The 55789-nt window shown below is 64.2% G+C and carries 53 protein-coding genes; 25 read left to right on the plus strand and 28 right to left on the minus strand.

Annotated features, from left to right (window positions below):
* Nucleotides 1-81: 81 nt before the first annotated feature.
* On the plus strand, nt 82-963 hold the full coding sequence (locus OA2633_RS01315; RefSeq protein WP_241760679.1) for an alpha/beta fold hydrolase: 882 nt from the start codon (nt 82-84) through the stop codon (nt 961-963).
* On the opposite strand, the gene OA2633_RS01320 is transcribed toward OA2633_RS01315, so the two are convergent.
* The 3 genes from OA2633_RS01320 to OA2633_RS16660 are packed head-to-tail and all read right to left on the minus strand — an operon-like array spanning nt 960 to nt 3144.
* Entirely contained in the window at nt 960-2237 is a 1278-nt protein-coding gene (locus OA2633_RS01320) for a DNA polymerase IV (protein ID WP_083783159.1), read from the minus strand. The genes OA2633_RS01315 and OA2633_RS01320 overlap by 4 nt on opposite strands.
* Nucleotides 2237-2917, minus strand: coding sequence for an ROK family protein (locus OA2633_RS01325; protein ID WP_009800668.1), 681 nt, complete (start codon nt 2915-2917; stop codon nt 2237-2239). The genes OA2633_RS01320 and OA2633_RS01325 overlap by 1 nt, the downstream gene beginning before the upstream one ends.
* Entirely contained in the window at nt 2917-3144 is a 228-nt protein-coding gene (locus OA2633_RS16660) for an ROK family protein (RefSeq protein WP_206740483.1), read from the minus strand. Before OA2633_RS16660 ends, OA2633_RS01325 begins: the two co-directional genes overlap by 1 nt.
* Before the next feature lie 178 nt (nt 3145-3322).
* Between OA2633_RS16660 and OA2633_RS01330 the strand changes: the two genes are divergently transcribed.
* Both OA2633_RS01330 and OA2633_RS01335 read left to right on the plus strand, forming a co-directional pair.
* Complete coding sequence (locus OA2633_RS01330) at nt 3323-3688, plus strand: response regulator (protein ID WP_009800670.1); 366 nt, start codon at nt 3323-3325, stop codon at nt 3686-3688.
* A 12-nt stretch (nt 3689-3700) separates the two neighbouring features.
* Nucleotides 3701-5053: a PleD family two-component system response regulator gene (locus tag OA2633_RS01335; RefSeq protein WP_009800671.1), complete on the plus strand. Its 1353-nt coding sequence runs from the start codon at nt 3701-3703 to the stop codon at nt 5051-5053.
* Between the two features lie 58 nt (nt 5054-5111).
* Here the strand turns inward: OA2633_RS01335 and rpmG are convergent, their stop codons facing one another.
* The 6 genes from rpmG to topA form a co-directional block, all read right to left on the minus strand.
* Entirely contained in the window at nt 5112-5279 is a 168-nt protein-coding gene (gene rpmG / locus OA2633_RS01340; RefSeq protein WP_009800672.1) for a 50S ribosomal protein L33, read from the minus strand.
* Between the two features lie 87 nt (nt 5280-5366).
* Nucleotides 5367-6542: an MFS transporter gene (locus tag OA2633_RS01345; protein WP_009800673.1), complete on the minus strand. Its 1176-nt coding sequence runs from the start codon at nt 6540-6542 to the stop codon at nt 5367-5369.
* A gap of 8 nt (nt 6543-6550) precedes the next feature.
* Nucleotides 6551-7138, minus strand: a complete 588-nt coding sequence (locus OA2633_RS15085) for a hypothetical protein (RefSeq protein ID WP_156776031.1) — start codon at nt 7136-7138, stop codon at nt 6551-6553.
* A 17-nt stretch (nt 7139-7155) separates the two neighbouring features.
* A complete protein-coding gene (locus OA2633_RS01355; RefSeq protein ID WP_009800675.1) occupies nt 7156-7851 on the minus strand; it encodes an NUDIX domain-containing protein in 696 nt (231 codons plus the stop codon).
* Nucleotides 7829-10087, minus strand: coding sequence for a ribonuclease R (gene rnr, locus OA2633_RS01360; RefSeq protein WP_009800676.1), 2259 nt, complete (start codon nt 10085-10087; stop codon nt 7829-7831). The genes OA2633_RS01355 and rnr overlap by 23 nt, the downstream gene beginning before the upstream one ends.
* Nucleotides 10084-12738: a type I DNA topoisomerase gene (topA, locus tag OA2633_RS01365; protein ID WP_009800677.1), complete on the minus strand. Its 2655-nt coding sequence runs from the start codon at nt 12736-12738 to the stop codon at nt 10084-10086. The genes rnr and topA overlap by 4 nt, the downstream gene beginning before the upstream one ends.
* Nucleotides 12739-12909: 171 nt before the next feature.
* Between topA and OA2633_RS01370 the strand changes: the two genes are divergently transcribed.
* Nucleotides 12910-13197, plus strand: a complete 288-nt coding sequence (locus OA2633_RS01370; protein WP_009800678.1) for a hypothetical protein — start codon at nt 12910-12912, stop codon at nt 13195-13197.
* Here OA2633_RS01370 and dprA read toward each other — a convergent pair.
* The 7 genes from dprA to ruvX all read right to left on the minus strand — a co-directional run bounded on the left by dprA (nt 13194) and on the right by ruvX (nt 19570).
* Entirely contained in the window at nt 13194-14312 is a 1119-nt protein-coding gene (gene dprA, locus OA2633_RS01375; protein WP_009800679.1) for a DNA-processing protein DprA, read from the minus strand. The two genes, OA2633_RS01370 and dprA, sit on opposite strands and share 4 nt — an antisense overlap.
* Nucleotides 14309-14908: a glycerol-3-phosphate 1-O-acyltransferase PlsY gene (gene plsY / locus OA2633_RS01380; protein ID WP_009800680.1), complete on the minus strand. Its 600-nt coding sequence runs from the start codon at nt 14906-14908 to the stop codon at nt 14309-14311. Before plsY ends, dprA begins: the two co-directional genes overlap by 4 nt.
* Nucleotides 14908-16173, minus strand: a complete 1266-nt coding sequence (locus OA2633_RS01385; protein ID WP_009800681.1) for a dihydroorotase family protein — start codon at nt 16171-16173, stop codon at nt 14908-14910. Before OA2633_RS01385 ends, plsY begins: the two co-directional genes overlap by 1 nt.
* A complete protein-coding gene (locus OA2633_RS01390) occupies nt 16170-17174 on the minus strand; it encodes an aspartate carbamoyltransferase catalytic subunit (RefSeq protein ID WP_009800682.1) in 1005 nt (334 codons plus the stop codon). The genes OA2633_RS01385 and OA2633_RS01390 overlap by 4 nt, the downstream gene beginning before the upstream one ends.
* Before the next feature lie 79 nt (nt 17175-17253).
* Nucleotides 17254-18168, minus strand: coding sequence for an AEC family transporter (locus OA2633_RS01395; RefSeq protein ID WP_009800683.1), 915 nt, complete (start codon nt 18166-18168; stop codon nt 17254-17256).
* Entirely contained in the window at nt 18165-19085 is a 921-nt protein-coding gene (locus OA2633_RS01400; RefSeq protein ID WP_009800684.1) for an AEC family transporter, read from the minus strand. Before OA2633_RS01400 ends, OA2633_RS01395 begins: the two co-directional genes overlap by 4 nt.
* Nucleotides 19082-19570: a Holliday junction resolvase RuvX gene (gene ruvX / locus OA2633_RS01405; protein WP_009800685.1), complete on the minus strand. Its 489-nt coding sequence runs from the start codon at nt 19568-19570 to the stop codon at nt 19082-19084. The genes OA2633_RS01400 and ruvX overlap by 4 nt, the downstream gene beginning before the upstream one ends.
* A 123-nt stretch (nt 19571-19693) precedes the next feature.
* Between ruvX and gatC the strand changes: the two genes are divergently transcribed.
* The 7 genes from gatC to OA2633_RS01440 all read left to right on the plus strand — a co-directional run bounded on the left by gatC (nt 19694) and on the right by OA2633_RS01440 (nt 26571).
* The gene (gene gatC / locus OA2633_RS01410) at nt 19694-19981 is read left to right on the plus strand and encodes an Asp-tRNA(Asn)/Glu-tRNA(Gln) amidotransferase subunit GatC (protein WP_009800686.1); all 288 of its coding nucleotides are present in this window, start codon (nt 19694-19696) and stop codon (nt 19979-19981) included.
* A gap of 6 nt (nt 19982-19987) precedes the next feature.
* Nucleotides 19988-21469 carry an Asp-tRNA(Asn)/Glu-tRNA(Gln) amidotransferase subunit GatA gene (gene gatA / locus OA2633_RS01415; RefSeq protein WP_009800687.1) on the plus strand — a complete coding sequence of 494 codons (1482 nt, stop codon included), beginning with the start codon at nt 19988-19990 and terminating at the stop codon, nt 21467-21469.
* Nucleotides 21469-22032, plus strand: coding sequence for a hypothetical protein (locus OA2633_RS01420; protein ID WP_009800688.1), 564 nt, complete (start codon nt 21469-21471; stop codon nt 22030-22032). The genes gatA and OA2633_RS01420 overlap by 1 nt, the downstream gene beginning before the upstream one ends.
* Before the next feature lie 4 nt (nt 22033-22036).
* Nucleotides 22037-22285: a hypothetical protein gene (locus tag OA2633_RS01425; RefSeq protein WP_009800689.1), complete on the plus strand. Its 249-nt coding sequence runs from the start codon at nt 22037-22039 to the stop codon at nt 22283-22285.
* Nucleotides 22285-23271, plus strand: a complete 987-nt coding sequence (locus tag OA2633_RS01430) for an NADPH:quinone reductase (protein ID WP_009800690.1) — start codon at nt 22285-22287, stop codon at nt 23269-23271. The genes OA2633_RS01425 and OA2633_RS01430 overlap by 1 nt, the downstream gene beginning before the upstream one ends.
* Before the next feature lie 36 nt (nt 23272-23307).
* Complete coding sequence (gatB, locus tag OA2633_RS01435; RefSeq protein WP_009800691.1) at nt 23308-24804, plus strand: Asp-tRNA(Asn)/Glu-tRNA(Gln) amidotransferase subunit GatB; 1497 nt, start codon at nt 23308-23310, stop codon at nt 24802-24804.
* A gap of 360 nt (nt 24805-25164) precedes the next feature.
* A complete protein-coding gene (locus OA2633_RS01440) occupies nt 25165-26571 on the plus strand; it encodes a mechanosensitive ion channel family protein (protein WP_009800692.1) in 1407 nt (468 codons plus the stop codon).
* On the opposite strand, the gene OA2633_RS01445 is transcribed toward OA2633_RS01440, so the two are convergent.
* From OA2633_RS01445 to OA2633_RS01465, 5 genes are all read right to left on the minus strand, one after another.
* Nucleotides 26568-27512, minus strand: a complete 945-nt coding sequence (locus OA2633_RS01445) for a radical SAM protein (protein ID WP_009800693.1) — start codon at nt 27510-27512, stop codon at nt 26568-26570. The genes OA2633_RS01440 and OA2633_RS01445 overlap by 4 nt on opposite strands.
* A 106-nt stretch (nt 27513-27618) precedes the next feature.
* Nucleotides 27619-27834, minus strand: a complete 216-nt coding sequence (locus OA2633_RS01450; protein WP_009800694.1) for a helix-turn-helix transcriptional regulator — start codon at nt 27832-27834, stop codon at nt 27619-27621.
* Nucleotides 27831-28280, minus strand: coding sequence for a hypothetical protein (locus tag OA2633_RS01455; RefSeq protein ID WP_009800695.1), 450 nt, complete (start codon nt 28278-28280; stop codon nt 27831-27833). The genes OA2633_RS01450 and OA2633_RS01455 overlap by 4 nt, the downstream gene beginning before the upstream one ends.
* A 44-nt stretch (nt 28281-28324) precedes the next feature.
* A complete protein-coding gene (locus OA2633_RS01460) occupies nt 28325-28753 on the minus strand; it encodes a hypothetical protein (protein ID WP_009800696.1) in 429 nt (142 codons plus the stop codon).
* Nucleotides 28750-29709, minus strand: coding sequence for an isopenicillin N synthase family oxygenase (locus OA2633_RS01465; RefSeq protein ID WP_009800697.1), 960 nt, complete (start codon nt 29707-29709; stop codon nt 28750-28752). Before OA2633_RS01465 ends, OA2633_RS01460 begins: the two co-directional genes overlap by 4 nt.
* Before the next feature lie 114 nt (nt 29710-29823).
* On the opposite strand from OA2633_RS01465, the gene OA2633_RS01470 reads away from it, so the two are divergent.
* The 3 genes from OA2633_RS01470 (at nt 29824) to OA2633_RS01480 (ending at nt 32568) form a co-directional block, all read left to right on the plus strand.
* The gene (locus tag OA2633_RS01470; RefSeq protein ID WP_009800698.1) at nt 29824-30549 is read left to right on the plus strand and encodes a glutathione S-transferase N-terminal domain-containing protein; all 726 of its coding nucleotides are present in this window, start codon (nt 29824-29826) and stop codon (nt 30547-30549) included.
* Nucleotides 30550-30621: 72 nt separating this feature from the next.
* Nucleotides 30622-32121, plus strand: coding sequence for a hypothetical protein (locus tag OA2633_RS01475; RefSeq protein WP_156776033.1), 1500 nt, complete (start codon nt 30622-30624; stop codon nt 32119-32121).
* A 174-nt stretch (nt 32122-32295) separates the two neighbouring features.
* Complete coding sequence (locus tag OA2633_RS01480; RefSeq protein ID WP_009800700.1) at nt 32296-32568, plus strand: hypothetical protein; 273 nt, start codon at nt 32296-32298, stop codon at nt 32566-32568.
* A 57-nt stretch (nt 32569-32625) separates the two neighbouring features.
* Here the strand turns inward: OA2633_RS01480 and OA2633_RS01485 are convergent, their stop codons facing one another.
* Nucleotides 32626-33357 (minus strand): polysaccharide biosynthesis/export family protein, encoded by a 732-nt coding sequence (locus tag OA2633_RS01485; protein WP_050752838.1) that lies wholly within the window; start codon nt 33355-33357, stop codon nt 32626-32628.
* An 82-nt stretch (nt 33358-33439) separates the two neighbouring features.
* Between OA2633_RS01485 and OA2633_RS01490 the strand changes: the two genes are divergently transcribed.
* From OA2633_RS01490 to OA2633_RS01500, 3 genes are all read left to right on the plus strand, one after another.
* Nucleotides 33440-34930, plus strand: coding sequence for a Wzz/FepE/Etk N-terminal domain-containing protein (locus OA2633_RS01490; RefSeq protein WP_009800702.1), 1491 nt, complete (start codon nt 33440-33442; stop codon nt 34928-34930).
* 68 nt (nt 34931-34998) lie between these two features.
* A complete protein-coding gene (locus tag OA2633_RS01495) occupies nt 34999-35613 on the plus strand; it encodes a hypothetical protein (RefSeq protein ID WP_009800703.1) in 615 nt (204 codons plus the stop codon).
* Entirely contained in the window at nt 35610-36860 is a 1251-nt protein-coding gene (locus OA2633_RS01500) for an O-antigen ligase (RefSeq protein WP_009800704.1), read from the plus strand. The genes OA2633_RS01495 and OA2633_RS01500 overlap by 4 nt, the downstream gene beginning before the upstream one ends.
* Here OA2633_RS01500 and OA2633_RS01505 read toward each other — a convergent pair.
* Genes OA2633_RS01505 through OA2633_RS01520 form a run of 4 tightly spaced genes read right to left on the minus strand, consistent with a single transcriptional unit; the run spans nt 36857 to nt 40954 of the window.
* Complete coding sequence (locus OA2633_RS01505; protein WP_009800705.1) at nt 36857-37774, minus strand: glycosyltransferase family 2 protein; 918 nt, start codon at nt 37772-37774, stop codon at nt 36857-36859. The genes OA2633_RS01500 and OA2633_RS01505 overlap by 4 nt on opposite strands.
* Nucleotides 37771-38562: a polysaccharide deacetylase family protein gene (locus tag OA2633_RS01510; protein WP_009800706.1), complete on the minus strand. Its 792-nt coding sequence runs from the start codon at nt 38560-38562 to the stop codon at nt 37771-37773. The genes OA2633_RS01505 and OA2633_RS01510 overlap by 4 nt, the downstream gene beginning before the upstream one ends.
* A complete protein-coding gene (locus tag OA2633_RS01515) occupies nt 38559-39500 on the minus strand; it encodes a glycosyltransferase family A protein (RefSeq protein ID WP_009800707.1) in 942 nt (313 codons plus the stop codon). Before OA2633_RS01515 ends, OA2633_RS01510 begins: the two co-directional genes overlap by 4 nt.
* Nucleotides 39497-40954, minus strand: coding sequence for a lipopolysaccharide biosynthesis protein (locus OA2633_RS01520; RefSeq protein ID WP_009800708.1), 1458 nt, complete (start codon nt 40952-40954; stop codon nt 39497-39499). Before OA2633_RS01520 ends, OA2633_RS01515 begins: the two co-directional genes overlap by 4 nt.
* 193 nt (nt 40955-41147) lie before the next feature.
* Between OA2633_RS01520 and OA2633_RS01525 the strand changes: the two genes are divergently transcribed.
* From OA2633_RS01525 to OA2633_RS01540, 4 genes are all read left to right on the plus strand, one after another.
* Complete coding sequence (locus OA2633_RS01525) at nt 41148-42233, plus strand: GNAT family N-acetyltransferase (RefSeq protein WP_009800709.1); 1086 nt, start codon at nt 41148-41150, stop codon at nt 42231-42233.
* A 114-nt stretch (nt 42234-42347) separates the two neighbouring features.
* Nucleotides 42348-43100 carry a glycosyltransferase family 2 protein gene (locus OA2633_RS01530; RefSeq protein WP_009800710.1) on the plus strand — a complete coding sequence of 251 codons (753 nt, stop codon included), beginning with the start codon at nt 42348-42350 and terminating at the stop codon, nt 43098-43100.
* A 2-nt stretch (nt 43101-43102) separates the two neighbouring features.
* Entirely contained in the window at nt 43103-44803 is a 1701-nt protein-coding gene (locus OA2633_RS01535) for a glycosyltransferase family 39 protein (protein WP_009800711.1), read from the plus strand.
* 59 nt (nt 44804-44862) lie between these two features.
* Nucleotides 44863-45627, plus strand: coding sequence for a crotonase/enoyl-CoA hydratase family protein (locus OA2633_RS01540; RefSeq protein ID WP_009800712.1), 765 nt, complete (start codon nt 44863-44865; stop codon nt 45625-45627).
* A 61-nt stretch (nt 45628-45688) separates the two neighbouring features.
* On the opposite strand, the gene OA2633_RS01545 is transcribed toward OA2633_RS01540, so the two are convergent.
* Nucleotides 45689-48274, minus strand: a complete 2586-nt coding sequence (locus tag OA2633_RS01545; RefSeq protein WP_009800713.1) for a M14 family zinc carboxypeptidase — start codon at nt 48272-48274, stop codon at nt 45689-45691.
* A gap of 184 nt (nt 48275-48458) precedes the next feature.
* Between OA2633_RS01545 and typA the strand changes: the two genes are divergently transcribed.
* Nucleotides 48459-50288, plus strand: a complete 1830-nt coding sequence (typA, locus tag OA2633_RS01550) for a translational GTPase TypA (RefSeq protein ID WP_040612885.1) — start codon at nt 48459-48461, stop codon at nt 50286-50288.
* A gap of 52 nt (nt 50289-50340) precedes the next feature.
* Here the strand turns inward: typA and OA2633_RS01555 are convergent, their stop codons facing one another.
* Entirely contained in the window at nt 50341-51204 is an 864-nt protein-coding gene (locus tag OA2633_RS01555) for an alpha/beta fold hydrolase (RefSeq protein ID WP_009800715.1), read from the minus strand.
* Nucleotides 51205-51321: 117 nt separating this feature from the next.
* Between OA2633_RS01555 and OA2633_RS01560 the strand changes: the two genes are divergently transcribed.
* The 3 genes from OA2633_RS01560 to OA2633_RS01570 form a co-directional block, all read left to right on the plus strand.
* Nucleotides 51322-52101: a DUF547 domain-containing protein gene (locus OA2633_RS01560; protein ID WP_009800716.1), complete on the plus strand. Its 780-nt coding sequence runs from the start codon at nt 51322-51324 to the stop codon at nt 52099-52101.
* 241 nt (nt 52102-52342) lie between these two features.
* Nucleotides 52343-54532, plus strand: a complete 2190-nt coding sequence (locus tag OA2633_RS01565; protein WP_040612888.1) for a TonB-dependent receptor domain-containing protein — start codon at nt 52343-52345, stop codon at nt 54530-54532.
* A 192-nt stretch (nt 54533-54724) separates the two neighbouring features.
* Nucleotides 54725-55789, plus strand: a 1065-nt coding sequence (locus OA2633_RS01570; protein WP_009800718.1) for a transporter substrate-binding domain-containing protein, incomplete at its 3' end; no start/stop codon positions are given.

Here is a 55789-nt window from a genome sequence, read left to right on the forward strand (position 1 = left end):
CGGCGGGTTGAATTCAGTGGGCCCGCCCGGCATGGTGCCTTTTAACGATAAGGTGAGCTGATGGCGCGCGATGCAGCGAGCATGACATCGCAGAGACCCGTCCGACTGCGGACAGCCGACGGCAAGTTGCTGTCCGGCGTCTTTCTCGTGCCGCAAGCGCCAAACGCCGTGATGGTGATCAATCCGGCGACCGGTTACCGCAAGGATTTCTATCTCCCATTCGCCGAAGCCGCGGCGGAGAACGGCTGGGCCGTACTGATCTACGATTACCGGGGGCAGGGGGAATCCGCGCGCTGCCATCCGCGTCGGGAGACCGCGCGCATGCTCGACTGGGCGCGTTATGATATTCCCGCAGCCGCCGAGGCGGCCTGCCAGGCCTTTCCAGGCCTTCCGCTCGATATTGTCGGCCATTCCATAGGCGGGCAGTTCGCCGCGCTGATCGATCCTTCTCTGCCGGTGCGTCGACTGGCGCTGCTGTCGGCGTCCTCGGGGTATTGGGGCGAGCAGTCCGCACCGCTGAAATACTTCGCCTGGGCGTTCTGGCGGGTTTTCGGCCCGGCCTATCTTCTGCTGCGCGGGCATATCCCCAAAGGCGTGTTCTGGCGCGGCGAACCCCTGCCGCCGCGCGTTTGGGCGGACTGGCGGGATTTCGGGGTCAATCCCGAGTGCTTCCGGGACGCCATCGCGGAGCTGGGCCTGACCTCGCGCTATGAAGGATTCACCGCGCCGGTGCGCGCCTGGACGCCGGATGACGACCCGATCGCCAATCCACAGTCTGTGCGCTGGTTGCTGGAGCGTTATGAAAACGCCCAGACGGAAATGAAACTGGTCAGCCATGAAGACGCCGGTCGCGGCGCGCTGGGTCATGACGGGCTGTTCCGGTCCAAGATGGCTGATGTGTTCTGGCCGCAGGTGTTCCGCTGGCTGTCCCAGGACGCTCACCGTCTGGCGCGAAGCGGCTAGTCGCGATCTTTCTTCAGCATCCGGCCCTTGATGATGGCCGCCTCGCCGAACTTGGCGCGCGCCGCATCCATGGCGCGTTCGGCGGCGGCGCGTTTGAGCGCATTGGGATCGAGCAGATCGCCGGCATCCGCGATGGCGGGCTCGAGCACCGAATACCCCGCGCCGATCAGCCGGTAGCGCACGCCGTCGGGCTCCTTGTCGAGCATGTCGCAGCTGATGCGATATAGCGTGTCCGCCAGCTGTGCGGGATCGGTGAGGGTGCGCCGTCGTGTGATCGTGCGAAACCTGTCGGTCTTGATCTTCAACGTCACCACGCGCCCGGCGACGCCCTGGGCCTTCATCCGGTCAGCAACCTTCACGCAAAGCGGCCAGAGCCGGTCCTTGAGGACAGACTTGTCTGAGACATCATCATTGAAGGTCGTCTCGGCAGAGACCGATTTGCGCTCGCGCTCGGGGCTGACCTTGCGGTCATCCTGAGCGCGCGCCAGCCGGGCGAGCCGCAGACCGGAATCGCCGTACTTGCGCGCCAGATCGCCCTCAGACCGCCTGAGCACGTCAGACAGGGTGTAGAGCCCGTCCGCATTGAGTTTCTTGCCCAGCACGGGGCCCACGCCATAGACATCCCCCACCTTCATCTGCGCCAGGAAGGCTGGCGCGTCCGCCCGGCCGATCACAGAGAACCCGTTGGGCTTGTCGAGATCAGAGGCGGTCTTGGCGAGAAACTTGTTGAAGCTGAGGCCCACAGACACGGTAACCCCGACCTCGTTGAGGATGCGGCGTTGCAGGCGCAGCAAGGTCAGGGCGGGCGGGGCCCCGTGCAGCTTCTCCGTGCCCGACAGATCCAGAAAGGCCTCGTCTATGGAGAGCGGCTCCACAAGCGGGGTCACATCCTCCATCATGGCGCGGATGCGTTTGCCCTCGGCGGCGTAGACCGCCATGCGCGGGCGCACGACGACCGCATCGGGACAGGCTTTGAGCGCCTTGAACATGGGCATGGCTGACTTCACGCCATAAAGGCGCGCCACATAGCAGGCGGTGGAGACCACGCCGCGCTTGCCGCCGCCGATGATCACCGGCTGGTCCTCGAGCTCGGGATTGTCGCGTTTCTCGACCGAGGCGAAAAAGGCGTCGCAGTCGATATGGGCGATCGCGAGCGTGTTGAGTTCGGCGTGATGCAGCACCGGACCGCGCCCGCATCGGGCGCATTTCGCACCGGGTGCAGCGGGCGCCAGACAGCTGCGGCAGTAGCCGGCATGTGCGGGAGAGGAAGACATCAGTTGTCATCCCATAGCCAGGCCGCGCCGCGCACGCCCGAGCTGTCGCCATGAAGGGGCGTGCGGATTCGGGCGACCAGATCATCGCCGGAGAGCCAGTGCGGCAGACGTTTTGCGAGCGTGTCCGCAAATCCGTCCAGGTTCGACAGGCCGCCGCCCAGCACGATGACCTCCGGATCCACGATCTTGATCACGCTGGTCAGCGCGCGGGCGAATCGGTCCGCATGGCGGTCGAGACTGAGCTGGCAGGCCTTGTCGCCCAGTTTCGCTGCGGCGGCGATTTCCGGCGCGCTCAACGATCGCCCCGTCTGGCGCTCATGGTCACGCGACAAGGCGGGACCGGAACACCAGGCCTCCACGCATCCTGATCTTCCGCAATAACAGGCCGGGTCGGCCGCCCGCTCCTCAGCAGTCAGATAGGGCAGGGCCATGTGCCCCCATTCGCCAGCGCTTGCGTCCGCCCCTCTCACCAGCCTGCCGTTCAGGACGAGGCCGCCGCCCACGCCGGTTCCCGCAATGACGCCGAACATGCTCAGAGCGCCGGCGGCTGCACCGTCCCGCGCCTCAGACAGGGCGAAGCAGTTGGCGTCATTGGCGCAGCGTACGGCGCGGTTCAGTCGCCGGGAGAGATCCTGATCAAGGGGACGGCCGTTCAATGCAATGAGATTGGAATGCCGCATCAGCCCGGTTCTGGGGCTGAGCGATCCGGGATGGCACAGGCCCACAGGCAGGGGGGTGACAGACCGGCTTCACGTTCGACCTTCGTCACCAGGTCCGCGATGGCGTCCAGTGTTTCAAGATAGTCGCGAGATACGGGCGAGCGGCGACGCAAGACGCACGCGCCGCTGTCTTCAACCAGGGCCGCCTCGATTTTCGTGCCTCCGAGATCCACGCCTAAACGTAACACGTGTCGCCTCTTTTTGATCGCATCCGACGTTCATATCTTGTTCTAATCGTCCTGCGAAGGCGGCGACTCATTCTTGATTAAGGAAAGTCGGGTTAAATGCACTCTGGATGGTCAAAACGCTCACGCTGCAAAGACGGCGGGGCGAATTGGGGAAAGCGCGGTTATAATGCTGCAGGTCATGTCCAAAAAAGTTCTGATCGTTGAAGACAACGAGCTGAACATGAAGCTCTTTCGTGATCTGCTCGAAGCGCACGGCTATGAGACCGTGCAGACCAGCGAAGGCCTCAAGGCGCTCGATATGGCGCGTGAGCACAAGCCGGATCTGATCCTCATGGATATCCAGCTGCCCGAAGTGTCCGGGCTGGATGTCACCAAATGGATCAAGAATGATGACGAATTGTCGGCCATTCCCGTGGTGGCCGTGACCGCATTCGCCATGAAGGGCGATGAGGAACGCATTCGTGAAGGCGGCTGCGAGGGCTATCTGTCCAAGCCGATCACGGTTGCCTCCTTCATCAAAACGGTTCGGGACTTTCTCGACTAGAAGGAGACACGGGTGAGCGCGCGCATACTGGTCGTTGATGACATCGAGACGAACCGCCGCCTGCTGGAAGCACGCCTGACGGCTGAGTATTTCGATGTCTTGATGGCGCAGGACGGACCGACCTGTCTCGATCTGGCCCGGTGCGAGAAACCGGATGTGATCCTGCTCGACATCATGATGCCGGGCATGGACGGCTTTGAGACCTGTCGCCGTCTGAAGGCGGACCCTGAAACCCGGCATATTCCTGTTGTGATGGTCACCGCGCTGGATCAGCGCTCGGACCGGATTCGCGGCCTGGAAGCCGGCGCAGACGAGTTTCTCACCAAACCGGTGGATGATGTGGCGCTGTTTGCACGGGTGCGCTCCTTGCTGCGCCTGACGAGCGTCATGGATGAATTGCGCCAGCGTGAGAGCAATGGCGTTGAGATGTTGCCCTTCGAGCCCGCCAATGGCGGCGGTCGCGTCATTGTGGCGGCGGCCGACCAGGCGGCCGCGCACCGCATCGCCCGAGCCTTGCCCGCAACGCTGGATGCGCATGGTTATGGCGATCCCAAGATCGCCATTTCCCAGGCGCGTCACGCTGATCTTGTAATCGTTGATCTCAGCTCGCCGCGCTTTGACGGTTTGCGCCTGTGTGCGCGCATCCGCTCGGACGTGGACACACGGCAGGTGCCGCTTCTGGGCGTGGTCGACGAAATGGACAAGCGCACCATGGTGCGCGCGCTCGATCTGGGCGTGAACGATGTGATTTCGCGCCCGCTCGATCCGGGCGAGCTGTCTGCGCGCAGCGCCACCCAGCTCAAGCGCAAGCGTTATGCGGATGCCCTGCGGGACCGTCTGGATGAAAGCCTTGAGATGTCGGTGCGCGATGCGCTGACCGGGCTGTTCAATCGTCGCTATACAGTGTCGCGCCTGCGCCAGGCGCTCGATGGCCTGCGCGCCAATCATGAGCCGCTGACCACAGCGCTGATCGATATCGACCATTTCAAGCGGATCAACGACACCTGGGGCCATAATGCCGGCGACCAGGTGCTCAAGGAGATCTGCGCCCGTCTGAACGAGCAGTTACGCGCCATCGATATTGCCGGCCGCTATGGCGGCGAGGAATTCCTGGTGGTGTTCTCCAACACCACTGCGCGCGAAGCCTGTGACGCCATGGAGCGGGCCCGTCTGGCGGTCTGCGCCACCCCCGTGACCCTGCGCGAGACCGGCGACATCATCAATGTCACCATGAGCGTCGGCGTGGCGGAAGCCTTCATGGACGATAGCGTCGAGGCGCTGATCGAGCGGGCGGACACGGCGCTTTATGACGCCAAGCGGTCCGGACGGAACCGGGTGATCGAGGCAAAACGAAAAGCCGCCTGAACCAACAGGCGGCTTTCCTCAATCCGGATAGACCAATAAATCGCGCTGAAGCGCAGACTTACTTGATCTTGCCTTCTTTAAACTCGACGTGCTTGCGCGCGACCGGGTCGTACTTTTTCAGAACGAGTTTCTCGGTCATCGTGCGGGCGTTTTTCTTGGTCACGTAGAAATAGCCCGTGCCCGCCGTCGAGTTCAGGCGGATTTTGATGGTAGTCGGCTTGGCCATAGTCGCGCACCCGTACACAAAAACTTGGCGCGCCAGACACAAGTCCGGCGCAACGAGCCGCGGAACATACTCGCGCCTGCGCTGCTGTCAATGCTGCGAACGCTGTTTGCTCAGTAGAGACAGAACGAAGTACAGCCCGGCCATCGCGGCGAAGGCGGCCATCAGGCCCCACGGATCTGCAATATCCATGGAAATGCCGCCCAGGGCCGGGCCCAGAAGCGAGCCCAGGCCATAGGCGAAGATGAAGGCTGCGTTGGCCGAGGCGAGGGCGCCGGGCTGAACGCGCTCCCCGATCATGGCGAGCCCGATGGTGTAGAAGGCGCTGCTGGCCCCCACAAAGAAGAAGACCATGGGGATGAGAAGCCACAGATTCGCGCCCGCGAGCCCCATGGCGACCGACAGAATCACGGCGCTCAGCGCCACACCCGACAGGGTGCGGTCCCGGCCGGTGCGATCGGCCAGCTTGCCGAGCGGGATCTGAAGGGCGATCGCTCCCAGGGCGCCTATGGCGACCAGCAGGCCCACGCCCTGTTCGGCGATGCCGATCCGCTCGGCGTAGACCGGCATGAGCGAGAAGACATTGGTTTCAAGTCCGCCGAAGACCAGCCCGGCCAGAATCGCCAGGGGCGCAAGCCGTCCGGCGCTCAGCAGGCTTTTAAGCCCGGCCTCGTCCGGACTGGGCGGTTTGATCTGAGGGCCCTTCAGAATGAGGATCGGAAGCGCGCCCAGCGCATAGATCACCCCGCCTGCGATCCAAGGCGTCCAGCCTTCCGATCCCAGTAGCGACAACAACAATCCGCCCGAGCCGAAACCACCCGACAGCACGGTGGCGTAGACCGCCAGCAGGCTGGCGCGGCTTTCGGGTTTGGCCAGCTGATTGATCCACGTTTCGCTGGCGACGAAGATGATCGTCACCGACAGGCCCATGACAAAGCGTAGCCCGAACCAGACCAGGGGGTCGGGCATGGCCGGAAAGAGGACAAACCCTGCCGCCGTGATCAGTGCGCAGATCACCACGGTCTGACGCGGCGGCGTGCGCGCCATCAGCGCCGGGATGAGCGGCGTCGCCAGAAGCGTTGAGAGTGCCGCGGCGGCGGCGTTCGTGCCCACAATGGCGGCTGAGCCGGTCATGGCCTCGAGATTGAGCGCCACCAGCGGCATCAGCAGGCCGAAGCCGCATCCCGCGAGGGCGGCGCAGCAGATCGCCGCGATCAGCGAGCGGGTGCGGGCAAGGTCTGGCGAGGTGAGGAAGCTGGCGATCATCGCCGGGCCTATAGCCGGACTTCCTGCCTTTGTCCCGCCCGGAATGACACCATCAGCGGGCGCGGTCGTCCGCCCAGCGAGGCCAGGGCGGTTTCAGCAAAGACATTGAGCGCCTCATCCCTGAGCAGCTCGGGCGCTCTTTCAGGATTGACCCAGGCGATGCGCTCTCCGCCCCTGCGCTTGACCGAGTTGGAGATGCGGGCGACAGGCGCGGTGAATACCCGGACATGGCGGCGCGTCTCTGCGTCAGCCGGATCGAGCGCGCGGCCCAGATAGGTCAGGCTGTCGCGGTCGGGCTGGAGATGGTGACGGGTCAGGCGCGCCCAGGGGTTTGTGCCCGGCACGTGCACATCAGACGCGAGCGGTCTTGCCAGAAGCTGGCCCAGCTCTTCAGACAGCGCGCGAATGGCGGCGTCCATATAGGCGCCGGTCTGCTTTTCGGGCGATCCAAGGCGCTTGCGGGAGATCACGGGTCCGCCAAATGCGTCGAGGCCGTCGCCGCGCGCCGGCCGCGCCATCGGCAAGCCGTACCCGTTTTCCGTCCGCACCAGCGCAATCTGGCGCGAATGCGGGTCGGCCAGCAGTATGGTCGCCATATTGATCGGGCGCCCGCTCATAGGGTTTCAACCCTGGGACCGGATCGCGTGCTCTTCAGATAGCGCACGGGGCGGGCAGGGTCCTTGAGCCAGGCTTCAAGCTCGCCGATCACATATTGCGTGGCGATTGGCAGATCAAGCGTGTCGCGTTCGCTCAGGCCGACCCACCGCAAATCCTCAAGCTCGCCATTGCTGGTGAGGTCTACGGGGCCGTGTACATGCTCCACATCACAGGTGAAGAACCAGGCGTCGAACCGGCGCGGTCTCCGGGGAGGCGTGATGGCCCGGGTGATCACGTCCAGCGGCGCGGCGTTGGGCTGCGCGCCGGCCGCCTCGAACGGCGCCCAGGGCGCCTTGAAGGTGCAGGCGTCCTCCGCCGGCTTGCCCAGGATCAGACCGGTTTCTTCCGCCGTTTCGCGCAGGGCCGCCGCCGCCGCGGCGCGCGCGCGGCGTTCGGTCAGCACGCGCGTCATCACCGAGCGGGTCTTGTCATTGAGCTCTTCAGCCAGCGGCGCATAGCCGTCGGTGGGGTCCACGCGGCCGCCAGGAAACACATATTTGCTGGGCATGAAGACATGTCCGGTCGAGCGCCGACCGAACAGGAGTTCTATCTCGCCATTCGCGCGCTGTCTGCGCAGCAGCAGCGAGGCGGCGAGTTTCGGGCGTGGACTGGTTTTAGGCGCTGTTTTCTTATCGTTTTTTGCGTCTGGCATTGTGTTTCTTTGCGCGCGGTGAGCCGCGGCGCTCGTATTTGTCGCGCGGGCGTCCGCGCCCTTTGGGCGGTTTTCCTGATTCAGGCGGTGTTAGAATGTCGAATAACAGCCCGCCCGTCACGGGTGTCGCTTCATCCAGGCGCACTGTCACCAACATGCCCAGCCGATAGCGACCGCCCGAGCTTTGCCCGACAAGCGCATGGGCCGCCTCGTCGTGCATGTAGTATTCCTGACCGAGCCGAGAGACCGGGCACAGCCCGTCCGCGCCGGTTTCATGCAGGCGCACGAACAGCCCGAAGCGCGTCACGCCGGTGATCCGGCCTTCAAACTCCGTCCCCACGCGATCAGCCAGCCAGGCGGCGATGAAGCGGTCCACCGCGTCACGTTCGGCGGCCATGGCGCGGCGTTCATTCGAGGTGGTGTCCTCGGCGATGCGCTGGAGCTGGCTACGCTCTTCATCGGTTTGGCCGTCCGAGCCCAGATTGTAGGCGCGGATCAGGGCGCGGTGCACGGTCAGGTCCGCATAGCGCCGGATGGGCGAGGTGAAGTGGGCGTATTTGGCCAGGTTAAGTCCGAAGTGGCCGATATTGTCGGTGTCATAGACCGCCTGGGACTGGCTGCGCAGCACCACCTCATTGACCGTCTCGTAATGGTCGGTGGGCTGAGCCGCCTGCAGCAGGGTGTTGAAGCGCGACGGCGTCGGGCGCTCGCCGCGGGTCCATTTCAGGCCCACATGGGGCAGGAAATCCGCGAGGTTATCGAGCTTTTCAGAGCCCGGCTCATCGTGAATGCGGTAGATGAGGGGGCTGTGCTTGGCCTCCAGTGCCGTGGCGGCGGCCACGTTCGCCTGGATCATCATCTCTTCGATCAGCTTGTGCGCATCGAAGCGCTCGCGCAGGCGCACGCCCTGGACCCGGCCGTCCTCGCCCACGATCACCTTGCGTTCGGGCGCGTCGATCTCCAGCGGCTCGCGACGCTTGCGGGCTTGCCGCAATGCCTCATAGGCGCCCCAGAGCGGCTTGAGAACGTCCTCCAGCAGGGTTTCCGCCTTGCCCGTGCCGTTTCCGTCAATGGCGGCCTGCGCTTCTTCATAGGCCAGCTTGGCGGCGGACCGCATCCAGCCGCGAATGAAGCGGTGACCGATCTGATTGCCATTGCGGTCAAAAACCATGCGCACGGCCAGACACGGGCGTTCCTCGCCCTCGCGCAGCGAGCACAGATCATTGGACAGGCGCTCGGGCAACATGGGCACCACCCGGTCCGGCAGATAGACCGAGACGCCGCGATTGCGCGCGCCCTTGTCGAGCGGGCTGGCGGGCGTGACATAGGCGGCGACATCGGCGATGGCGACGATCACGATCCAGCCATCCGGATTCTTCGGATCGTCATCGGGCGCCGCCCAGACCGCATCGTCATGGTCGCGAGCGTCAGCCGGGTCGATGGTGACAAGCGGTATGTCGCGCAGATCCTCTCGATTGCCCATGGTGACGGGCTCGATGGCATCGACCTGCTTGAGTTCGGCATCCAGAAAGCCATCGGGCACGCCGTGTTCGGCCATGGCGATGATGGAGCCGGCGCGAGCGCTGTCAGCCCGGCCCACGACTTCATCGATCATGGCCGTCTTGAGACCATGACGACGCTCGGACGCGATGCGCACGATGACGAGATCGCCATCCTGAGCCTTGCTGGTCTCGCCACGGGCCGGCACCAGTTCGTGACGGGCGCGTCGATCGACCGGGACCAGACGCGCCGGGCCGCGGGTATTGTCGCGCAACACGCACAGAATGCGGTGCGCGGACTGGCCCAGCTTCTTGATGACGCTGGCTTCGTAGCCCTCTTCGTCCTTGAGCGGGGCAAGCCGTGCGAGAATCTTGTCGCCCACGCCCGCAGCGGGGCCGCGCGTACGTTCGCCGGGCTTGAGGATGATTTTCGGGCCTTGCAGCTCAGGCTTCACCGGCTGGCAGAGGAACTCGCCATCCACATCGCGGTCGATCACTTCCAGCACCGTGACCGCCGGCAGCTGGTCGGCCATTTCATAGGCCTTCTGCTCATTCTTGCGGATCTCGCCGCCATCCTCGAGCTCGCGCAAAGCGAGCTTGAGGCCGGACCGCTGGTCGCCCTTCAGTCCCAGAGCCTTGGCGAGTTCACGCTTGGTGAAGCGTCCTTCGCCCAGCCGGATCGCCTCGTGAAGGGCGTCCTTGGTGAAACCAAAGCGGGCGTATGGATCTTCGTTCAAGACGGGGCCTTTGTACTCTTTGCGGTGGTTTTCTTGGCAGTTGATTTCTTCGCGGCGGGTTTCTTGGCGGCGGTCTTGGTCTCGCCATCCGCCTTCTTGGCCGCCGGTTTCTTGGCCGAGGCCTTTTTCTTCGCCGGCGCCTTCTTCTTGGCAGGCGATTTGGCCGCTTTTGCGGCGATCAGCTCCAGCGCCTGCTCCAGCGTGACCTCGGCCGGGTCCATCTCCTTGGGAAGGGTGGCGTTGATCTTGCCGAATTTCACATAGGGGCCGTAGCGGCCGCTCATGACATTGATCGCGCCGCCCTCATCAGGGTGCTCGCCCAGCTCTTTCAACGGAGCTGCGGCTGCGCCGCCCCGACCGCGCGGATTGGCTTTCTTCTGCTCGATCAGATCGACGGCGCGGTTCAGGCCCACCTCGAACACCTCGTCGGCGTTTGCAAGGTTCGCATAGGTCTTGCCGTGCTTGACGAACGGACCATAGCGGCCAATGCCCGCCTCGATCATCTCGCCGTCTTCGGGGTGGGGGCCGACTTTGCGCGGCAGGTCGATCAGCGCGACCGCCTTCTCAAGCGTGATGGACGCCGGATCCCAGCCCTTGGGAATGGAGCCGCGGCGCGGCTTGTCCTCGTCCTCGACCTGCATTTCGAGATACGGGCCGAAGCGACCGTCCTTGAGCACGATCATGGCGCCGGTCTCGGGATGTTCGCCCAGCTCGCCATCACCGGCGACGGCGTCGAGCTCGCCCCCGCCCAGCGGCCGGGTATAGCGGCAGTCAGGATAGTTCGAGCAGCCGACGAAGGCTCCGTGCTTGCCCAGACGCAGCGACAGCGCGCCCTCATTGCATTTGGGGCAGACCTTGGGATCGGACCCATCTTCGCGCGGCGGGAAGATCAGCGGCGCCAGCGCCACATTCATCGCGTCGATCACATCGCCAATGCGCAGATCGGCGATATCCTCGATGGAGGCGTGGAAGTCCTTCCAGAAGTCGCGCAACAGCTGCTTGTATTCGAGATCCCCCGCCGAGACCTTGTCGAGCTGGTCTTCCAGCGACGCGGTGAAGTCGTACTGGACGTAGCGTGCGAAGAAGTTTTCCAGGAAGGCGATGACCACGCGGCCCTTGTCCTCAGGCTTGAAGCGCTTGTCTTCCATGCGGACATAGTCGCGGTCGCGCAGCACCGACAGGGTGGAGGCGTAGGTCGACGGACGGCCAATGCCCAGCTCTTCCATCTTCTTGACCAGCGAGGCCTCGGTATAGCGGGGCGGGGGCTGGGTGAAATGCTGTTCGGCCAGCGTCGTCTCGGCCTTCGCCGACGCGCCTTGCTTTACGGCTGGCAGGCGGTTCTCGCCTTCATCCTCTTCGTCGTCGCGGCCTTCCTGATACAGGGCGAAGAAGCCCGGGAAGGTCACGACGGTGCCCGTGGCGCGCAGGGCGAGGGACTGGTCGGCGTTCTCAAAGTCGATGGTGGTCCGCTCAAGCTGCGCCGCTTCCATCTGACTGGCCACGGCGCGCTTCCAGATCAGCGCATAGAGCTTGGCCTGATCGGCCTCCAGGCGCATCTCGTCGGGATGGCGGGTGAAGCTCGTCGGGCGGATGGCTTCGTGCGCTTCCTGGGCGTTCTTGGCCTTGGTGGAGTAAAAGCGCGGCTTCTCCGGCACGAAGTCCGATCCATGACGCTCGGAGATCACATCGCGCGCCTGCATCATCGCGCCCATATCCATGGAGACGCCATCGGTCCGCATATAGGTGATGAGACCCACCGTCTCGCCGCCCAGATTGACGCCTTCATACAGGCGCTGTGCCGTGCGCATGGTGCGTTGGGCGTCAAAGCCCAGCTTGCGCGCCGCTTCCTGCTGCAGGGTCGAGGTGGTGAAGGGCGGCGGCGGATTGCGCTTGGTGGGCTTGGCCTCGACTGCCGCCACGGTGAAGCTCGCCGACTTGATGGCGGCTTCCGCGGCGCGGGCGCGCTTTTCCTCGCCAATGGTCAGGCGGGTGATCTTTTCGCCTTCAAACCGGGTCAGTTTCGATGCGATGAGCTGATCGGCGCCCTCGGCCTTCACCTCGGCGTCCACAGACCAGTATTCTTGGCTGACGAACCGCTCGATCTCGGTTTCGCGCTCGGTGATCAGTCGCAGCGCCACAGACTGCACCCGGCCCGCCGAGCGCGCGCCCGGCAGTTTGCGCCACAGAACCGGCGACAGGGTGAAGCCCACCAGATAGTCGAGCGCACGGCGCGCCAGATAGGCCTCCACAAGCTCCATATCGAGCTCGCGCGGATTGGCCATGGCGTCGCTGACAGCTTTCTTCGTGATGGCGTTGAACGCCACACGCTGGACGTGCTTGTCCTTGAGCACCTTGCGCTTCTGCAGCGCTTCGAGAAGGTGCCAGGAGATCGCTTCACCCTCGCGATCCGGGTCAGTGGCGAGGATCAGGGTGTCGGCGTCCTTGAGCGCGTCGGCGATCGCCTTGATGCGCTCCTTGGACTTGCCCTCCACGGTCCAGTCCATCGCGAAGTCTTCCTCGGGACGCACCGATCCGTCCTTGGGCGGCAGATCGCGCACATGGCCGAAGCTGGCGAGCACGGTGTAATCGCTCCCCAGATACTTGTTGATGGTTTTGGCCTTGGCCGGGGATTCGACGACAACGACGTTCATATGATCACTGATAGCAGGGTGATGCGGTCCAGCGTCAAGGCTGGTCCGGTCAATGGCGGCGGAAGGTGGGGATAGTTCATCACCCTGTCAACATGGGGCTGACGCTTGCCAGAAAGCGAGCACAGGTTTACGGCTCCCCACAGGGTTGTTCAAAGAGCAATCAAAACGATTATGGCCAAGTCCCCACCCGGCGCTTCTGACGATCCCGCCTTTCGCGAGAAGACCACCCAGGAAGCCGCGGGCTATCTTGTCGAAATGCTCGCCGCATTGTCCCATTTCGCGCACAGGGCGGATCTGAGCAATTCCTCCGTCATGCTGGCGACAGCAGCGCATGTGATTGAACAGGAATGCCGGCAAGTGACCCGAAAGCCGCCCCTGACCAATCCGGATGCGGATCCGGCTGCCTTGTTCCCCTTCTTTCCCGATGGCCGACCCCGTAGCGGCGGCCCGCGAACCTAGACGCTGCAGACCATGCCGTTGGGCCAGATCTCACACCGGCCCGCCAGTTCCAGTTCTACAAGCGCCGCCAGGACGACGCGCGCTGGCGCCCGGGTCAGCCGCGCCAGTTCGTCGCGGGAGACAGGGGTGGGGGACAGCAGCCCGGCGATGCGCTCGCGAATGTCGGACACGGCCTCATCGAGTGCGCGCGCATCCTCGAACTCGTCTTCAAAGTCTGCGCCTGAGGGTTCCTCGAGTTTCGGGCGGCGCGCGCCGGACAGGATGTCGATGACATCCTCCACGCCCTGGATCAGCGCTGCGCCATCCTGAAGGAGGCGGTTCGAGCCGCGGGCGCGAGGATCCAGGGGCGAGCCCGGAACCGCCATGACTTCGCGGTTCTGCTCCAGCGCATATCGCGCTGTAATGAGCGAGCCCGAGCGCTCCGCCGCCTCCACGACCAGAACGCCCAGGGAGAGCCCCGAGATCAAACGGTTGCGACGCGGGAAGTCGCGCGCCTGCGGGCTGTAGCGGGGCGGGCTCTCGCTCACCAGCAGGCCCTGTTCGGAGATGGCGTGATAGAGCGCCTCGTGCTCGGGCGGGTAGATCGAGGTGAGACCGCCGGCCAGCACGGCGATGGTCCCGGTTTCAAGGCTGGCGGCATGGGCGGCGCCGTCTATGCCCCGCGCCAGCCCCGAGGCGATCAGAACGCCGCGTTCTCCCAGGCCCCGCGCCAGATCGCCTGCAAAGCGCAATCCCGCGGCGGACGCGTTGCGCGCGCCGACCATGGCGCAGACCGGCTTGTCTGAGAGCAAGAGCGGGCCTTTGACCGTGATCACCGGCGGTGGTGGATCAAGGGCCGCCAGATCTGAGGGAAACTCCGCCTCACAGGCGCACAACAGACGCGCGCCAAAGTTTTCGATGTCGGCCAGCTCGTCCTCGGCCTGATCGCGGGCGATCGCCTTCAGCGGCTTGGCGCGGCCGCCGCGCTTTGAAAGGTCCGGCAGGGCGTCAATGGCGCGACTGGCGGTTTCGAAGCGCTCGATCAGCTTGGCGAAAGTGACAGGTCCAACCCCCGATGTGCGCGACAGGCGAAGCCAGTCCACGCGCTCGCTCGGGGAGAGGGACCGGCGCGTCACGTCTTCTTGGCCCCGATTTTGGGTTCCTCACCCTTGAGGATGCGGCCGATATTCTCCTGATGCCGCCAGTAGAGCAGCGCGGCGAGGAAGAGCGCGAGAATGGCGACGTCCTCACGGCCGAAGGCATAGGCCAGAGCCGGGGCGGCGAGGGCTGCAGTGAGCGCGGACAGGGATGACATGCGCAGCATCAGCGCCATGCCCAGCCAGACAAAACAGGTCAGGGCGCCGACGGGGAAGTGGGCGGCCAGCAGCACCCCGAGAAAGGTCGCCACGCCCTTGCCGCCCTTGAACTTCAGCCAGACCGGGAAGCAATGACCAAAGAAGGCCGCGCCGCCCGCAATCAGGCCCGCCGTGGGATTGGCGAGATAGCTGAACAGCAGGCAGGCGAAACCTGCCTTGCCTGAGTCGAGTATGAGCGTGGCGAGCGCCAGATCCTTGCGGCCTGTGCGCAGCACATTGGTCGCGCCGATATTGCCCGAGCCGATGGCGCGAATATCCCCAAGCCCGGCCAGCTTGGTCAGCAGCAGGCCGAACGGGATCGAACCGAACACATAGCCGACGACCAGCGCCGCCGCGAACCAGGGATCAAACATCATTACTCATCTTCCGGTTGATGGATAATCGCGCCTTCCGCGACCGTGATCAAGGTGCGACCGAACAGGCGGCGCCCGGAAAAGGCGCTTGGCGCGCGGCATTGCAGGGCGCCGCGGCCATAGACGAAGGGGGCGCGGGGGTCGAACGCCACAAGGTCCGCCGGTGCGCCCTCTTCAAGTCGTCCCTGTTCGAGGCCGAGAATGTCCGCCGGGCCGGAGGTCACGGGGCGCAGCGCTTCAGCGAGGCTCATGCGCCCCTCTTCAGCCAGTCCGCACAGAACAGGCAGCAGAGCTTCCAGCGTGGCGGAGCCGGGCGCAGCTTCGGGGAAGGGATGGGCCTTGGATTCGTTGGTCAGGGCGATGTGGTCAGACACCACCGCGTCGATACGGCCGTCGCTCAGCGCATCGATCAGCGCCTGACGATCGTTTTCGCTGCGCAGGGGCGGCTCCAGCCGGTAGCGCGGGTCCAGACCGCCGGTATCCATCTCGTTGAAGCTGAGATGGCTCACCGGAACCGTCACAGCGACTTCCAGACCGTCTGAGCGGGCCCCGCGAACGGCGTCGAGCGCCTCGCGCGTGGTGACGCGGTCGAAGATCAGGCGCGCACCGGTCAGGGCCGCCAGTGATGCATCGCGCTTGAGCGCCATGGCTTCCGATTGCGCAGGCCGTGAGGGCAGGCCCAGGCGCATGGAGAGATCACTCTCGGTCGCCAGCGTGCCGCGGCTGAGGCCGTGATCTTCCGGACGCAGGCTGACCCAGGCGTCAAACCCGCCCGCGTAAGCCAGAACCCGGCGCGCCAGGCGCGTATCGGCCACCGGCTGGCCGCCATCCCCCAGATACAGCGCGCCGGCGCGCAGCATCAGACCGATCTCGGCCATGTCCTCAGGTGAGCTGACGCAGAGCCCGGCCGCATAGAGCCGGACAGCGCTCGTGAGCGCCGCCGCGTTCACCGCCGCAATGTCTTCAGGGGTGCGGAACCCGCCGCCGCTTTCGGGCGAGAGCACCAGCGTCGCGACGCCGCCGGCCGCCGCCGCGCGGGCCGCGGCATCGACACCGCGGGCGCCGGTTGAAGCAGGATCGGCCGTGCAGCGCATGTCGATGAGGGCCGGCGCGAGGACCGCGCCCTTCACATCGATCACCTGCTCGTCGTCGTGCGCCACGAGATCGGGACCGATCTCCTCGATCAGGCCGTCGCGCACACGCAGGGCGCCGAACTCGTCGCGGCCAGACGCCGGATCGATCAGGCGGGCGTTTTCAAACAGCATCATGCCCCGTCTCCCAGACCATCGGCGTCATGGTTGCGCATGTCCGCAATCGTGGAATTGGGCGCGCGACCCGTGATCAGCTCGAGGATGGCGGAGCGCACCGCGACGCCGCTTTCCACCTGCTCGAGGATCAGGGCGCGTTCGGGGTCGTCCGCCAGCGCGCCGTCAATCTCCACGCCCCGGTTCATCGGCCCCGGATGCATCACGAGACAATCTGGGGCGGCGCGTTCGAGGCGCGCTTCGTTGAGGCCCCAGAGCGCGGCGTATTCGCGATCAGACGGGATCAGACCGCCGGTCATGCGCTCTTTCTGGATGCGCAGCGCCATGACTGCGTCACAGCCTTCGAGCGCCTCGTCGAGATCATGAAACACTGTCACGCCCCAGCGATCCGCATCGGCGGGCAGCAGGGTCGCCGGGCCGCACAGGCGCACCTCGGCGTTGAGCAGGTTCAGGAGCGACACGTTCGAGCGGGCGACCCGAGAATGCAGGATGTCTCCGACGATCAGGATGCGGCGACCGCCGACCTCGCCCCAGCGGCGGGTCAGGGTGAAGGCGTCAAGAAGCGCCTGCGTCGGGTGTTCATGGGCGCCATCGCCGGCATTGACGGTCGGAAGGCCGGTGATGCGGGCGAAATGGGCTGCCGCGCCCGCCGCCTTGTGGCGCACCACCAGCACGTCCGGGCGCATGGCCGCGAGGGTCAGGGCGGTGTCGTCAAGGCTTTCGCCCTTGGAGATCGAGGCGCTGCCGGCGGCGAAGTTCACCACGTCGGCGCCGAGGCGCTTGGCGGCGATCTCGAAGCTGGCGAGCGTGCGGGTCGAGTTCTCGAAGAAGAGATTGATCTGGGTCAGGCCTTTGAGGCTGTTGCCCGCTTTCTCGCCGAGCCGCGCCTGGTCGAAATGATGCCGGGCGCGCTCGAAAATCATCTGCACGTCGAGCGGGTTGAGATCCCCGACGCTCAACAGGCTGTCATGGGGAAAATCGTAGGCGAAGCCTGTACGCTCCATCAAAGCGCCTCCCGAAATGCGTTTGCGGCGGTATAGGCGCGCACATCGGTTGGGGCAAGCTGAACGGTGTCGTAGTCCTTCAGAGCGAAAGCGCGATCGCCGCGGCCACGGGCAGGGTGATGGCGCTGGTGAGCACGGTCAGCGTGATCATGCCCGCCGTCAGTCCGGCCTCGCCGTCAAAGTCCGCGGCGACGGCGTAGATGAACGCGGCCGCCGGCGCGGCGCCGGCGATCGCCATCAGCACCGCGAAATCACCCGAGAAGCCAAAGGCCAGCGCCAGACCGAGATAGACCACCGGCCCCACGCAGGTGCGCAGCAGCGCCGCGGACAACAATACCGTCAGTCGGCCCTTCAGCGCCTTGAAATCCAGACCTGCGCCCATGGACAGCAGGATCACCGCCATGGAGCCCGCGCCGATCATCTCGATGGGGGCGACAAGATAAGAGATGCGGCCCAGCCCGGAGAGATTCGCCAGTAGGCCCAGCACGCAGGCGAGCACGACCGGGTCCCTGGCGGTCTTCGCGAGCGCCGCTTTCAGGCCGCGCCCTGAGGTGAGCGCAAAGCCCGCCACGGCCGCAGCCGCGCCGATGATCACGCCGGTGGCGGACACCGCTGCGCCCGCGCTAGCGATCGTGTCGCCGAGCAGGCGGTCAGCCAGGGCGAGGGAGAGGACGATGTTCCACATCACGGCGCTGGCGATCATCGGCGCGGTGATGCGGCCTGAAGGACTGATCATCCGGCCCAGAACAAGCGCCAGTGCAATCATGATGAAGGAGCCCAACGCCGACACGCCCGCCAGCGTCAGGCTTTGCCCGCCGTCAAACTGCGCCTGCGCCAGCAGCGAAAACAGGAAGCTGGGCAGCAAGAGACGATGGTTCAGCGCATTCACGCCGCGCCAATGCTCGCGTGGGATATAGCCCAGCGCGCGCACGCCATACCCGAGGGCGATGATCAGGAAGACCGGCAGGAAGGCGGAGAGGATGATCTGTGTCATAGAAAGCTGGTGGTCCAGATCCAGAAGGGCATGGCGAGGAAGGCCAGAAGCGTGGTGGCGGTCACATGCCCGGCCATCAAACGCGCATCCCCGCCCAGCTCGGCCGCCAGCACGTAGGCGGCGGCGGCCCCCGGCGTGGAGCCGATGGCGGCGAGAAGCGCCAGCGCCACGCCCTCAACCCCGAACAGGCGCCCGAGCACGATGAAAACAAGCGGCGCGATGATCAGCTTGAGGCTGACCGACAGCATCAACAGCTTGGGGCGCGCCTTGAGTGCGGAGAAGTCGAGTCCCGCGCCAATGGCCATCAGGATCAGCGGCAGGGCGGCGCGACCGGCGAGGGCCGCGGTGTCGGCCACAGGGCCGGTCTGGAATAGGCCGAGCGCATTGCACGCTGCGCCCAGAAGGCAGGCGATGATCAGCGGATTGGTGACGATGCGCATGCCGACGCGGCGGGCGTCAGGTTTGACGTCGCTTGTCCCCCAGACCGTCAGCACCACCACGCACATCACATTGATCAGCGGGACGGTGGGCGCGAAGACCAGGGCGGCCAGCGCATTGCCCTCGGTTCCGAAGGCGGTTCCGGCGAGCGCCAGCAGCACGAAGCCGTTCCAGCGCACGCCGCCCTGAAAGAGGCTGGTATAGGCAGGACCCGGAACGGGCAGGGGTTTGAGGGCGAGGCAGAGCGCCCCCATCACCACAAAGCCCAGGGTCACCGCGATGAGGAAGGAGCCGGCGGGCAGGCCCGCATAATCGGCGCGGGAAATGGTCGAGAACAATAGCGAGGGCAGCAGCGCCTGATAGCTGAGCCGGTTCACGCCCAGCCACAATTCCTTGCGCACCAGGCCTGAGCGCCGCATGGCCCAGCCGAGCGCGATCACGCCGAAAATGGGGATCAGGGCGCTCGCGACGGCGTTCATGAGATGGGATCGTCCGGTGCGAGGGGCGTATGGGTGACGCCCTGATTGATGCGGCCAATGGCGCTTTCCAGAATCACCGCCGCTGCCTGCGCATCCACAAAGTCCTTGCGGTGAGACGGTTTCACCCCGGCCTCGATCAGCGACTCGGTCGCGGCGAACGTGCTCAGCCGTTCATCCTGATAGGCGACGGGCAGATCGCGCAGGCGCAGCAGGTTCGTCACGAAGGAGCGCGAGGACTGCGCCCGGCGGCCATCCCCGCCATGCATGTGCAGCGGCAATCCGACGATCAGGCCGACGCAGGCGCGCTCGTCATAGAGATTGAGCAGCGCCTGGGCGTCCTGGGTGAATTTCTCGCGCTGGATGGTGGTCAGGGGCGTGACCAAAGTTCGATCGGTATTGGACACCGCAACGCCCAGCGTCTTGGTGCCGGGATCAATGGCCATCAGCGGACCTTGGGGAAGAAGGGCGGGATCGAGAAACAGCATGGCTTCCGTTTAGGCCTCTGAACCGCGCAAGGGAAGAGCCGGACTCCGTCACAATCTTGCGCCGCAGCACCGGCGTTGGTACGCAGGGCGCTTAGCCTTGCCCTCCCATCCGGAGACCTGCCCATGTCTGTGACCCAAGACGATGTCCGGCGCATTGCGCGTCTGGCCCGCATCGCCGAGCCGGCTGACCGTCTCGATTCGCTCACCAATGAACTCAATGGCATTCTCGACTGGGTCGAGCAGCTCAATGAGGTTGATGTCACGGGCGTCGAGCCGATGACCACGCCGGTCCAGACCCCGCTGCCCCTGCGCGCGGACGAGATCACCGATGGCGGCAAGCGCGACGATATTCTGGCCAACGCCCCGAAAGCCGAAGAAGGCTTCTTCGTTGTGCCCAAGAGCGTGGAGTAAGCGCAGATGACCGAGTTTACCCAGCTCTCTTTGTTTGATGTGCTCGAGGGCCTTGAGAAGAAGGACTTCTCGGCGGTCGAGGTTGCCGAAGCGACGGTCAAGGCGGCGGAAGCGGCGCAAGGCGCGCTCAACTGCTTCACCTTCATCGACGGCGACAAGGCCAAAGAGATGGCGCAAGTCTCTGACGCCCGCCGCGCCAAGGGCGAGGCTGGCGCGCTGGACGGCGCGCCCATCGCGATCAAGGATTTGTTCGGCGTTTATGATGTGGAGACGACCGCCAGCTCCAACATCCTCAAGGGCTTCAAGCCGCGTTACGAATCCACCGTCACCCAGAAACTCTGGGATGCGGGCGCGGTGTTCTTCGGCAAGACCTCCATGGACGAATTCGCCATGGGCTCGTCCAACGAAACCGCCGCCACCGGCCCGGTGGTGAACCCCTGGCGCGCCAAGGGTTCGGACGAGAAGCTGGTTCCGGGCGGCAGCTCGGGCGGGTCGGCGGCGGCGCTGGCGGCCGGCATTTCCTATGGCGCGACCGGCACTGATACCGGCGGCTCCATTCGCCAGCCGGCGGCGTTCACCGGCCTAGTGGGCGCGAAACCCACCTATGGCCGTTGCTCGCGCTGGGGCGTTGTGGCGTTCGCGAGCTCGCTCGACCATCCCGGCCCGTTCGGCAAGACGGTGAAGGACACGGCGCTGCTCACCCAGGTGATGTCGGGCCATGATCCGAAGGATTCCACCTCCTATCCGGGCGCCGTTCCGGACATGGTCTCCGCGGTTAGCCGCGGCGTGAAGGGACTGAAGATCGGCATCCCCAAAGAGTATCGCGTGGACGGCATGCCGTCCGCCATTGATGCGCTGTGGGAGAAGGGCGCCCAATGGCTCAAGGAGCAGGGCGCGGAGATCGTCGAGATTTCCCTGCCGATGACTAAATACGCCCTGCCGGCGTACTACATCATCGCCCCGGCGGAAGCCTCCTCGAACCTGGCGCGTTATGACGGCATGCGCTTTGGCCAGCGGGTCGAGGGTGAAGACCTGATCGACACCTATGAGAAGACGCGCGCCCAGGGCTTCGGCAATGAAGTCCAGCGCCGCATCCTCATTGGCACCTATGTGCTGAGCGCGGGCTATTACGATGCGTATTACCTCAAGGCCCTGAAAGTGCGCCGCAAGATCCTTGAGGATTTCAACGCCGCCTTTGAAGGGGTGGACGCCATCCTGACGCCGACCACGCCGAGCGCGGCCTTTGGCATTGGGTCGAAAGCAGATGCGGACCCGATCGAGATGTATCTCAATGACATCTTCACCGTGACCGCCAATATCGCCGGCATCCCGGCGATGAGCGTTCCGGCGGGTCTGGACAAGAACGGTCTGCCGCTGGGCCTTCAGGTCATCACCAAGGCGCTGGACGAGGAAACCATGTTCGCCGTCGGCGGCGCGCTGGAACACGCTGCAGGCTTCACCGCCAAGCCGGAGCAGTGGTGGGGGTGATGAAAGACGACGTCGCCAATCTGAAGCGTAATGTGTTGCGGATTGGCGGTGTTTATCTACTGGCCATTGTGGTCGGTTTGATGGCCCCAATTCTTCCGGAACACACAAGCGACCAGAGGGTGGTGCATGTCGGTGAGTTGTTTGCTGTACTTGCGTCCTTGGTGTTGGTCGTTTGTTTTGTACGCCATAAACCTAAACATGGGGCGCGGATCGGAAGTCTTACAAGCCGAGCCAATTCGATAGGAGACTCAGGACGAGTTGCCATTGCAGCGATTGGAGCCATCGGCTTTGGAGCATTAAACGCCAAGCCCGAAACAATAGATGACTTTGAGGCTGCATTTGCCTCTGGGAGTTTCCTGTTGGCTGTAATTTTACTGCTAATCAGTTGGCAGATTCAGAAGGTTAAGGCTCTCTCTCGGCGAAATGTGTTGCCTGAAGAGGAAGTCGATTTTGAAAGGCAACTCTCTCAGACTTTCTTTCTCAGAAATGAAACCTACGACCTTCTTTCTGGCGCTCTCGTGACCTTTGGTCTGACATATATTTTTGCAGCGGGTTTGACCTGACCTCATGACCAACCTTCCCCGCCTCCTCATGATCGGCTTTGGCCTGGTCGCCATTCTGGGCGCGTTGCTCGCGTCCGGGCGACTGGGTGAGGGCGGCGTGCAGATGGCGGTGGGGATTACGCTTCTGGTCACGGGCGCGATCGGGGTGATGAACACCATCTTCTTCACCCGGCTCAAGCGCTCGCTCGATGACATGGCGAGCAAAACCCCCGATGCGCCCGGCAGCGACGCCTCCAATGGAGAGCCGTCCTGATGCGCGCGATCTGGTATGAGGCGCAAGGCGCGGCGGACGATGTGCTGACGCTGGGCGAGCGCCCCGATCCAACGCCCGGCCCGGGCGAGGTGGCGGTGTTCATCAAGGCGTCGGGCGTCAATCCATCCGATGTGAAGACCCGCGCCGGTCTGCGCGCGCCGATGAGCGTGGCGCGGCAGATCCCGCATTCCGATGGCGCCGGCGTCATCCGCGCCGTCGGCGAGGGGGTGGACCCGGCCCGGATCGGCGAGCGGGTGTTTGTCTTTAACGCCGCCTTCAAGCGCGCGGGCGGAACGTGCGCCGAGATCTGCGTCGTGCCCGTCGAGTTTACTGGCGCGCTGCCCGATGCCGTAAGCTTTGAAGAAGGCGCGGCGCTGGGCATTCCCGCCCTGACCGCCCATCGCGCCCTGACGGCCAACGGCCCGGTCACCGGCAAGACGGTGCTGATCACGGGCGGTGCGGGGGCTGTGGGGTTGCAGGCGATCCAGCTCGCCAAATGGATGGGCGCGGGCAAGGTCATCACGACCGTCTCCGGCCCTGAAAAGGCCGAAGCTGCGCTCGAGGCGGGCGCGGACGAGGTGGTGAATTACCACCAGCAGGACGTGGTTGAGGCCATCGAGGCCATGACCGAGGGCGAGGGCGTTGACCACATCGTCGAGGTCGAGTTCGGCGGCAATCTGGCGGCGTCTGTCGCTCTGATCCGCCCGCATGGCCTGATCGCCAGCTATGGCAGCGAGGGGGAGAAGACGCCCGAACTGCCGTTCTATGATCTGATGTTCAAGAACGCCGGATTTCAGAGCGTGTTCGTCTACACGCTCACCCCGGCCCAACGGGCCTCCGCCGTTCAGGATGTGACCCGTGCGCTGGCCGAAGGCGCGCTTAAACCGCGCATCGACAGCGTATATGCCTTGGAAGATTGCGCCGACGCCCATAAACGGGTGGAGGCCGGAGACAAAATCGGGAGCGTCATCGTCACCCCTGCGTGAGGATGCGCTTGTTCAGTTGAGATAGAGAAGACCGCGATGAGCAGCGAGCACACCTACGTCATCAAAGGCGCCACAGGCGATTGGGAACTCGTCATGGGACTTGAGGTTCACGCCCAGGTCAAATCCAACGCCAAGCTGTTCTCCGGCGCGGCGACGGCCTTTGGCGCAGAACCCAACACCCAGGTCTCCCTGGTGGATGCGGGCATGCCCGGCATGCTGCCGGTGATCAACGAGGCGTGCGTGGCGCAAGCGGTGCGTACGGGTCTGGGGCTGAACGCTCAGATCAACGCCTTCTCGCGCTTTGACCGGAAGAACTATTTCTACCCGGACCTGCCGCAAGGCTATCAGATCAGCCAGTTCGCCCATCCGATCGTGGGCGAGGGCGAGATCGAGTGCGAACGCGATGACGGCACCCTGTTCACCGTGGGCATTGAGCGCCTGCACCTCGAGCAGGACGCGGGTAAATCCATCCACGATCTTGATCCGACCGCGACCTATGTGGACCTGAACCGCTCCGGCGTGGCGCTGATGGAGATCGTGTCCCGCCCGCACATCCGCACCCCTGCGGATGCGGCGGCCTATGTGCGCACCCTGCGCACCATCCTGCGCTATCTCGACACCTGCGGCGGCGACATGGAAAAGGGTCAGCTGCGCGCTGACGTGAACGTGTCGGTCTGCCGTCCGGGCCAGTACGAGAATTTCATCGAGACCGGCTCGTTCGAGCATCTGGGCACGCGCTGCGAGATCAAGAACGTCAACTCGCTGCGCTTCATCATGCAGGCCATCGAGTATGAGGCCCAGCGTCAGGTGGATATCCTGGAAGAGGGCGGAACCATCGATCAGGAAACGCGCCTGTTCGACGCAAACGCCGGCGTGACCCGGTCCATGCGCTCGAAAGAAGAAGCGCATGACTATCGCTATTTCCCCGATCCCGACCTGCTGCCGCTGCAGCTCGAAGACAGCTTCATCGCGGATCTGAAGGCGAACCTGCCCGAACTGCCCGCGGAAAAGCGCAAGCGTTTCGTCGAGGAGCTGGGCCTGTCGGAATACGACGCCTCGGTTCTGGCCGCGGACAAGGATCGTGCGGACTATTTCGAGAAGGTGCTCGAAGGCCGCGATCCGAAGCTCGCTGCGAACTGGGTCAATAACGAACTCTTTGGCCGCCTGAACAAGGAAGGCCTGGGCATCACCGAGAGCCCGGTCAGTCCCGAACAGCTGGGCGGCATCGTCTCGCTGATCATGGACAAGACCATTTCGGGCAAGATCGCCAAGGACGTGTTCGAGATCGTCTGGGCCGAAGGCGGCGACCCTGCCAAGATCGTCGACGATCGCGGCATGAAGCAGGTGACCGATACCGGCGCCATCGAGAAGGTCATCGACGATCTGATCGCGGCGAACCCCGATCAGGCCGAAAAGGTCAAGGAAAAGCCCAAGACCATGGGCTGGTTCGTGGGCCAGGTGATGAAGGAAATGGGCGGCAAGGCGAACCCGCAAGCCGTCAACGAAATCCTCGCCAAGAAACTTCTGGGCTAGGCGTTTCGTCAAAGCTGAATGACAAAACCCCGGAGCCTGGCTCCGGGGTTTTTTGTTTGGGATGAAACCCCGGCCAAGCGCAGCGCCGAGCCGGGGCCTCGCGCAGAATAGGGCGCCTTGAGCGGACAGAGGTCCCGGGTCTTCGCTCCGCTCGCCTGGGAATTCAGCTCTCTATTTATTACTCTTCCCCGGCGAAGGCCGGGTGCCCAGAGCCGCTGAACGTGAGCATATGATGATCTCTGGGTCCCGGCCTTCGCCGGGAAAGAGGTCAATTGTCGATCAGAATTATAGGGTCGAGAAGTTTGCAGCTCTCCGCACCGTCTCTGGTGACACGCCCGGCGAACGCGCTAACGTGGCGGCATGACCCAACAGCCTGACTCCGCCCTGTCCGATCTTGTCCCGGTTGATGAACTTCGCTCGCGCGCGGAAGCCATCTGGGACTGGATCCAGGTCTCCGCCCTCAATATCGACAACGCGCTGCAGCTGGCGCTGATTGTGGCGGCGTTCGTGCCCGCCCTGCTGTTCGGGCCGCGCCTGCGCAACTTCATCCACGCCCAGACCAAATCGCGCATCAAGACCGGTCTATGGCGGCGCTTGCTGACGGCGGCGCTCGAGCTGATGACGCCTCTGGCGCTCTATCTGGTGCTCACCGTGATCCGGGTGGGGCTGGGGGCGCTCGACCGACCCGTGGCCATTGTCAGCGCGGCGATCAGCCTGATGAGCGCCTGGCTGATCATCCGGGCGGTGACGCTGGTGATTCGATCGCATTTCTGGTCGGCGGTGGCGTTCTACATCGCCTGGCCTGTGGCGGCGCTCGATGTGTTCGGGCTGCTCGATGATGTCATCGCCCAGCTTCAGGCCTTGGCCATCCCGCTGGGGGAAACCAGTGAGGGCGAACCCGTCCAGCTCAGCCTGTTCGATGTGCTGCGCACGATGATCTATTTCGGCCTTCTGTTCTCGGTGGCGAGCTTCGCCGGGCGGGCCATAGACAAGCAGCTTCAGCAATCAGACGAGATTTCCCCGGCGCTCAGCGCGTTGATCTCCAAGGTCCTCGGCGTGCTCTTGCCCGTGCTGGCGCTGCTGATTGCTCTGCAGATGACGGGCTTTAACCTCGCTACGCTGGCCATCTTCTCCGGCGCTGTCGGCATTGGCGTCGGTCTGGGTCTGCAGAAGACCGTATCCAATTTCGCAGCCGGCTTCACGCTGCTGGCGGACAAGTCGATCAAGCCCGGCGACGCCATCGAGGTGGACGGCCAGTTCGGCTGGGTGACCGGCATGCAGGCGCGTTATGTGTCGATCCGCACCCGCGACGGCACCGAAATGCTGCTGCCGAACGACCATTTCATCAATAACGGCGTCACCAACTGGTCCAAATCCGACCATATCGTGCGCCTGCACGCGCCCTTTGGCGTCTCCTATGGCACGCGGGACCTGAAGAAGGTGCAGGCCCTCGCCATAGAAGCGGCGAAGACCGTCGACCGGGTGGTGTCCGAGCGTGAGCCGGTCTGCAATGTCATGGAGTTCGGCGACTCCTCGGTGAATTTCGACCTGCGCTTCTGGATACGCGATCCGCAGAATGGCCAGGCGAATGTGCGTTCGGATGTCTATCTCGCCCTGTGGGAAGTCCTGCACGAGGACGGCATCGAGATTCCGTTCCCGCAAATGGATCTCTATGTGAAGTCCCTGCCGGAGCGGGCGAAGGCGCTACAGGCGGATGCGACGGAGACGATCGAGGCAAAGTCCGAGGACAAATCCGAAGCCGACTAGGCCGAGCAGCTCGCCCCGCCCAGCACGCAGAACTGGGCGCAGTATTTGTGGTTCAGGCTGACAGGCTTGAGGCTGGCTTCCAGCGTCTCGGCCAGCTCGAACTCGTCTTCATAGGGCAGCAGCGTGCAGGCGATGACGCTGGGTCGCTCCGCGCCGCGGCGCTTGATCACCATGCGCTGGCTGGCGCACATGATGTCCTTGGGGCTCTTGTCGAGAATACCCCAGCAGGCGGTGGTGATCTCGGGCGGATCGCCGGCTTCATCCATTTCGGGGAAGATCACGAGGCGGGACGGGTCTTCAGACGGGATATCCACGCCCAGCCCGTCAAACAGCGTCCTGAAGCCCGCGCGCGCTTCGGCGTCGGTCTCGTTCCAGAGTGAGCGGCCGGCTGCGCTGAGCGTGAAACCGTGTTCGGCCAGCCATTGCATCCCCTCGACGGTGGCGTCAAAGCCGCCCGCGCCGCGTTCGGCGTCGTGATTTTTGCGCGTGTAGTGATCCAGGCTCAGGCGCATCTCGATCCGGTCGCCATAGCGCGCCTGAAGGTCGAGAAGCCCCTCCTGAACCCGCGGCCGCATCATCGGCTTCATGGCGTTCGTCAGCACCAGCACGCGATGGCCGCGCTCGAGCGAGACTTCCATCAGGCGGACCATGTCCGGGTTCATGAAGGGCTCGCCGCCGGTAAAGCCGATCTCGACGCTGCCAAAGCCGAGTGCATCGATCTCATCGAGATAGGAGACCACATCCGCCTCGCTCAGATAGACGAGGGCGTCATTTGTGGGCGAGCTGAGGATGTAGCAGTTCTTGCACTCGATATTGCAGAGCGTGCCGGTGTTGAACCACAGCGTCTTGAGCGTATCGAACCCTACGGCCGCCCGGCGTTCGCCCTTGGCGGTGGTGACAGGGTCTGTGAATTTCAGAAGGGGCGCTGAAGCGTCAGGCATGTACGGTCCGAGTCAAAAGCTTTGCTGAGGCTTGCGAAGCTAGGGCAGGGCAAAGCGCCCGGCAATCACGCTCAAGAGGATGTGTCTGCGTCGTGTTCGGATGGGCTCACGCCTCATCGCTGAGCCAGAAGACCTGCTCGACCGGCTGACCCAGGGCGCGGGCAATCTTCAGCGCCAGCAGGGCGGACGGGGTGAAGACCCCGTTCTCGACCGTATTGATGGTCTTGCGGGTGACGCCCACCCGAGCCGCCAGATCGGCCTGGGTCAGGCCCGCTTCGGCGCGCAACGCCTTCATCGCGTTCTCCAGCCCGCTCCGGCTCATGCTGCGTCCTCTTCACCTTCTCCGCGTCGATCATAAACAACGGTCGCGACAAAGAAGCTGGAAACCGAAAGCCCGGTCAGAATCTTGAGCAATAACGCGCCCTCGACACCGAAATTGCTGAGCGTCATGGCGAGCACGGTGCAGAGGGTGATCACCCAGAACGCGGCTTCAGCGGCGCGACGGCGCACATCGCGCGCCCATTCGTCATTTATGACGTCATAGCCGACGCTCTTGTAGGCGCGTCTGGCATCCATGAAATACAGACTGATCGTCACCAGCCAGAGCCCGAAGCCAAGCAGGCTGACGATAAGGCCGGTTGCAGAGAGGGATGCCGGCATCTGCTCTGACGCGGCGACCCCTCCGCCGGCTTGCCAGGCGAAAAAACCAGCGGCCTGACACAGCAGGCAGACTCGCATGCGGGCGTTGAGGGCTTCGAGCTGATCCATGACGTCTCTCTTGCGCTATGTCACCTTGAGGTAACATTGCGCAGTCAGGACGCCTCGTCGAGGTCCGCCTTGAAGGCCTGTGCAAAATGCAGGCAAAACGACAGCACCGGCGCCGCGATGATGAGATCGATCAGCGGCGATTGCGGCGCCTGGGCGAGTCCAATGAGAGCAGCGGAGATCGCCATCGCCACGCCGAGCGCGATGAGGGCGCTGCGCGAGGCCGGTCCGATCGCCTCGGAGCGGAAAATGTCGAACGCCTTGGCCTTGCGTGCGTGCAGGACCGTCCCCGCCAGCAATATCAGGCCCACAATGGTCAGCCCCATGCCGATGCCGGACACGGAGAAGCCGACCCCGATCAGACCGAAGGCGATCAGGGCCTCGCCCGCCTGCCAGCCCGCGAACCCGACGCCGAACAGGCGCGTGAACAACCGGGTCCGTCGGGCGAGGGAGGTCTTGAGCGCGGGATCGGTCACGTCTTGATCAGCCCGATTTCACGCAGGCGTTCCAGCAGGTATTCGTGCGCGGTCATCGGTTCGAGGTACCGGTTGGGGCGCTCCTCGCTGATGCAGCCGGGCAGGGTTTCGATCAGGAAGTCGGGATTGAAGTGCAGGAAGAAGGGCGTGGAATAGCGTGAGAAGCCCATGCGCTCCCTGGACGGATTGACCACGCGATGCGTCGTGGAGGGATACACATGGTTCGTCAGACGCTGCAGCATGTCGCCGATATTGATCACCAGCGCGCCGGGCGGCGGCTGGATTGGCAGCCAGGCGCCCGTCTTGGTCTTGACCTGCAGGCCCGCTTCTTCAGCGCCCAGCAACAGCGTGATGACGTTGATGTCTTCATGCGCACCCGCCCGGACGCCGGAGGGATCGCCGTCGATGGGCGGATAGTGCAGCAGGCGCAGAATGGAGTTGCCGTCATTCACGGTCTTGGAGAACCAGCTCTCCTCAAGGCCCAGATCCCTGGCCAAGGCCTTCAGAAGCACGGCGCCCATTTCATCGAGCGCGGCGTAGAGCGCCTGGATGCTCTCATTGAAACGGGGAATTTCCGTCACCGGGACATTCGGCGGCATCACGTCGGAATACTTGTGGCCCTCGGGCAGGTTCCGGCCATGGTGCCAGAATTCCTTGAGGTCCTTCTGGTCCATGCCCTTGGCGTTTTCGGTGCCAAAGGGCGTATAGCCGCGCTGGCCGCCGCCGTTTTCAATGGCGTAGGCGCGCTTGGTGGCGTCGGGCAGCGCGAAGAAGGCCTTGGCGTCCTCCAGGGCGCGATCAATCACGTCCTGATCTACAGGGTGATCGCTGATCACCGCAAAGCCGGTTTCACGGAAGCTGGCGCCCAGATCGCGGGCGAAGGCTTCGGGATTCTCTCCGGCGAGCTTGAAGGACACCGGCTCGAGGGTCTGGTCGGTCAAAATGATATCGGTCATGGCGGGCTCTTTAGCGCTCCCTCGCGGGCTCGTGAAGATGCTATGTCTTGAACGTATGGTCGCAGGCGCCGACATAGGGCGTTCACAGCCGATTTTCAGGGCAGGGAGACACCCATGAGCAAGCCGATCGAACTCTATTACTGGCCGACCCCGAACGGTTGGAAAGTCAGTATCGCCCTTGAGGAAATGGGCCTGCCCTATGAGCTCAAGCCGGTCAATATCGGGCTGGGCGAACAGTTCGAGCCGGACTTCCTGAAAATCAGCCCCAACAATCGCATGCCCGCGATCATCGACCCTGAAGGTCCGGACGGCGAGCCGATCTCGGTGTTCGAAAGCGGCGCTATCCTGCAATACCTCGCACGCAAGACCGGCCAGTTCTATGGCTCGAACCTGCGCGAACAGACCGCGGTCGAGGAATGGCTGTTCTGGCAGATGGGCGGGCTGGGCCCAATGTGCGGCCAGGCGCACCATTTCCGCACCTATGCGCTGAAGATCGAGCCCGATGAAACCAAGCTCGAGTACGGCAAGACCCGTTACACCAACGAGGTGCACCGGCTTTATGGCGTGATCGAGCGTGATCTGGAAAACCGTGAGTATCTGGCGGGCGATTTCTACTCCATCGCCGACATGGCGGCCTGGCCCTGGATCCTGCCCGAAGGTCAGGGCCAGAATCTCGACGAGTTCCCGCGTCTGAAAGCTTGGCATGAGCGCGTCGGCGCGCGCGAGGCGGTGAAGACCGGCCGCGCTGTGGGCAAGGACCTTTTCAAATCTCTCGCAGACGACAGCGAGGAGATGAAGAAGGCGCGCGACGTCCTGTTCGGCCAGCGCGCCAAATCCTAACGCAACGTGAATCAGGCTTTCCCCTGTCGCTTCCGCCCTCTAGTTTGAGAGGCGAGGGCAGGGGGAAGACTGATGAGGGTTGGGACAGCACCGTCTCGCACCTATAGCGAACGCTATGGCGCACGTTCGCCCTGGCTTGTCGAGCGTTGGCGCGTGGCGCTCTATCTGATCTGGCGCACACTCTTCGCGCTCGCCCGGCCAACCCTCTTTGTCGTGTTGCTGGCGGGCGCGGTCTTGTGGGTGTATCGCGGCCTGGGCGCCGCCCCGGTCGACGCCTTCCGTCCCGCCCCGCCGCTGGGGCAACGTTTCGAGACGGCCCTTCAGAACGCAGCAGGAGAACAATCGGACGCGGATGTCCTGACGCTGTGGCGCGCTGAACTCGACCTGGCTCTCCGGCCCGGACAGGCCGGCGGCCCTGACCTGTTGCGCGCGGAAAGTTTCGCAAACAGCCTGCCCGCGCTGATGGGGCGGGAATCCCTGGCCCTCTATCTGATGCGACAGGATCGCCGGCCCGAGCTGATGCAGGCCGATCTCGTCGCCATGCCGGTCTGGCGGCGTCAGCAAATCATCAGCGGCGTGCTTGAGGCGCGCCGCCAAATCGCGCCTCCTGGCCCGGCGCCGGTCTGGCTTGTGGAAGCGCCGCCCACGATCCGGCGTCGGTTTGACCGCGCCCAGGCGCTTTACGGCAGAAGCCTGCGTGATGCGGAAGACTGGTTTCTGAGACCAGACGGGCTGGCGATCAATCTGGCGGCCCTTCCGGGCGTCATGGCGCCGGATCGCGGGCGCATTCCGCCTGTGCTCCCCGATGCCCGCGAAGTGATTGTTCAGGGCTGCGCCCTTGCTCAGGCTCAGCAACAGCGCGTGCCGGCCTGTGAGCGAACCGGGCTTGTCTTTCCGGCTGCGGATCCCGTGCAGGCGGCTTTGGCGCTCTCGCTCCATGATCCGGCGCTCGAGCCCACGCCTGTGCGTCTGGCGCTGGCGGCGCGTGCGGCTGGGCGGCTGCAGGGCGACTGGCTCGACAGGTTGATGCTCGGAGCGCCGTCACGCGCGCCGGAGATGCGGTTGCTGACGGCGCTGATGCCCGTATTGGCCGATGCGGATCGGTATTATGCGCGTCCGGAAACCTGTGTGTCCGCCTGCGGGCAGGCGAGGTCGGAATTCCGGCAGGCCGCCGGACTGGACCTGGAGGCGCAGCAGCGCTGGTTCGAGGCCTATGACGGGATACGCCGGGCGGAGGGCGCGCTGGTCGCCCTGAGAACCTCCGATCTTCTTCGGCAAGAGGATGATGTGCACGCGCTCGCGCGGGTCAGCAACATTTCTGACGGACGATTGCTGGCGGGGCGCATCCTGCTCGAGGCGCATCTGGTCGAGCTGGGGCGAGTGAAAAATTTTTTTCGACCCGATCCGGGCGCGCCCGAGTTCTGGCTCGCCGGTCTTCAGTTCGTTCTGGCGATGCTGCTTCTGGGAATCGTTTTGATTCATGGGCGCTTACGACGTTCAGGCGGCGCTCCAGGGGCGCTGGAACGGCTCGACGGAAAAGTCAGCCGGTTAATTTTGGGTAGGAATCTCTAACGGAATTAAAGGGTTAATCGACGTTATTCTTGAGACTCTTTAACCCTGTAGTCAGACATCGTGCGCATTCTGATCGTGCACAACGGGCCAATGAAAAGGCATCGGGTGCATGGTGGGATGCGGAGGCGACACGGACGGAAAGTCCGGCCCTCCGCCAACGATGGGAAGACTAAAATGGCTTTCACTGACGTGGAAACGGCGCAAGTTCACGACGCGGTCAAAATGGACCCGACGGGCGAGGATCTGTGCAAGCTGGGCCTTCTGTATTCGACTGGCCAGTGCGGCGTGATCGATTACGTCGAGGCGCACAAATGGTTCAACCTGGCCTCTCTGATGGGTTCGGACACCGCCAAATACTATCGCAGCGAAGTCGCCGCCGAGATGGATGGCGAACAGATCGCCGCCGCCCTGACGGCCGCCCGCGAGTGGCTGTCGACCCGGCACTAGGACCGATCGAGCCATGATCGCCGTCAGAAGCGACAGGCTCGATCCGTCTGCATCCCTCTAGTTCGAATTGAACACCTGATCGGCGAGTGCGTAAGCGAACGCGTTGTCGAGCGGCAGGATGTTTCGAATATAAAGCTCTGTAAAATCGTTGATTTCAGCGATTGTTGTGCGGGGCGCAAAGACGATGTCGTGTCGAGCCAGCGGAATGATGTCCGTGGGCGCGCCCCTCTGGGCGTTGCGAATGTCGACCGTGCGCATCATCACGCCGCCATCTTCTGCGCGGCGCAGGACGACCACCTGACGCAGACGCGCGCGATTATTGGCGCCGCCGGCAAGGGTGAGCGCTTCCATCACGCCCATGCGCGGGCTGATCATTTCATAGACGCCGGGGCTGCGAACCTCGCCGCCGACCAGGATCTGCTGGGCGCCGTAGGTGACCGGCCGCACCTCCACGATCGGATCACGCAGCACGCGGGCATAGCGATCGGCAATGGCGCGCGCCGCCTGGGGCCCTGTCATCTGAGCCACCATCACCGAACCCGCCAGGGGCAGGCTGACGCGACCATCAGGTCCGACCGCCAGCGTCCGGTTCAGCTCGTCCGCCGTATGCACCGTGACTTCAACCTCATCGCCGGGGAACAGGCGATAGGCCGGATCGCCTTCCGACCAAGTCTGGAACCGGCTCGGTTCAAAGCTGTTTCCCGCGCCCTGTTGCGGCGTGCTGGCGCAGGCGCCCAGGGCCAGGACGCCCAAAGCGGACAAGACAGACCGACGTGTTGGCGCAGCCATCGCGGAAACTCCCCTAATCAGATCTTCACCATGAAAGGCTGCGGCTAAGGAAAAATTAAGCGCAATCGCGCCAGATGCACCTATGACGTCAACGCCTTCAGACTCCTCCGCCGACGGGCGGGCGCGGCGCGAACTGGATCTTGTGGATCTGGTCGCGATCGCATGGACGCAACGTCTCTTCATCATCCTGATTACGTTTCTGATTTTCATCCCGCTAGCGATCGCGGCCTATCTGAGCCTGACCCCGACCTATACCGCGGGCAGCCGTTTGCTGGTGATCATGGATGATGAAGACCTGACACCGGGCGCCGCCGGGGCGGGCGGCGAATTCATGTTTGACCAGATCATGCAGTCCGAAGCGGATCTGCTGGCGTCCGAGGAAGTCAAACGGCGCATGCTGATCGAATTGACAGGCAGCGCCGATCCCGAACAGCTCAAGACGCTGGGCGAGGGCTTTGGCGTCTCGCGGGCTCCGAACGCAAGCTTCCTGATCGCCACCTTCAAGAATCCCGATCCGGTAGTGGCGGCGAATACCGTGAACGCCATTGTCGACGCCTATCTGCGCTATCGGGTGGAACTTCTGACGGGCGGATACGAAGGCGGCGTGCAGGCCCGTCTGGATGCGGCGGAGCGGGATGCGCGCGCCGCACAGATGGCGTTGCGCCTGTTCATGTCAGACAACGACATCACCGATTTCGAGACCGAACTGAACTCGGCGCTTGGCCGCCTGGCGGACATTCAGGGGCGCAAGCTGGCGGCTGAGGCAGACGCCGCTCAGGCGCGCGCCCTGGCGCAAGCGCTTGAAGACCGTCTCCAGAATATCCCGCAGACGATTGAACTTTATGTCGAAAACTCGGTTACGGGCCAACTTCTCGACTTGCAGGTCCGCCAGGCCGAGCTGATGGCGCGCTATCAGCCGGACGCGCCGCCTGTCATTGCCGTGCAGCGCGAGATCGAAGCGCTGGAGCGCTTTGTCGAGGAAGGTCGCGCCAATGGTCAGGGCCAGCGCCGCACGGGTGTGAATCCGATCTGGCAGGAGCTTGAGTCCTCTCGCCTGCAGCAGGAATCCAACGCGGCTGGGCAGGCCCGGCTGGCCTCCTCGCTGAATTCGCAGTTGCGGGACGCCCGGGCTGAAGTGGACCGGCTTCGCGCCCTGCAATCTGATTATGACCGCCTGACGCGGGCCGTGGCCGCGCGGTCTGCAGCCGCTGATCAGTTGTCGGTGCAGGCTGCGGACGCCATGGCGCGCCGTGAAATGCCGCCGGGCGGAGCGGACGCCATCCGCATCGTGTCCCGCGCAACGCCGCCGGTGCAGGCCTCCTCCAAGCGCAAGCTCGCCGTGATGGCGGTGGGCGTTCTGGCGGGAGGAGTCGCCTTGTTGCTGGGCCTGATCCGCGGCTATGTCATCACACTGCGTGATACGCCTGCGCCGCGCAGCCCGGCGCCGCAAACGCCATCGTCAACACAAAATTCCCGTTCGGAGCCACAGCCCGACCCGGATGCGTCCGAGCCGACCCGCTCACGATCGCGGACCCGCTTGCCCGTGCTGGCCCGGGTCAGCGAGACGCGCTGATCTGACAGGGCTCCGTTAACCATTCACGCATACATCTGTCTGTTGGGTAAACAGGCGTGGCTGTGCGTATGAGCATCGAGGTGGAACTGGACGGCTTGGCCCGGCGCTTGGCGCCGCAGGGCGCCCATGCGCGTGCGGTCATGGTTGTTCCGGTCAGCGTCAACGCCGGCGCCTCGACGATCGCATCGGGCCTCGCGCGCGCCTCCGTGCAGCGCGGCGTCAAGCCCGTCTGGCTCTATGACCTTGATTTCAAGAACAATCCTCAATCGGACGCCTTCCGGCTGAATGGCAAGGCCTATTCCGGCGCGCTGTCGGGCCGCCGTTTCTGGCGGACCGTGCCGGACAATGCCGGGCGAGTCGCGCTGCGCCGGGTCGAGGACCAGCCGATCTATGTCAGCCGGTTCGAGCGCCAGCCGGGACAGGTGCGCAGCCTGACCTTCCTGGATGCGCCCGACTACTGGATGCAGGCGCGTCGCAGCGCAGGCCTGACGCTAGTGGACGCCTCCTATCAGAGCGCCGCCATTCCTCTGGTGGCTCCGAACATGGACGGCGTCATTCTGGTCGCGAACGCCCGTACGGACGGTCGCGAGCGCTGTGAAGCCATGGCGGAGCAGTTGCGCGAGCTGGGAGCGCAGGTCTGGGGCGTGGTGGTCAATCGCGCCCGGTCTGCGACGGCGGCGTGAGCGCCTTCGCCCTGGCGGATCGCTGGCGGGGCTATCTGCCCCGGTTCCGCTTCGCGCAAACGCTGGAGACCGCGCTCGCGGTGCTGGTCATCTTCCTGTTCTCGAGTGCGCTCCTCTCCCAGCTTTTTGGCGGCGGCGAGGAGGGCAGTCCGATCCTGCGTCTGATCTGGCCGCCGGTCTATCTTCTGACCCTGATCCTGATCGTGATGCGCCCGATGCCGGTGCTGGGCCTGATGGTCCGGGCCTGGCCGTTGATGGTGCTTGCTGTCCTTCCGATGGTCTCGGCCTGCTGGTCGCTCGATCCCGGGCTTACCCTGCGACGCGGGCTGGGCGTTCTGTTTCCGGCGCTGTTTGCTCTGTGGATGGCGAGCCGGTTCAGCTGGCGCGATCTGATCCGCCTGCTGGCCGTGTCGCTGTCCGTGCTGGCGGTCGGCTCGCTTGTCATGTCGGTTCTCTTTCCGGCCTATGGCGTGATGCACGAGATCCATCCGGGCGCCTGGTCGGGTCTGTGGTTCGAGAAGAACCGCATGGGCGCCGTGATGGCGCTCGCCGCCATGAGCGGCATGGCGGCCGCCTTCACCACGCCCCATCGCCGCGAAGTGCGCTATTGGGGCGCGCTCGTGATCCTCGCGGTGTTTCTGGTGCTGATGTCCACCTCCAAGACCGCGCTGATGGCGTGCATGATCGGAGTGCTGGGGCCGGTGATGATCTATCTGGCCCGTCAGGGCTTCATCATGGCCGCGATTGCGGTCTTCAGCGGCTTGTTCGGGGTCTTCGCCCTGACGCTCGTGATCCTAATCGGACCGGGCGTGATCCTGGAGGCGCTCGGACGGGATCCGACGCTGACGGGCCGGACCGATATCTGGATCGGATTGCTGCAGGCGGTGCAGATGCGGCCCTGGACCGGCTTCGGCTGGGGCGTGTTCTGGCTGGTGGAGGACGGGCCGGTCTTCTGGGTGCGTCAGGCGACGCAGTGGGAAGTGCCGTCCGCGCACAATTCCTGGCTCGAGATCGCCCTCGCGCTTGGTCTGCCCGGCGCGATCTGGGCGATCCTGGTCTATCTTGGCGGGCTGGTCTCGGCGATGAAGCGATTGTTCTCGGGCGTTGAGGCCTACTGGGCGCTGCCCGCCATGGCGGTCTGGGGGCTGACCAGCATGTCCGAGAGCATCTTCATGACCACGAACGGCTTCACCTGGACGCTGTTCTGCATCACCTTCAGCAAGCTCGCCTCGCGCCGTGAACGCTAGGCCGCGCTGGCGCCGTAGAGCCGGGGGGACACCGCTTCGGACCAGATCAGCTTGCCCAGTCCTTGCGCCGCCCGATCCAGACAGCTCGCGGCCGCACGGGCAGACACCAGGCGCGCCAGCGGAACGCTCAGCCCGAAGGCGATGAACTGAACGGCGCCCACGCCCATCCAGAACGCCACGCCCGCCCGGTTGACGGGGTTGGCGGACGCGCAGGCCTGGGTCGGACCCTGGCCATAGGCGAAGCTGCGCTCGAGCAATTTGAACCAGCTTTGTCGCGGCGCCTGCACATGCTCGAAAACCTGCGCGCGCGCCGCCCAGCCAAACCGTGCGCCGCCCGCCTTGAGCCGGGCGAAGAGAAGATCGTCTTCGCCACCGATCTCATTGGCCGCCAGATCAAAGACAGGATCGGGCAGAGTGAGCGCCTCTCGATCAAACAGGGCGTTGCCGCAGCCATGCGGCTCCTCGATCACGCGATCTTCAGAGGGGCCGAGACGCGAATAGAGCCGTTGCATGTAGGCGCTGCGCATCTGGCCGCGGACATCGGGCGAGACTTGCGCAATCACAGGACCGAAAATGACGGGGACGTCCAGCGTCTCGCGCGCCGAGAGCAGGGTCTCCAGCCAGTGCGCGTCCGCCGTCTCGTCATCATCGAGCTGCGCGATGAAGCGGGCTTGGGTCCGGGCGAAGCCGGTATTGCGCGCGTTGGACACGCCGGGTCTGGGTTCGTGAACATAAAGGATGGGGGCCGCTGCATCGAGCGACAGTCCCTCGACCGTCTCACGCGCACCGCCCTTGGGATCATTGTCGACGACCAGGATTTCGTCCGGCAGCCGGGTCTGGACCAGCACGCTTCGGATCGCATCCGCCAGCGCCTCATTGCGGCGATAGGTGGGGATGAGGACGGCGACGCTCATTGTCTGGCCAGGATCGCCTTGAGCGCTTCAGACTGGGTGCGCACCTGCGCGCCCGATTGTTCAACGGCGTGCAGCACCACATCGAGGAATTCCGGCGTGCAGCCCCATTCGGACGGAGTCTTGCGAATGTCGTGACCGTAGAAGATCAGCCAGCCCGGATTGCGGCTGACATTCCTGACCGCTTCGACCGCGCGTTTCAGACCCGTTTCGCCGCCATCCAGCGGCATGGCTTTGAGCAGCCCGCGATCGGCGACGCCGCGATTGATGCCTGGCTGAACTCCGCGCAGACAGCCATAGGTCTCCAGGAGGCGTTTCTTGGCTTGTGGGGTCGTTTCACCATACGCGAAGGCGTAACTCGTGGGGGCGCGGTTCAGGCCGGCCTCCTTGAGGAAAGCGCGGTTGCGCGCGGCGTCGGCGGCGACGGATTCAGCCGTCAGACGCGAGGCGTCGAGATGGCTGTAGCCATGGCAGCCGATCTCATGCCCGTCCGCTTGCAGCGTCTGCAGGTCTTCGGGGTCGAAGAGGTCGCCATGGTGATTGGTGACGCCCGCCAGCCCGCCGCTTACGAAGAAGCTGCCGCGCCAGCCGCGCGCCTTGAGACGCGCAGCGCCCAGTTCCATGGCGGTCTTCGGGAAATCATCAAAGCTGAAAGTGACGATCGGGCGATCAAGCTTGATCTTGAGGGGGGTGACGCCCAGTCGGCGCGCAACATGCTTCTGCAAGCGTCCGGTCAGTCCGCCGCGCGGACGATAGACCACCTCGTCAGGATTATACGCCGTCTGGTTCATGCTCGCCCCCTGGGCAGATCGCGGGCCGCAGCGCCCGCACGAAACAGTTTCAAGGCCAGTATGCGCGCCTTCATGGGCGCCCAGTCCCATCTTGCCACGCTGCGCCCGATCAGACGGGCGGGCAGGCTCAATCGCGTCGCTTGCAGTTTCCGGGCCAGTCGTGCGCCCGGCCGCGCCTCATAGGCGGGGTGCCGGGTTAACAGCCGGGCGAAATTGGTTCCGGCGCGTGCAAACTTTGACAAGAGCTCGTCCGCACTCTGCAAGCCGCCATGGGCGGCGGGAACATCCACATGCCCAACATGGCCCAGACTTGCGGCGCTGAGCGCCCAGTCCACATCTTCCCAGCCCCAGCCGGCATAGCCCTCGTCAAACGGGCAGCGTGCAAACAGGCTGGCGCGAACGGCGAGGTTGGACGAGCAGACGGCGAACGCGCCCTGCGCGCTGCGGGTTTGCGCATCCACAGCGTCTGACGCATGGGCGAGGGCGGCGTGGACGCGTTCATGCCTGGAACGCGGCTCGCACGGCGCATAACCGCCAAACAGAGCGTCGCAATCGGTCTCTTTCAGCGAAGCGCGCCACCGGCTCAGAAATCCCGGACTGATTTCCATGTCGGCGTCCAGAAACAGCAGCCAGTCACCACTGGCGGCGTTTGCCAGCGCATTGCGGGCGCGTGAGCGTCCCTGATTGACCGGGCTCGTGATCAGGGTCACCGCAGCATCTGCGACGATAACCGCCTGTGTGACCGCTGCTGACAGCGCGGCGTCAGGCGCGCCATCGTCAAACAGGATGATCTCGATTCCCGGCTGTGCCTGTGCGGCGAGGCTCGCCAGTAACGGGCGCGGATCGTCGCCATAAAACGGGATGAGAACCGAGAGTATGATCGATTGCGTGTTCGTCGCGGCTCCAGAGCGCGTCAGTTCAAGCGGATGAGCGGTCATGCGGCGGCCCTCCGTTCCAGTCGCGCCGTCAGCTTGTCCTTGATCCAGCCGCGTGCGCCGAGCCCGTCGAGCGCGAGCATGATCGTGGCGTAAATGATCACGCCCGCGCCTATCTGCAGTCCCAAATCGATCAGAACCGGTCCCACTGAGGGGGCGAACAGAACCCCTGTGCTCATGCCGGCGGTGGCCAGACCCGCCTTGCTCCACTCAACTACAGGAATGGGCATGGGGAAGATGGTGCGGCCATGGAAGACACAGGCGATCAGCGCCACGCCATAGGCGGCGACCGTCGCCCAGGCGGCGCCATGAAGCCCCAGAAACGGGATCAGCGCAGCGTTCAAGACGAGGTTCAGCACTGCGGAGCCGGTCATGATGAAGGCCATGGAGCCTGTGCGCCGACCCAGCGTGTAGGCGGTATGGAAATAATGGGTCATGACCCCGTTCATCAGGCCCGACAGGGCGATCAGCGGCACGATGGAGGCGGCGGTCGCGGCGAGATCCTCGCCAATCATCAGGCGGGCGAGATCGGGGGACACCAGTGCGAGACCGGCTGCGGCCGGAAAGCCGATCGCGCCCATCAGCGCGCCGGTCTGGCGGGCGACTTTCTGCGCCGCGTCGCGGCCTTCATGCTCCAGCGCAGAGATCAGAAGCGGTCCGGTCGTCATGCCGAGCCACAGGAAGATGATGCTGAGCGAACGGTCCGCCAACGCATAGCCCGCCGAATAGGCCCCCGTAGCCGCTTCGCCCAGATAGGCGGCGATGAGAAATCGGTCACCGCTTGTGAGAAGCTGTTCGAAGATCAGGGAAAATGCGATCGGCCCGCCATAGGCGAAGAAGGCCGTCACCCTGGCGCGATGGGCGCGGTCCTTGCGCGCCTTGCGGGCCAGAGCCGGCAGGTCAAAGACCAGCGCCAGAGCCGAGGCCAGCGCCAAACCGGCCAAAGGCCCGGCGGAGTCCAGATCGGTGAAGAGCGTCAGCGCCGCGCCAAAGGCGAAACCGCCCGCCAGCGAGAAGGTTTCCAGCAGCGAATAGCGCCAGGCCTCGCCCGCGGCCCGGCGAGTTTCGAGCGCAATCATGACCCCGGCGCGCAGCAGCATGTAGGCGAGCGCATAGGCGCAGGCGGTCTTCAGGCTGGGCCCAAGATCCAGAACGAACAGCAGAATGACGCCCAGCACCAGAAGCGGCGCGGCGATCATTCCAAACAGGGTGAGCGCGGTAAAGAGATGCCCGCCCAGACGTCCGCGAGAAGCGGCGCGGGCGTGATAGCGCGCCACGGCGGCGTCGAGCCAGGTGAAGATGAGCGTGCTGATGAGCGCCGAACCGGTCAGCACCAGCATGTACTGGCCATAGGCGTCCGGGCTCAGGATCCGGGTGAACACCACCACGCTGCCAAAGCCGACAAGCGCCTGGGCCAGATAGACCGGCAGATAGGCCAGAAGATGACGGTTCAGCATGGGCGGTTCAGCATCCGGTTCAGCACGTCTTGCGCTCCTGCAAGAGCGCGACCGGTCCCAAGCTTGCCCCAGAACTTTGAAAAACGGCCTAACAGCCGGAATTCTGTGCCGAAGCGGGCCAGATGCAGGCGTGCGCCAAGGCTTTGTTCAGTTCTGTCTGTCAGGACTGTCGCATAACGAGACGGGGACCGGGATGCAGATGTTGTCGGTGGAGCTGAAGTCGCCTCAGACGCTGTCTGACGAGGAACGCGCGGCGTGGCGTGGGATGCTCACGTCCAATCCGTTTCTGGTCAGCCCCTATCTGACGCTGGGATATGTCGATGCGGTTTCTCATGCCCGTCCCGACATCAAGGTGGCCGTGATCCGCAGGGGCGACCGCATTGCCGGGTTCTTCGCCTTCCAGAAAGGCCCGATGGGACATGCCCGCGCGCCGGGCGGAGTGGTCAATGACTGCCACGCGGTGATCTGCGCGCCGGGCGAGGACATTGCGCTCAGCCACGTGCTGACCCAGACGGGGGTCGAAGTGTTCGACTTCAAGGATTGCCTCGCCGCCCAGGCCCCGTTCCGTCGCCATGCCGAATTTTTGGAAGGCGGCTGGATCATTGATATCAGTGACGGCTTTGACGCCTATGTGGCCCAACGCAAGAAACCCGGCGGCAACACCTTCCGCAGCGCCATCGGCGCGCCGAAGAAGCTCGCCAAGGAAGGCGAGCTGACCTTCCGCTTTGATGACCGCCGCCCCGAAACGCTTGAAGCGCTCTATGCTTGGAAGTCCGCCCAGTATCGCGAGTCCGGTTTTCCCGATCTCTTCGCCCTCAAATGGGTGCGCGACCTGATCGAACAGCTCTGGCGTCAGGATCGCGCTGAGGGCGCGGGCCTGATGTCGACGCTGGAGCTGGATGGTCGTTTGGCGGCGGTTCATTTCGGCCTGATCGGCCCGACGGTGCTGCATTCCTGGTTTCCGGCCTATGATCCGGAGTTCGCGCATCTGACGCCCGGCAATGCGCTCCTGATCGAAATGCTGCAGGCGGGCGCGGAGGCGGGCGTGCGGGAAGTGCATATGGGACCCGGCGATCAGCGCCAGAAACAGGCCATGGGCTCGTTCCAGGAAGGTCTGGCGACCGGTTGCATCACCCGTCCTGGCCTTGTGGGCTGGGCGCGTCAGGCGGCGGGCTATATCGAGAAGACCGCCGAACCGCTGCCCCTGGGCCCGCTCGCCCGCGCGCCGGGCAAGGCGTTTCGCAAGATCGACCGGATCGCCGCGCTTTACGGCGTCTGATCCATCTATCGCAGCCTGCGCTTCGGGTAGTCATTGCCGCGCTTGGCCGGTTCGCGCTAAACGCTAGCTCATCAGACCGCGCGTCTTGCGGTCGGCCTTGCCAGATGAGCGCCCATGACCACGCCAGCCCTGTCCATCGTCATCCCCGCCTTCAATGAAGCGGCCAGCATCGAAGAGGTGGTCAAGGAAGCCGTTTCGGTGTTCGAGGCAGGCCTTGAAAGCTTCGAGATCATTGTGGTCGATGACGGCAGCGATGATGACACCGCCGGCGCGCTTGGTCCGCTGTCTGAGGCCGATCCGCGTGTGCGCGTCATCCGTCACCCCAACCGCTCGGGCAAGAGCGCCGGGTTGCGCACCGGCTTTCTGGCCGCGCGCGCGATCTGGGTCGCGACCATGGATGGCGACGGGCAGGATGATCCGCGCTCGGTCGTGGAGATGAGCAAGGCGATTGATTTGTCGACCGTCGGAAGCGTCGGTGTCGTGGCCGGCTGCCGCCAGAACCGCACCGATGGCGCGAACCGCAAGTTCGCCTCGCGCTTCGCCAATGGCCTGCGTCGCTCGCTGCTCAATGACGACTGTCCGGACACCGCATGCGGTTTGAAAATCCTGCCGCGCGATCTGTTTCTCGTGATGCCCTTCTTTGACGCGATCCACCGCTATCTGCCCGCGCTCGCCGGGCATCTGGGCTTTGAGACGGTGAATGTGACGGTGGTGAACCGTCCGCGCGCCGCCGGTGAAAGCAAATACACCAATATCGGCCGCGCCGCCGCGGGTCTGTTTGACCTGATGGGTGTGATCTGGCTGATGCGCCGCACTCATTATCCCGACCCGCACATGCTGCTGGGCGCTCGGGGCGAGGACCAGTAGCCATGACCGGTTTCACGCAGTCTCTGACCCAGCCCGGCGAGACCGGGGGGCTCTCTGTTCGCGCCTGGATCATGCTGATGATCGTGGCGGTTCTGGCCCATTTCCCGGGCCTGTTCTCGATCCCGGCCATGGACCGGGACGAGGCGCGCTATGCTCAGGCCAGCCGGCAGATGATGGAGACGGGGGACTATGTCGATATCCGTTTCCAGGGCGATCCGCGACACGTCAAACCCAGCGGCATCTACTGGCTGCAGGTGATCACCACCCAGCCCTTTGGCGGGGATGATGCGCCCATCGGCGCGCACCGCCTGCCGAGCTTTTTCGGTTCGATCATCGCCGTGGCGCTGACCGCCTGGCTGGGCGCGCGGCTGTTCTCGCCCGGCGTGGGGCTGATCGCGGGCCTCGTGATGGCTTTGAGCCTCGCCATGCAGATCGAGGCCAGGACCGCCAAGACCGACGCGGCGCTGCTGGCGGCGGGCATGTTCGCGCAGGTCGCGCTCGCCATGCTGATGCTGAAGGTCGAGGAGGCGAAACCCAAATTCTGGGGCTGGCCCGCCGTACTGTGGGCCGGGACCGGGGCCGCCATCGCCATCAAGGGGCCGATCTTCTTCATGGTCACCGCCCTGACCCTGATCGGCTATGTGGCTCTGAAACGAGACCCCAAGCTGCTGCTGAAGATCCGGCCTTTGCCGGGTCTCGCGCTGGCGCTGGCGATCTTCCTGCCCTGGCTGATCGCGATCAACATCCAGACAGACTGGGGCTTCTTCCAGGAATCCGTCGGTCACGCCCTGTTCGGCAAGGTTGGGGTGGCGGATGACAGCCATGGCGGTCCGTTCGGCTATCACACGCTGTTGATGCCGGTGACGCTCTGGCCCGCCTCGGCGCTACTGGGCCTCGCGGCGCTCGCCGCCTGGGCGCGCAAGGGCGAGGCGGTGGTTCAATTCCTGCTCGTCTGGATCCTGCCGTCCTGGCTGGTGTTTGAACTCATCCAGACCAAGCTGCCGCACTATGTCTCGCCCATGTTCCCGGCCATCGCGATCCTGATCGGGATCGGACTGGTCAACGCCCGGGCGCTCCTGAGCGGCTGGAAGCAATGGACGCTGTTCGGCGTTCTGGCTGTGCTGGCGATCATCGTGGGCGGCGCCGTGGGGCTGGTGCCCTGGCTCGGTCAGATCGAGTTTGGCGAGAGCGTAAGTCTTGCCAGCCAGATCACGGCGGCTCTCGGCGTCCTGGCGGTGATCAGCCTGATCATCCTCGCCCTCAAGCCGGATCTCACGCGCTTTCTCGCGGTCACGGCGGCCACCTGCGCGGTCTATGTGGTTGCCTTCGGCGTCGCCATTCCGGGCGTGCACAAGCTCTGGCCCTCCTATAACGCGGCGCGCATCGCCGACTCGTTCACCGGCTGTGAGGTGCTGGATGTGGCGACGGCGGGCTATCGCGAGCCGTCCAACGTCTTCAACTTCTCCACCGATATCCATCTGGGCACGGACGGGGCGGATACGGCGGCCTATCTGCTGAACCATCCCGAGTGCGGTCTCGCCATTGTGGACCAGTCCGAGGACGAAGGCTTCCGCGCGGCTCTCAATGGCGCAAACGTGCGTCAGCTCGCCGAACTTGAGGGCTACAACGCCGTCAAGGGCCGGGATCTGACCCTGCGCTTCTACACGCTGCAAACCTCACAGGTGCAGGCGCCCGTCCAATAAGGCTTGCCTGAGCCGAGGCGCTGTCCGACCCTTTGTCAAAACATAAGGGGAGGACAGCCATGAGCGTTCAGTACGAGACGCGCGACGCCGTTGCCATCATCACCATTGACCGTCCCGACCGGCGCAACGCCGTGGACGGCCCGACCGCTGACAAGCTGGCGGAGGCCTTTCGCCAGTTTGACGCGGACGAGACGCTCTCCGTCGCCATCCTGACCGGGGCGGGCGGGACGTTCTGCGCGGGCGCTGACCTGAAGGCTGTCAGCACGGGGGAAGGGCGTAACCGGGTCGAGGAGACCGGAGATGGCCCGATGGGGCCGTCGCGCATGCGCCTGTCAAAGCCCGTAATCGCGGCGGTCGAGGGCCATGCAGTGGCCGGCGGTCTGGAATTGTCGATCTGGTGTGATCTTCGCGTGATGGCGGAGGATGCCGTCTTCGGCGTCTACTGCCGCCGCTTCGGCGTGCCGCTGATTGATGGCGGCACGATCCGCCTGCCGCGCCTGATTGGTCAGTCGCGCGCCATGGACATGATCCTGACGGGCCGCGCCGTGGGAGCCGAAGAAGCGCTCCAGATCGGGCTCGCCAATCGTACCTGCGCCAAAGGGAAGGCTCTGGAGACGGCGCTGGAACTGGCGGACCAGATCGCGGCCTTCCCCCAGCTCTGCCTGCGCCATGATCGCCACTCGGCGCTGGAGCAATGGTCGCTGGATGAGTCGGCAGCGCTCATCAATGAGACCCGCCTGGGTCTCAAGACACTCGCCAGCGGCGAGACTGTGGAGGGCGCAACGCGCTTCACACAAGGGCAGGGACGGCACGGCCAATTCTGATCCGGAAAGCAAAACGCCCCGACCAATGGCCGGGGCGTTTCTGTCTTTATGGCTTCAGCGCCTATTCCTCTTCATAGACGCCGCGCGCGCCGTCAATCATGCCCGAGAAGAAGATCGCATTCATCAGAAGGCGCTCAGAGCCCGGGAAGGTGGCGCGGAAGACCGGATTGTCGGCCATCATGATGACCGAACCGCGACCTAGGCGCTCTGCGACCACCGCCGGCGTGCCCGCGATTTCGGTCTGGCGACGCTCCGAAGCGTAGCCGGACAGCAGCGGTTCATCCGTATACTCGGCAACCACGGCATAGGGGTCGTCTTCAGGGCGGATCAGCACGCTGGTCATGTTCCGCTGAACGGGCAGGGTGCGGTCATTGAAACCGAAACCCAGCGGGTGGGAGATGTCGAGGTCGGTCTCGAACAATGCCCCGCCAATGACGTGCTCGGCTTCGCGCACCGCCATCTCGGAGACATTGAGGCGTTCCAGCGGTTCGCTGCGCTCTTCTTCGTCCTCTTCCTCGCGGTCAAAGAAGGCTTCCTGCGCCCAGATCGCGGCCTGACGGGTGGCGATCAGGGCGCCGCCATCTCGACGGATCCAGTCGCTCACGGCTTCTTCGGCGGAGGCGGACAGTCGGGCATTGCCGCCCACCAGAATGATGTGGGTGTAATCGCCCAGGTTCAGGCCGCCGACATCATCCTTGCGCACAAGGGTGACTTCCATGTCGTGCTGGTGATCGAGCGTCCACCACATTTCACCGGCGTCATAACGGCTCAGACCGTCATCAAAGGCGAGCAGGACATGGGGCTGCTCTAGCGCGCGGAAGATCCCGGCGGCGCCAAAGTCCGCGCCATCGGTCGGCGTCAGGCCGGAGGTAAGCGCGTGCACGGTGACACCATCTTCTTGCGCGATGGTCTGCATCAGGGCGTGAATGTCCTCGCGGCTCATATCCTGACGGGCATAGGGCACGAAGATCGCGCCGCGGCCCAGCTCGACCCGGCCGCGCGTGGTTTCCGCTGTCACCGGTTCGGTACCGGCGCGGGCGTAGAGGCCCGCTGACAGAACGCGGTTCAGGGCGCGCGGCGCATAGGTGTGCGACCATTCCAGCACATAGCCATAGGGCGCCACGTCCGGAGCCGGCGCGGCTTCAAAGTCGCCCGTCGCCAGGTCATCGGACCAGGAGACCGAACGCAGGCCGCTGAGAGCCGAATAGTCGAGGTCGTACGCCAGGGGCAGGGTCCAGCCGGACACGTCATAGAAGATGTTCTCTTCAAACTCGGTGACCTGGTCGAAAATGCCCCGGATCATCCGGTGCTGGGTCTGGCTCATCGGAACGATGAAGGACTGGCCGGCGCGGTAGGTGCGCCCATCGGCGCGCACATCGCTTTCCAGCTCATACACCTCAATGTCGTGCATGCGCAGCAGTCGGACAAACCGGTTGGCCCGCTCGGGGTCGCCCGCCGCCGTGAAAACATAGGCGCGGCGATTGTCCTGGCTCGCCATGCGCAGGGATTGTTCGAAATAGCTGCGCTGATAATCGATCAGCTCGTCGCGGATATTGCGCGCGCCCTCGACCGTGGTCAGGACGGTTCGGAACTGCGTGCGAACATTGTCGCCATGGGTGACGAGGCCGCGATCGGTTTCGATCTCGCCGCCGCGCGCCGCGCCGATCTCGAAGAGGATGCCGAGCGAGCCATTGATCTGGGGATAGGTCGAGCCCTTGCCGATATAGAAGTTATCGAAGCCCTCCTGGGTGGTGTAGAGCCGCGCTTCGGGGTCGAGAAAGTCCGATGTGTGCTGCTGGGCGATGCGATAGGTCAGATCCCGCGCCCGCTCGGGGATGAGCGGGTTGCGGCGCAGCGCTTCGCCGGGGTGGAAGTAGAACGGGCTCGACGACCCCATCTCGTGATAGTCCGCAGAGACCATCGGCTTCCATTCATGCCATTTGCCGATCCAGGCTTGGGCCTCGGGTTGGGTCAGCAATAGCCACTGGCGGTTGAGGTCGAACCAGTAATGGTTGGTGCGCGCCTCGGTCCACAGATTATGGATGACGTCCGCAGGGTCCGTGTTCTGCGCCTGGGAGAAGAAGGTCTCCACATGGTTCACCCGGCGCGAATGGCCGTCCGGGTTGAACACGGCGGTGAACAGGATGACCGTGTCGTCCAGCGTATCTCCGATATCGGCGTCGCTGGCGGCGGCGAAATGATAGAGCGCGGGCATGGCTGCATCCATGCCGGAGGATTCCGCGCCATGGACGCCGAAATTGATCCACAGCACCAGCGGCGTGTCTTCAGCGACGGCTTCTCCGCGCAGGCGCGCCAGATGCGCTTCGCGAATCTGGTCGATTCGGGCCTGGTTCTCCGGCGAGGTCACCGTGAAGAAGAGAATCGGGCGCTGTTCATGGGTGTAGCCGATGGTCTCCACGGTCACCCGATCTGACGCGGCCGCGACTTCGCGAAGATAGGTCACCATGTCGCCATGGCGGACCGGGCGCGAGCCGACTTCATACCCAAAGCTGTCCTCAGGCGCCGGAATGGCGTCCGAATAGGTGACGTCCTCCGGCATATAGAAGGAAATGGGCTCTGCATGGGCCTGGGCGGCGTAAAGCGCGGCGCCGAGCGCGAGCAAGCTCGCACGCAAAATGCTCTTCATGATGTCTCCCCATGAGCCGTTATTCGGCCCGATTTTGTCATGGTGATGATTTGAACGGCAAGCTAGACCGCCAGACGAGCGGCGACCAGTGCTAGCCGAATTCAATTTCGCCCTGTATGAGAGCGCCAAAGACCGCAGGCTTCGCACCTGCGAAGAGACAGATCTGCGAGACAAGGACCTCCCCATGACCGCTCCCGTCGAGCGCATTCGCAATATCGCCATCGTGGCGCACGTCGACCATGGCAAGACCACCCTGGTGGACAAGCTTCTCCGGCAATCGGGCACGTTCGACGAACGCGCTGCGGCTGTCGAACGCGTCATGGACTCCAATGACCTGGAGAAAGAACGCGGCATCACCATTCTCGCCAAGAACACGGCGGTGACCTGGAACGACTATGCGATCAACATCGTGGACACCCCCGGACACGCCGATTTCGGCGGCGAGGTGGAGCGCGTGCTGTCCATGGTGGACTCGGTGCTGCTGCTCGTGGACGCCGTGGACGGCCCGATGCCGCAAACCACCTTCGTGACCAAGAAGGCGCTGGCGCTGGGCCTCAAGCCCATCGTTGTGATCAACAAGGTCGACCGTCCGGGCGCGCGTCCGGACTGGGTCGTCGATCAGACCTTTGACCTGTTTGACCGTCTGGGCGCCACGGATGAGCAGATGGACTTCCCCGTCGTCTACGCGTCCGCGCTGGAAGGCTGGGCGACGCTGGATGTGGATCAGCGCGGCGGCGATCTGAACCCGCTGTTCCAGGCCATCGTGGACCGGGTGGACCATCCGCAGGTGGACCAGGACGCTCCGCTTCAGCTGCAGGTCTCGGCGCTGGACTATTCCAGCTATACCGGCGTGATCGGTCTTGGCCGCATTCGTCGCGGCAAGCTGAGCAAGAACCAGCAGGTCGTGGTGGTGGGCGCCGACGGCGTCGAGCGTCGCGCCAAGGTGCTGCAGGTGTTCGGCTTCCATGGCCTGGACAAGGTCGAGCGTGACTCCGCCTCCGCTGGCGACATCATCACCTTCAACGGTATCGATCCGCTGAACATCTCCGACACGCTATGCGATCCCGATCACGTGGAAGCCCTGCCGCCGCTGACGGTGGACGAGCCGACCATCTCGATGATCTTCCAGGTGAACGATTCCCCGTTCGCCGGTCGCGAAGGCAAGTTCGTCACCTCGCGCCAGATCAAGGAGCGCCTTGATCGCGAGCTGATCCACAACGTGGCCCTGCGCGTCGAGCAGCAGGACAATGCGGATAAGTTCCTCGTCTCCGGCCGGGGCGAACTGCACCTGTCGGTGCTGATCGAAACCATGCGTCGTGAAGGCTTCGAGCTCGCTGTGGGTCGCCCGCAGGTGATCTACAAGGAAGTCGACGGCGTGATGTGCGAGCCGTTCGAGACGCTCACCATCGACGTCGAGGAAGAGCATCAGGGCGGCGTCATGGAGCGCCTGGGGTCTCGCAAGGCCGAACTCAAGAACATGGAGCCCGACGGCAATGGCCGGGTGCGTCTTGAATACATGGCGCCGACCCGCGGCCTGATCGGCTTCCGGTCGGAATTCCTGACCCTGACACAGGGCTCGGGCCTGATGTTCCACACGTTTGACCACTACGCGCCGCGGTCTGCCGGCGAGGTGGGTCAGCGTCCCAAGGGCGCGATCATCTCCATGGAGACCGGCAAGGCTCTGGCCTTCGCCCTGTGGAACATCCAGGAGCGCGGCAAGCTGTTCATCGGCCATGGCGTCGAGGTCTATGAGGGCATGGTCGTGGGCCTGAACGCCCGCGAAGAGGACATGATCGTCAACCCGCTCAAGGGCAAGAAGCTGACGAACATGCGCGCCTCGGGCACGGACGAAGCGGTGGTCCTGACCCCGCCGGTCCGCGTGACGCTCGAATACGCGCTTGAATTCATCAATGACGACGAGCTGGTCGAAGTGACCCCGGAAAGCATCCGCATCCGCAAGCGCTTCCTGCTTGAGCACGAGCGCAAGAAAGCCAGCCGCGAAAAAGGCAAGTAGGCTTTCCGAGCAGAGACGAGAAAAGGCCGGGCGAACGCCCGGCCTTTTTGAATCAGACGCCCGCCCTGTCTGCGGCCTGCCTGAGCCAGTCGGACACGGCCTGCGGCTGCTCCATGGGGGCGAGATGGCCGCCCTCGATGGTCTCGATCCGGGCGCCGCGACGTTCAAGGCCACGCGCATTGATGACCGTCGAGGCCTTGCTGGCCTTGAGCACCTGGATCTGGCCGTCGACACGACGCGCGGCCTTGAGCAGGTCATGCGCCTGACCCTCGAAATTGGCCGCCTCCCATTCCGGATCACAAGACAGGCGCACGCCGTTCACATCCAGCGTGAGGCCATCCTCGAGATAGTCTTCCAGCACGCCGTCCGCCCACCGGGCGAAAGTGGGGCGGGTGCGATAGCGCTCAGCGACGCTCATTGCGTCCGGCCAGCCGTTCGAGCGTTTGCGCGCCATCTGGCCCTGCTTGACCGTGCCCTTCATGAAGCGCCAGAGCGGAGAGCGCGCCATAAGATAGAGCGAGGACGGCAGAACGACCGGTTCGACAAGGGCAAGGGGCGGGGCGTCTGTCATCTGCGCTGCAGCCAGCAGTGTGCTCGACGCGCCCATGGAGTGACCGGCCAGCAGTGCGGGCGTGCGGTCGAGTTGCGCATAGAACGCCAGCAGGTCTCGGGCATAGACGTTCCAGCTGTGATGGCTGGCGGGATGAGCGGGCAGGGTGGTGCGGCCATGGCCGCGCAGGTCGGGCGCGAGTATCTCGAAATGCTCTGACAAGGGCTGCAGCACCTGTCTGTAGACCCCGCCGTTAAAGCCGTTGGCGTGTGCGAACACGAGAAGGGGCGCACCCGGATTGGCCCAGCGCCAGCCCGCCATGACGCCGTCTTCAAGCGAATGCTGGATACGAACAGGGTCGATCATGGGCGGGCTTCCGGTTTGATGATCACAAGCGTTTGACCATGCCCGATTCTCACCGGGGCGTGACTGGTCTTGGGAGGCAGGCGCGCTAGTCTACCCTTCCGAGATCGGGAGCGTGACATGAAAGCATTCATCGCGACGTGGTTACTGGCGTGCAGCCTTGTTCTGCCCGCATCTTCACAGGCTCAGTCCGATATCCACCAGCCCTGGGACAGTCTTCTGCGCGCCTATCTCGTGGAGGGCGCGGACGGGATCAATCGGTTTGATTATCGGGGACTCCGCGCCGATGACGCCGACCGAGAGGCCCTGAACGCCTATATCGCGTCACTGGAGCGCTTCCCCGTCAGCACCCTCGAGCCCGATGACGCGTTCGCTTTCTGGGCCAATCTGTACAACGCCGTGACGGTGCGCCTGATCGTCGATGAAGCGCCCGAAAGATCGATCCGCCAAATTCGTCCCCGTCCCTGGTCCATCGGCCCCTGGGGGGTGAACCGGGTCGAGTTGGAGGGACAGGCTTTGTCCCTGGATGACATAGAGCACGGCATCCTGCGAGAACGCTTCGAGGCGCCTCTGGTGCATTACGCGGTCAATTGCGCCTCGATCGGGTGTCCGAACCTCAAGCCGACCGCCTGGCGCGGCGACACGCTGAGCATGGATCTTGAGACTGCGGCGCGCGCCTACATCAATCATCCGCGGGGCGTTCGGGTGACAGGGGACGGCCTGGTGGCCTCCCGAATCTATGACTGGTTCAAAGAGGATTTCGGAGGGTCGGACGCCGGTGTCATCGCGCATTTGCTGGAGTACGCCGATCCCGACCTGGAATCCCGGATAAGGGCGCAACAATCCATACACGCATATGAATACGACTGGTCCTTGAATGACCTGGAGGCCGGGCGATGAGATCGGAGCGGAAAGCTCTGTTCACGGATTATCTGCGCGTGTGTTGCTGCAAGTGCACACTCGACGCTTCTTAAAGCCTTGAAGTGTCATATTTCTCTTTTGCTGCTGATAAAAATCCGTAACACGCTCGGAACGAGCCCGCTCCGGCATGCCGAAGCGATGGATCTCCACCTCTCGCGTCCTGATTCTCAGGCGCTCTCACGGAGTCGAACTCGTGCCCCAGTTCAAATCCCGCCTCTCCATGCTCGCCGCCGGCTCGGTGAGCGCCCTGGCCCTGAGTGCGGCCGCGCCCTTCGCAGCGTTGGCCAATGACGTCGAAACCACGCCAGAGCGTTTGGACACCATCATCGTGACGGCGACGCGCCGGGCCGAGAATGTTCAGGATGTCGCCGCCTCCGTCACCACGGTGCAGAAGCCGACCCTTGTGGCCATTACCGAGGCGGGCGGGGACATCCTGCAACTGGCCGCGCGCGCGCCCAGCGTCTACGCGGAAAGCTCCAATGGCCGAATCGCCCCGCGCTTTTACATCCGCGGTCTGGGCAATACCGATTTCGATCTCGCCGCCTCCCAGCCGGTCTCCGTCCTCATGGATGGCGTGGTCCAGGAAAACGTCATTCTGAAAAGCTTCCCCCTGTTCGATATCGATCAGGTCGAGATCGCCCGTGGACCCCAGGGCACGCTGTTTGGCCGAAACACCACTGCGGGGCTTGTCCGCTTTGACTCCGTGCGCCCCACGCAAGAGACGGATGGATTCATCAGCCTGACCGCAGGCTCCCTGGGCACGGTGAATGTGGAAGGCGCAATCGGCGGCGCGCTGGTCGAGGAGACGCTGAGCGCGCGTCTGTCCATCCTGCGCCAGCATCGCGATGACTGGATCGACAATGACTTCTCCGGTCAGCAGGATGCTCTGGGCGGATTTGACGAACAGGCGGTCCGCCTGCAGCTTCTGTACACGCCCAATGATCAATTCGACGCTCTGCTGAATGTGCATGCGCGGGACTTCGAGGGCACGTCTGCAGTGTTCCGGGCCAACATCCTGAGCACGGGCTCCAACGCGCTGAACGGCAATTTTGATCGGGATGCCGTCTTCTTTGATTCCCCGGCCAACAATCCGCAGGAATATGAAGGGCATGGCGCGAGCCTGACCCTGAACGGCTATCTGGATGGCCTGACCCTTACCTCGATCACCGGATACGAGTACGCCGACGGCTTCTCTCTGGGCGATATCGATGGCGGCAATCCCGCTGGCCCGGGTTTCATTCCCTTCCAGTCCGAAACCCAGGATGCGCTGGATGACCTCCAGCAGGTCTCGCAGGAAATCCGTCTGGCTTCGGATACGGACGGTGCAACGAGCTGGCAGGTCGGGGCTTACTGGTTCGACTCCGAGTTTTCAGTGACCACGTCTTCGCCGATCGGCTTTCCGCCGACCACCACGGTGACCCATGAGAACCAGCTCTGGGCGCTGTTCGGCCAGGTCAGCCACCAGCTCAATGACCAGCTGCGCCTGTCAGGCGGTCTGCGCTACACCAGCGACGAGAAAGACCTGACCGTGCCGCTCGCCGCCTTTCCGGTTGCGCCGGTGAACGTCTCCGATGAAGAGGTCAGCTGGGATCTGTCGGCTTTCTACGACGTCAATGAGGATTTCGCCGTCTTTGGCCGGGTGGCCCGGGGCTTCCGCGGCCCGACCATTCAGGCGCGGGACGTGGCGTTTTTCTCCCAGCCGTCGGTCGCTCAGAGCGAAACCTCGATCTCCTATGAAAGCGGTTTCAAGTCCGAGTTCGCTGATGGGCGGGCGCGCGTGAACGCAACGGCGTTCTATTACACGGTTTCAGATCTGCAGCTGTCAGCTGTTGGGGGCGCCGGCAACCTCGTGCAGCTGGTGAACGCCGATGAAGGCGTGGGCTACGGGCTGGAAGTGGATTCAGAATTCCTCATCGGCGAGAACCTGCTGGTGACAGCCGGTTTCAGCTGGAATGAAACGGAATTGCAGGATTCTGCGCTGGAAGTGGCGCCGTGCGGCTCCGGCCAGTGCACGCCTACCGACCCGGATGCGGACAATGACGGTTTTGTTGAAGTTGACGGCAATCCCTTCCCGCAAGCGCCCGATTACATCCTGAGCCTGACCGCGCGTTACGGCGTGCCGTCGCAATGGGGCGGGGAGTGGTTTGTCTACACAGACTGGTTCTGGCAGGGCCGGACGAACCTGTTCATCTATGAGTCTGAGGAATTCTATTCGGACGGTAATTTCGAGGGCGGGCTGCGTCTGGGCTATGCCGGCAACGCCAATGGCCGGGACTGGGAAGCCGCAGTGTTCGTGCGCAATCTCACCGATGAAGAAAATCTCGTTGGCGGTATCGACTTCAACAACAATACGGGTTTCGTCAACGAACCCCGCATCTGGGGCGTCAGCCTGCGCACAAGCCTGAACTAGACTGACCGGACGATCCGGCTTGAACGGCGTCAGGGTTTTCCTGGCGCCGTTTTTCTTTGGTGAGAGGCTTGTCGGCATGAAGGCGAAAAGCGCATTTAAGACAGTGCGTAAGCGGTTCTTCATTGAACCGTGAGACTGCGCTGCCCCGGTTCGGATTTGGCGTCGAGCGTCAAAGCCCCTAGGTTTATATCCATGGGGTTGTGGAGCACATCCGCGCGATGGAGTGGCGGCGCACTGGCGTCGCTGACCGCTCTTGTCGCCTGCAGCTCGCCTGAACCGGCGGGCTTCGAGACAGTTGATCAGATCGTCGAACGCGGCGAATTGATTGTCCTGACGCTGGAAAGCCCCACTACCTATCATCTGGACGAGGATGGCGAGCCGGAAGGCTATGAAGTCGCTCTGGTGAAGGATCTCGCCCAGGAATTGGGCGTGAGCGTCCGGTACGAGCCGCAACGCGATCTGCGGCAATTGCTCACGAACATCGCGGCAGGCCGTGGCCATCTGGCGGCCGGCGGGGTGACAATGACCGAGGCGCGCGCAGCGCATGTAACCTTCGGTCCGGCCTACAAGACGGTGACCGAACAGCTTGTCTGCCGACGCGGCGGTCCACGCATCGAAGCGCTCGAGGATCTGTCCGGCGTCGATATCGCGGTGGTTCAGGGGTCGAGCTATGTCGAAACCCTGCAGGCGCTTCGCACGGACCATCCCGAGCTTGAATGGCGCACTGTGGATGCGCCCTCCGCCCTGCCGCTGCTGGAAGCGGTGCAGGCCGAGACGCTGGACTGCACGGTGGCGGATTCAACGCTCGTCGCGCATGCCCGCCTGCGGTTTCCCGAACTTCTGACGCCGCTTGATCTGAGCGAAGAGCGCTCGCTGGCGCTTGTTCTTCCCACCGAAACCCAGCTGGGCGAGGCCCTGGATGCCTGGTCCGAACGCCTGCATGAAACCGGCCTTCTGGAGCGGCTGGACCAGCGCTGGTATGGCGCGACCCGTCAGTTCGACTATGTCGACACGGCGCGTTTCATCCGCCGTCTTGAGGAACGACTGCCCGCTCTGAGACCGCATTTCGAGGCGGCTGCGGCGGAGACCGGCATCGACTGGCGTTGGCTGGCTGCGCAGGCCTATCAGGAATCCCATTGGGATGAGGACGCCGTCAGCGCCACCGGGGTCAGAGGCATCATGATGCTGACCCTGCCGACCGCCAATGAGCTGGGCGTTGAGGACCGGACCGATCCGGCGCAATCCATCGCTGGAGGG

Source organism: Oceanicaulis sp. HTCC2633, assembly GCF_000152745.1.
In the GTDB taxonomy this organism is placed as follows: domain Bacteria; phylum Pseudomonadota; class Alphaproteobacteria; order Caulobacterales; family Maricaulaceae; genus Oceanicaulis.

Excerpts from the sequence above, each read along its gene's own strand:
- OA2633_RS01400 (WP_009800684.1), bottom strand. The coding sequence starts at position 19,085 with ATGAACGCCGTCGCGAGCGCCCTGATCCCCATTTTCGGCGTGATCGCG.
- OA2633_RS01325 (WP_009800668.1), bottom strand. The coding sequence starts at position 2,917 with ATGCGGCATTCCAATCTCATTGCATTGAACGGCCGTCCCCTTGATCAG.
- typA (WP_040612885.1), top strand. The coding sequence starts at position 48,459 with ATGACCGCTCCCGTCGAGCGCATTCGCAATATCGCCATCGTGGCGCAC.
- OA2633_RS01440 (WP_009800692.1), top strand. The coding sequence starts at position 25,165 with ATGACCCAACAGCCTGACTCCGCCCTGTCCGATCTTGTCCCGGTTGAT.
- gatB (WP_009800691.1), top strand. The coding sequence starts at position 23,308 with ATGAGCAGCGAGCACACCTACGTCATCAAAGGCGCCACAGGCGATTGG.
- OA2633_RS01495 (WP_009800703.1), top strand. The coding sequence starts at position 34,999 with ATGAGCATCGAGGTGGAACTGGACGGCTTGGCCCGGCGCTTGGCGCCG.
- OA2633_RS01445 (WP_009800693.1), bottom strand. The coding sequence starts at position 27,512 with ATGCCTGACGCTTCAGCGCCCCTTCTGAAATTCACAGACCCTGTCACC.
- OA2633_RS01345 (WP_009800673.1), bottom strand. The coding sequence starts at position 6,542 with ATGATCGCCAGCTTCCTCACCTCGCCAGACCTTGCCCGCACCCGCTCG.
- OA2633_RS01465 (WP_009800697.1), bottom strand. The coding sequence starts at position 29,709 with ATGACCGATATCATTTTGACCGACCAGACCCTCGAGCCGGTGTCCTTC.
- OA2633_RS01420 (WP_009800688.1), top strand. The coding sequence starts at position 21,469 with ATGAAAGACGACGTCGCCAATCTGAAGCGTAATGTGTTGCGGATTGGC.
- rpmG (WP_009800672.1), bottom strand. The coding sequence starts at position 5,279 with ATGGCCAAGCCGACTACCATCAAAATCCGCCTGAACTCGACGGCGGGC.
- OA2633_RS01485 (WP_050752838.1), bottom strand. The coding sequence starts at position 33,357 with ATGGCTGCGCCAACACGTCGGTCTGTCTTGTCCGCTTTGGGCGTCCTG.
- OA2633_RS01525 (WP_009800709.1), top strand. The coding sequence starts at position 41,148 with ATGCAGATGTTGTCGGTGGAGCTGAAGTCGCCTCAGACGCTGTCTGAC.
- OA2633_RS01510 (WP_009800706.1), bottom strand. The coding sequence starts at position 38,562 with ATGAACCAGACGGCGTATAATCCTGACGAGGTGGTCTATCGTCCGCGC.
- OA2633_RS01470 (WP_009800698.1), top strand. The coding sequence starts at position 29,824 with ATGAGCAAGCCGATCGAACTCTATTACTGGCCGACCCCGAACGGTTGG.
- OA2633_RS01505 (WP_009800705.1), bottom strand. The coding sequence starts at position 37,774 with ATGAGCGTCGCCGTCCTCATCCCCACCTATCGCCGCAATGAGGCGCTG.
- OA2633_RS01565 (WP_040612888.1), top strand. The coding sequence starts at position 52,343 with ATGCTCGCCGCCGGCTCGGTGAGCGCCCTGGCCCTGAGTGCGGCCGCG.
- OA2633_RS01455 (WP_009800695.1), bottom strand. The coding sequence starts at position 28,280 with ATGGATCAGCTCGAAGCCCTCAACGCCCGCATGCGAGTCTGCCTGCTG.
- OA2633_RS01480 (WP_009800700.1), top strand. The coding sequence starts at position 32,296 with ATGGCTTTCACTGACGTGGAAACGGCGCAAGTTCACGACGCGGTCAAA.
- OA2633_RS01330 (WP_009800670.1), top strand. The coding sequence starts at position 3,323 with ATGTCCAAAAAAGTTCTGATCGTTGAAGACAACGAGCTGAACATGAAG.
- OA2633_RS01355 (WP_009800675.1), bottom strand. The coding sequence starts at position 7,851 with ATGCCAGACGCAAAAAACGATAAGAAAACAGCGCCTAAAACCAGTCCA.
- OA2633_RS01315 (WP_241760679.1), top strand. The coding sequence starts at position 82 with ATGACATCGCAGAGACCCGTCCGACTGCGGACAGCCGACGGCAAGTTG.
- OA2633_RS15085 (WP_156776031.1), bottom strand. The coding sequence starts at position 7,138 with ATGGCGACCATACTGCTGGCCGACCCGCATTCGCGCCAGATTGCGCTG.
- ruvX (WP_009800685.1), bottom strand. The coding sequence starts at position 19,570 with ATGCTGTTTCTCGATCCCGCCCTTCTTCCCCAAGGTCCGCTGATGGCC.
- OA2633_RS01450 (WP_009800694.1), bottom strand. The coding sequence starts at position 27,834 with ATGAGCCGGAGCGGGCTGGAGAACGCGATGAAGGCGTTGCGCGCCGAA.
- OA2633_RS01535 (WP_009800711.1), top strand. The coding sequence starts at position 43,103 with ATGACCGGTTTCACGCAGTCTCTGACCCAGCCCGGCGAGACCGGGGGG.
- OA2633_RS01425 (WP_009800689.1), top strand. The coding sequence starts at position 22,037 with ATGACCAACCTTCCCCGCCTCCTCATGATCGGCTTTGGCCTGGTCGCC.
- OA2633_RS01530 (WP_009800710.1), top strand. The coding sequence starts at position 42,348 with ATGACCACGCCAGCCCTGTCCATCGTCATCCCCGCCTTCAATGAAGCG.
- OA2633_RS01560 (WP_009800716.1), top strand. The coding sequence starts at position 51,322 with ATGAAAGCATTCATCGCGACGTGGTTACTGGCGTGCAGCCTTGTTCTG.
- OA2633_RS01385 (WP_009800681.1), bottom strand. The coding sequence starts at position 16,173 with ATGATGCTGTTTGAAAACGCCCGCCTGATCGATCCGGCGTCTGGCCGC.
- gatA (WP_009800687.1), top strand. The coding sequence starts at position 19,988 with ATGACCGAGTTTACCCAGCTCTCTTTGTTTGATGTGCTCGAGGGCCTT.
- OA2633_RS01515 (WP_009800707.1), bottom strand. The coding sequence starts at position 39,500 with ATGACCGCTCATCCGCTTGAACTGACGCGCTCTGGAGCCGCGACGAAC.
- OA2633_RS01520 (WP_009800708.1), bottom strand. The coding sequence starts at position 40,954 with ATGCTGAACCGTCATCTTCTGGCCTATCTGCCGGTCTATCTGGCCCAG.
- OA2633_RS01555 (WP_009800715.1), bottom strand. The coding sequence starts at position 51,204 with ATGATCGACCCTGTTCGTATCCAGCATTCGCTTGAAGACGGCGTCATG.
- OA2633_RS01475 (WP_156776033.1), top strand. The coding sequence starts at position 30,622 with ATGAGGGTTGGGACAGCACCGTCTCGCACCTATAGCGAACGCTATGGC.
- OA2633_RS01390 (WP_009800682.1), bottom strand. The coding sequence starts at position 17,174 with ATGGAGCGTACAGGCTTCGCCTACGATTTTCCCCATGACAGCCTGTTG.
- plsY (WP_009800680.1), bottom strand. The coding sequence starts at position 14,908 with ATGATGTTTGATCCCTGGTTCGCGGCGGCGCTGGTCGTCGGCTATGTG.
- OA2633_RS01395 (WP_009800683.1), bottom strand. The coding sequence starts at position 18,168 with ATGACACAGATCATCCTCTCCGCCTTCCTGCCGGTCTTCCTGATCATC.
- OA2633_RS01540 (WP_009800712.1), top strand. The coding sequence starts at position 44,863 with ATGAGCGTTCAGTACGAGACGCGCGACGCCGTTGCCATCATCACCATT.
- OA2633_RS01430 (WP_009800690.1), top strand. The coding sequence starts at position 22,285 with ATGCGCGCGATCTGGTATGAGGCGCAAGGCGCGGCGGACGATGTGCTG.
- topA (WP_009800677.1), bottom strand. The coding sequence starts at position 12,738 with ATGAACGTCGTTGTCGTCGAATCCCCGGCCAAGGCCAAAACCATCAAC.
- gatC (WP_009800686.1), top strand. The coding sequence starts at position 19,694 with ATGTCTGTGACCCAAGACGATGTCCGGCGCATTGCGCGTCTGGCCCGC.
- OA2633_RS01490 (WP_009800702.1), top strand. The coding sequence starts at position 33,440 with ATGACGTCAACGCCTTCAGACTCCTCCGCCGACGGGCGGGCGCGGCGC.
- OA2633_RS01545 (WP_009800713.1), bottom strand. The coding sequence starts at position 48,274 with ATGAAGAGCATTTTGCGTGCGAGCTTGCTCGCGCTCGGCGCCGCGCTT.
- OA2633_RS01370 (WP_009800678.1), top strand. The coding sequence starts at position 12,910 with ATGGCCAAGTCCCCACCCGGCGCTTCTGACGATCCCGCCTTTCGCGAG.
- OA2633_RS01320 (WP_083783159.1), bottom strand. The coding sequence starts at position 2,237 with ATGTCTTCCTCTCCCGCACATGCCGGCTACTGCCGCAGCTGTCTGGCG.